Below are 57671 nucleotides of genomic sequence, written 5' to 3'. Positions count from 1 at the left end.
GCGTAGTCGCTCCAGGTCATGTCGTCCTGGTCCTGCCAGGACCGCGGGTCGAGGGGAGCGAAGGGATTCTCCCGCCTGTCCTTGCCGTGGGCCCCGGCGAGGGACGCGGTGGTCCCGGTGCCGGCCCCGGCGCCGAGGAGTCCGGCGGTCAGCGCGAGCGCCAGCAGTATCCGTAGTCGCCTGGGTTGTCTTCGCGACAACCCCTTACGTGGGCGTGGTTGTCCTGAACGCATGAGAACCTCTCTGTCCCGACGTGCGGACCCGTCTCAGAGAACGAATCCGTCCGGGAACGGATCCGCCGGATCCAGCAGGTAGTTGGCCGTCCCGGTGATCCACGCGCGGCCCGAGAACTCCGGCACCACGGCCGGTACTCCCGCGACGTCGCTCGTGCCCACCAGCCGCCCGGTGAAGCGGGTGCCGATGAACGACTCGTTGACGAACTCCGTGTCCAGCGCCAGCTCTCCCCGGGCGTGGAGCTGTGCCATACGGGCGCACGTACCGGTCCCGCAGGGGGACCGGTCGAACCAACCCGGCTGAATCGCCATGGCGTTGCGCGAGTGCCGGGCGTCCGAACCGGGCGCCAGGAACTGCACGTGCTTGCAGCCGCGGATCAGAGGGTCCGCGGGATGGACCGGGGTGTGGTGCGCGTCGATGGCGGACGAGATCGCGAGCCCCGCCGCGAGGATGTCGTCCTTGCGCGCCCGGTCGAACGGCAGCCCGAGGGAGGCCAGGTCGACGACGGCGTAGAAGTTGCCCCCGTACGCCATGTCGTACCGGACCTCGCCCAGCCCCGGCACCGTCACCCGGGCGTCGAGTTCCAGCGCGAACGCGTCGACATTGCGCAGCGTGACCTTCTCGGCCACCCCACCGCGCACCGTCACACGCGCCTCGACCAGCCCGGCCGGCGTGTCGAGACGCACCAGGGTCTCGGGCTCGGTGACGGGGACCATCCCGGTCTCCACCAGGACGGTCGCGACACCGATCGTGCCGTGGCCGCACATCGGGAGGAAGCCGCTGACCTCGATGTACAGAACGCCCCAGTCCGCGTCCGGGCGGGTCGGCGGTTGCAGGATCGCGCCGCTCATCGCGGGGTGGCCGCGCGGCTCGTCCACCAGGAACCGGCGCAGCGGGTCCAGGTGCTCCATGGCGTGGCGGCGCCGTTCGGCCATCGTGGCGCCGGGGACGGGCGCCACGCCCCCGGTGACCACGCGCGTCGGCATGCCCTCCGTGTGGGAGTCGACCGCGCTGATCGTCCGCACGCTGCGCATCAGACCGGCTGCCCTTCCGCCGCCCCGGACGCCGGCCCGTCCGCTGCCGCTCCCGTTCCCGCTCGCGCCGTCGTTCCCGCAGCCGCTCCCGCCGGCGTTTCCTCGGCGAGGAAGTCGATCGCCCGCCGCATCTCGGCGGTGATCGCCTCCCGGTGCTCCGCGGTCAGCGGGCCGCGCGGCGGGCGGCAGGGGCCGCCGTACCGGCCGACCATCTCCATGCCGAGCTTGATGGCCTGCACGAACTCCGTGCGCGAGTCCCAGCGGAACGCGGCGACCAGCGGCCGGTACAGGGCGCGGGCCTCCTCCAGCCGGCCCTCGGTGGCCAGCCGGAACAGCCGCGCCGACTCCGCCGGGAAGACGTTGGGGAAGCCCGCGAACCACCCGGTGGCCCCCATCAGCAGGCTCTCCAGCGCCACGTCGTCCGCGCCGCTGATGACGTCGAGGCCGGGCGCCCGCTCCTGGATCTCCAGCACCCGCCGTACGTCGCCGGAGAACTCCTTGACCGCCAGGACGTTGTCGATCTGCCCGATCTCGCCCAGCAGTTCGGGCGTCAGGTCGACCTTGGTGTCCACCGGGTTGTTGTAGACCATGACCGGCAGTCCGACGGCGGCCACCGCCTCGAAGTGCGCCACCACCTCGGACGCGCTCGCCCGGTACATCGTCGGGGGCAGACAGAGCACCCCGTCGGCGCCGTCCTCGGCGGCGGCCTCCGCCCAGCGCACGGCCTGGTGCGACCCCGGTCCGTGCACCCCGACGACGACCCTGCCGCGCCCGCGCACCGCCTCGACGGCGGTACGGGCGACGGCACGCCGTTCGTCGTCGGTCAGCGACGAGTACTCGCCGAGTGATCCGTTGGGGCCGACCCCGTCGCAGCCGTTGTCGACGAGCCAGCGGCAGTGGTCCGCGTACGTGTCGAGGTCGACGGCCAGTCCGGCGGGGGCCGAGGGGTCCTGCCGGTAGGGGAGGGCGGTGGCCACGACCACGCCGGTGAGCGGGTTCGGCCGGGTGGGGGTGCTCATGAAGTGCTCTCTCTTCTCGGGGGCGGTTCTCGGGTGTCGCGCTTCTCGGGTCGTTCCACGGGTGTCGCGGGTGGTGCGGCTGTGGCGGGGCTGTGGCGGGGGTTACGGGGGATCAGGGGGCGCCGTCCGGGTCGGCCGGACGGCCAGGTGCGGCGGTGGCCCTGGGCGGAGCCTCGGGCGGGCGCGCGGACGACGGCTCCGGTGACGGCCCCGGTGGTGGCTCCGGCTGTGGCTCCGGCGGGTGGGCCAGTTCGCCGAGGCGGATCGGTTCGGCGATCGGCCGGTGGTGCGGGCCGGCCTCCCAGGGGCGGTCGGCGTCCGGCGCCGCCGTACGCGCGCCGCCACCGTCGCCGGGGCCCCTACCGCGCAGCTCGGCGACGGTCGGACCGCAGACCCGGGCCTGACACGGCCCCAGGCCCGCGCGCGTCGCGAGCTTCGCCACCCGGGGCTCGGCGCCGGTGGGATCGGCGGCGGCCCCGCACACCGCCGCGTACGTCGTCTCCTCGCACCGGCAGATCACGGTGTCGGGCCGCAGCCAGCCGGGCCAGGCCCGGCCGACGGGGTGCGCGAGCGACAGCCGTACGGCGAACGCCCTGCCCCGGTCGCGGATACGGCGCGACGTGCGCAGCGCCCGGGAGTCCCGGTCGCCGCCCGCCGCGAGCCAGCCCGCCACGGCGCCCTCGGCACGGGCCGCCGGGGCGCCGGCGACACCGGTGATCTCCCCGGCCGCGTACACACCGGGCCGGCTCGTCCGCTGGTCGTCGTCCACCGCCACGAACACCTCGGCGGGCGACCCGTCCGGCACCGGGCGCAGGGCGCATCCGGCCGCCACCGGCAGTTCGAGCTGCGGGGTGAACCCGTGGCCGACACACACCGCGTCCACGGCGACGACCTGTTCGCTGCCGGGCACCACCGACCAGTCCGCCCGGACCCGGGCGGTGACGATCTCCTCCACCCGGCCGTCCCCGCGTGCCTCGACAACCGCCGCGCCCCACCGGTACGGCACCCGGTGCCGGGCCAACGCGGCGGTGTACGAGGCGAGTTCACCGGACTTGCCGAGCTGCCCGGACAGTTCCCACGGCCTGCGGAGCCAGCCGCGCGCCACGGCACCCGGCCTGCCCGCCTCCAGGACCGCGAGCACCCGCGACCCGGCCTCCAGCAGGGACGCCGCAACCGGCAGCAGGAACGGCCCCGTGCCCGCGACCACCATCCGGTCACCGACGGCCACCCGCTCGCCCTTGGCCAGCGCCTGGGCGGCGCCCGCCGTGTAGACGCCCGGCAGGTCCCAGCCGGGGAAGGGCAGCACCCGGTCGTGGGCGCCGACCGCCAGGACCAGCGCGTCGGGCTCCAGCACATGACGGCGCCGGGGCGTACCGCGCAGGACATGCACCAGCGGCGGTCCGTCCGGCTCGCCGTCCGCGCCGGGGTCGCGGCGCTCCAGCGCCCAGACGGAGCTCTCCGCCCACCAGGAACAGCGCGGGTGTTCCAGCACCCGGCGGCTGCGGCGCTCGAAGGAGCGGTAGCCGTGCTGAAGGGCCCCGGGGTCGGTCGCCCCGTACGCCTCGGGCAGCATCCGGTGGTACTGGCCGCCGGGCCGTTCGGCCGCGTCGATCAGCGTGACATCGGCGCCCGCCGCGAGCGCGGTGTCGGCGGCGGCGAGTCCGGCGGGTCCCGCTCCCACGACCACGACATGACGGCGACGGCCGGTCACGGCGTCCACCGCCCGTCTCGTCGGTCTCGCCCGCCTTGTCCGTCTCGTCCGTCCCGGTCGTCGGGCGTTCCGGACCGCGTGCTCGGCGCCGCCCGGGACTGTGTGGTCACCGTGTCGCCGTCGCGGGCGCGGCGGCGGCACGCGCGTACGTCGGGCTCGCCGTTCACCGTCACCAGACAGTCGAAACAGACGCCGATCCCGCAGAACACCCCGCGCGGCGCGCCCGAGGGGGCCTGGCGCCAGGCGGGCCGGCCGGACACGAGCAGCACCCCGGCCAGGGTCTGGCCGACGACGCCGGTGACCCGTTCACCGTCCACGGTGATGGTCAGCGCACGGTCCCGGCGTCCGGCCGGGTCGGACGCGGCGGGGACGAGACGGGGGCTCATGAGCGCTCCTCGGTGGCGGCGGTCGAAGCGTCGCGGGGGCTGCCGGGCGGTCGGTCTCCCGGTGCGGTGGCGGGCGCGGCGCCAGATGTGTCGCCCGGTGCGGTGGCGGGCGCGGTGGCGGGTGCGGTGTCGGTCGCGTCGTCGCCGAGCACGGCCGGCCGGTCCACCCGGAACGGGTCCGTGTCGATGGCCGTCGCGGTGCCCGTCATCAGTTCGCGCACGAGCCGCGCGGTGCCGACGGACAGACCGATCCCCGCGCCCTCGTGGCCGGTGGCGTGCCACAGACCGTCCAGTCGCGGGTCGGCGCCGATGACCGGCAGATGATCGGGGACGTACGGGCGGAACCCTCCGTACGCCCGCATCACCGGCACGTCCGCCAGCGACGGGAAGAGTGTGAGCGCCTTGGCCGCGATCGCCGACAGCACCTCGGGGCGCGTCCGGTCGTCGAACCCGACACGCCGCCGCGAGGAACCGAGGAGCAGGGTGCCCGCGCGGGTCGACTCCACGACCGCCGACGTCTGGAGGTCGCCCGCGCCGCTGCCCACCGCGCCGACGTAGTCGGCGTCGTACACCTTGTGGAAGACGGTCGGCGGCCGGGGAGTGGTCACCAGCACCTCGCCCCGGCGCGGGCGGATGTCGAGCCGGACGCCGAGCCGCCGGGCGACCTCGCCGGACCACGGCCCGGCCGCGTTGACGAACACGTCGGCCTCGACGGTCCCGTCCGCCGTCCGGACCGCCGTCAGCCGTCCGCCGCGCACGACGGCACCGAGCACCTCGGCGCCGGTACGCAGCCGGGCTCCGGCCCGCAGGGCGTCGGCGAGCAGGGTGGTGGCCGCGCCGGCCGGCTGGACCTGGGCGTCCTCGGGGTAGTGCACGGCGGCGGTGCGCCGTTCGGTGAGGAAGGGTTCGGCGGCGGTCAGGGCGTCGTCGTCCAGGACCTCGGCGCGTACGCCGACCGCGCGCTGGGCCGCCGCGAACGGCAGCAGCGCCTCGGCGCCCTCGGGGGTGGTCGCGACCACGATGCCGCCCTTGGGATCCCATTCGACCGCGTCCGGGCCCGCTCCCGCCGGGTTCTGTCCGGCGACGGCGGCCAGCACCTCGGGCCACAACCGCCGGGACAGCTGGGCGAGTTCCAGTTCCGGGCCCGGTCCCTTGTCGGAGACGAGGATGTTTCCCTCGCCGTGCGAGGTGGTCGCGGCGGCGGGTCCGGCGCGGTCCAGTACGAGCACGTCGAAACCGGCGACGGCGAGTTCACGCGCGCAGGCGGCACCGATGATTCCGGCACCCACCACGACCACTCGTGTTCGGTCCACCAGACCTCCGCGTTCCGTATGACGAACGATGCTGAGGCTAGGGCTGCGTGCCGGAGGTGTCAACGGATCGGACGGGCCGGACGGACGCGGAGTCCTCGTCGTCCTCCCGGCCGGCCGACCGGTGTCCTCCCCGCTCCGTCCCCGCCGTGCCGGTGCGGGACCGGTGCCTGGTCAGTGCGGCGTGCCCGGTGCCTCGGGAAGGGACCCGCCGCCGGACGGGTAGTGCAGCAGCAGCACCGAACGCACCGGCCCGTCCTGCGCCGCGTACCGGTGCGGCAGTGAGGCGTCGAACGACACGTAGTCGCCCGGCCCCAGCTCCACCCGGTGACCGTCCACCTCGACCTCCAGCGTGCCGCTCTGCACCACCGTGTGCTCGGTGCCGGCGTGCCCGAGCGACGGCTGCTGCGCGTCGGCGCGTACCTGCTGGTCGTACACCTCCATGATGACCCCGCCCGCCTCGATCCGCCGCAGCGGACGCAGGTCCACGCCCTCGCCACTGAGGACGTCCACCTCGGCGGACCGGACCACGGTCACCGCCTCGGCGTGCCCGGTGTCGAGCAGGTCCGAGATGGGTACCTCCAGGGCGCGGGAGAGGCTGAAGACCGTCTCGATGGTCGGATTCCCGGTCCCCGACTCCAGCTGCGACAGGGTCGCCTTGCCGATCTTGGAGAGCCGGGACAGCTCGGAGAGCGACAGCCCCCGGCGCCTCCGCTCCCGGCGGAGATTGGCGGCCAGAGTGCTGCGGACCGGGCTGCTGGGGGACATCGGGCGATCTCCTTCGACCGTCAGGTGTGTTCGCTTCAGTGGGCGATGACGGGCGTGTTTCCGTTCGGTATCGCGAACGGTTGTGTGTCGGCGCCGCCTCGGCGAACTCGCGGAAGACAAATCGTAACGACATTCGCGCGACGTCTCCGTGCGGTGCCCGTGCGGTGCCGGGCGGGGATCGTCCGCCGTGAGCCGCCGTGAGCCGCCGTGAGCCGCGTGAGCCGTGACGCGTGCCGTGGGTCTCGCGCTCCGGGCCCCCGCCCCGGTCAGCCGGCGGGCTTCTCCCACACCGAGACGTGCTTCGTGCTCTCGTCGGTGAAGGGCTCGCGCTGCCAGCCCTCCCAGCGGTGGCGCAGCCGCATGCCCGCGAGTTGTGCCATCAGGTCGAGTTCCGCCGGCCAGACGTACCGGGCGTGTGCGTGTACGAGCCGTGACCGTCCACGACCTCCACATGGTTGGATGTCAGCCGCTGCGTCGCGACTTCGTAGACGTCGAACGCCCAACGCGTCGGGCTCACATGGAACGGTACGAGGCTCTGGCCGGCCGGAAGCTTCCGGAGCTCCGGGAGCATCGTCTCGACGAGGAAGCAGCCGCCGGGCGCCAGATGGTCCGCGACATTGCGGAAGCAGGCGACCTGTGCGTCCTGTGTGGTCAGATTCATGATCGTGTCGAAGACGAGACAGGCGACGGAGAACGTCCCGGCCACCCTCGTGGTCGCGAAGTCCCCGATCGTCACGCCGATCCCGTCGCCGCCGGGCTTGGCGCGCAGCCGGCTCACCATCGGCCCGACATGTCGATGCCGTGGACCGGGACGCCGCGCTCCGCGAGGGGGAGGGCGACCCGGCCGGTACCGATGCCGAGTTCGAGGGCCCGGCCCCCGTCGGCGAGTTCCGCCAGGAGGTCGGCCATCGGATTCAGTGTCTCCGGCAGGAATTCCGCCGCCGACGGATCGTCGTAGGTGGCCGCGACGCGCTCGCCGAAGTAACCGTCCTCGTCATTCATGTGCCGGACCGTGGGGCACGGAGCGGCCGGGAGCCCCCGATTTTCCGCGTGGCGCGGTGCGAATGAGCCAACCCGGGAGGCCGCCGCAGCCCGGCGCCGCTCACCCCCGAAGTCGCCGATCATCCCGACTCGGCTTCCCCGAAAGGAAGTTGGGCCGCCGGGTCGCCGAGGGCACCGTCCCGGCGCCGGGATAGGGTCCGGGCCGTGGACGACACCTTCGGGGACCCGACAATGATCATGGGGCTGCACGGAGTCCTGGACCCGCACCCGTGGGTCACGCGCGCGATCGCGCAAGGAGACAACGGGGACGACAGGAACGACGAGACCGAGGGCGGCCTTGAGGAGGACGTCTTCAGTCTGGCCGTGAAGCGCGCGGAGGCGTACGGCTGGAGCACCACGACCCTCGGCCCGGACGGGGAACTGGACGGCGCCCGGTGGGGGCACAACGACGCGGGCGGCGACTGGACGGCGGACGGCCGTGTCCGTGAGGCCGCCTGGCTCCAGATCGCCGTCGCGGAAGGACTGCGCGGTCAGCGGCTGCCGGTCCTCCCGGTGGCGACCGTCCTCGGCGACATCCTGCGCCGGGTCGGCGCCTTCCGGCTGACCGGCCTGCACGCCCTGCTGCCGACGCGTCTGGCCCCCGGCACCACCACCTTCGCCCTGGTCGACGCGGCCGACTGGTTCGCGATGACGGACCCGCACCCGGACGCCCCCACCGAACTGACCGTGACCGTGGCGGGCCGGGGACACGGCCTGTCCGCGCTGGCACCACGGGTCGGCGACCACGTACGGGAGTCGGCGTTCGGGCTCACGACCCCGGTCACCGCTCTGCCGCCGGACCACGACCCCGGCGCTCTGGCGCACCCGTTGACCGGCCAGGTCCAGACACGCGGGATGCGCCCCGCCATGGCCTTCCGGTGCCGTACCCGCGAATGGGCCCCGGACGTGGCCGCGTGGACCGCGGAGGTATTCCTGGACGCGCTGCGCGCCGCGGGCGTCACCGAGCCCGTCCTGCTCACCGTCGCCACCCGCTGAACCGGACGCGGGCCCCGTTGTCAGTGGCGGCTGGGATGCTGCCGTACATGGACGAACTGAAGCGGCGCCGGGTGTACGGCGCCGACCACGACGACCCCGATCCCGGACCGCGCACCGGCCGTGCCTACCGGGAGCTGTGCGCCGGTCCGCTGGACGGGCTGCTGCTGGACGTGACGGGCTGGACGGACCAGGAACTGGCCGACGGCGCCGCCCTGCCCACCGAGATAGGCGCGTACGGTCCGGGCGGCCGGACCCAGTACGGGCCCCGCGCCGGGGATCCGGGACGCTGGGACTGGCGGGGCGACTCGCGCTGACGCGGCGACTCGCGCTGACGTACGTGGACGGCGGGCGGCGACCTCCACGCGCTGATCTCCGCCGCCGGGCCGGCTCGCGAGGCACTTCCCACCACGGGCGGCCCCGGGAGCCGTACGGCCAGGCCCCCCTGGCGGGCGAGGAACGCCACGCCCTGGCCGACGAGTGGGAGCGACTTGTCGACACCGTACGGAGACGGCCCGGCTTCCCGGACCTCCTGAAGCCGCCCGGCCCCGCCGGCTGGCCGCGGAGGCGGACGCGCTCGGTCCGGTGGCCGTCATCAACATCAGCGGTCTCGGCTGCGCGGCGCCGCTGCTCCAGCACGGACGAGTCCGGTCGATTCCGCTGCCGGACGTCCACTACGACGAACTCCTCGCCCGGTCGGCCGAGTTCGCCGAGCAGCTGGACGCAGTGGGCGGCGCCGGCTCGTTCGCCGAACAGGCCGCGGGCCGGCGCGTCGTACGGACCCTGGCCCGGCTGTGGGAAGCGGTCAACCGAACCCGTGCTGGACGCACTCGGGTTCACCGGCCCACCGCCCGGCGGACAGGCGCCGCCCCGGATGTGGTGGATTCCCACCGGTCCGCTCGTCGGCTTCCCGCTCCACGCCGCCGGCCTGCCGGGCGCCCCCCGGGGACACCGTGCTCGACCGGGTCGTGTCGTCGTACGCCACCACCGTGCGCGAACCGGTCCGGGACCGGGCCCGCACACCGTCACCCACCCGCCGCGTGCTTGCCGTCGCGCTCCGCCACACCCCCGGTGCCGCCGAACTGCCGGGCGTCGAGAAGGAGACGGACGCACTGGCCCGCCAACTGATGCTCGACGTCCGGCTGAAAGGCCCGCAGGCCCGGTACCGGACCGTCCTCGACGCGCTGCCACGGCACAACCGGGCCCACATCGCCTGCCACGCGATCAGCGCCGCCGACACCGCGCCCGGCGGGCACCTGCCGCTCCACGACCACGCGCAACGGCTGCTCGCCACGGCGGACATCGCCCGACTCCGCCTGGACCAGGCGGAGTCGGCGTATCTGTCGGCGTGCGACACGCTGGGCGGACGCGACGCCCCGGCGGACGAGGCCCCGCACATCACCGGCGCCTTCCACACGGCCGGATTCCGCCAGGTGATCGGTACGCTCCGGAGCGTGGACGACGAGGAGTCCGCCGCGATCGCGAACCGCTTCTACGCGACGCCGACCGCCGGTTCGCCCTGCGCGGGCGGCTCCGCCGACGCCTCCGGGGCCGCCCGCGCACCGCACGAGGCGATCCGCGCGCGACGTGAACGGTCCCCCGCCACACCGACGTTGTGGGCCGCACATGTCCACTACGGACTCTGACCGAGCCCCGGCCCCCGACGTGCCCCTCCGCGCCCTCAGCTCCTCCCGAGCCCCGGCAGCGCCCGCAGGAAGCGCAGTTGCTCCAGGTCCTGGAAGTAGCCGCCGCCCTCGTGGCGGTTCCAGGGCCAGACCCGGATGTCCTTCGGGCCGGCCCAGTGGTTGTACGCCGCGAACACCGTCGACGGCGGGCAGATGTCGTCCATCAGGGCCGCCGCGAACAGCGCCGGGGCGGTCGCGCGCGCCGCGAAGTTGACCCCGTCGAAGTACGACAGCGTCCGGAACACCCGTTCCTCCGCGTTCCGGTGGGTCCGCAGATAGGTCCAGATCTCCCGGTACGCGTTGCCCTCCACCACCTGGAGCGCGCGCCGGAAGTGGGTCAGCGAGGGCTGGTTGATCAGCGCGGCCGTCACCCCGTCGCTCAGCGCCGACGCGGCCAGTGCGATGCCGCCGCCCTGGCTGCCCCCGGCGACGACGATCCGCGCCGGGTCGACCGACGGATGGGCGCGTGCGGCGTCCACGGCCCGGACTGCGTCGGTGAAGACCCGGCGGTAGTAGTAGTCCGCCGGGTCCTCGATGCCGCGCGTGACCATCCCCGGCGACGACGCGCCCCCGCTGCCGTGCGGATCGCCCGTCGCGCCGGGCTGGAGCGAGCCGCCCTGCCCCCGCGTGTCCATCAGCAGATGGACGTACCCGGCCGACGGCCAGGTCAGCCACTCGTACGGGAAGCCGCGCCCGCCCCCGTACCCGAGGAAACCCACCACGCACGGCAGCGGCCCCGTCGCGGAGGCCGGCACCAGCAGCCAGCCGGCCACCGGGTCGCCGCCGAAGCCCGGGAAGCTCACGTCGTACACGTCCACCTCGGTCAGCGCGGCGTCGTACGGCGTGAAGACGGGCGCCCGGTCGTGGCCGCGCGCCTCGGCGAGCGTGTCGGCCCAGAAGGCGTCGAAGTCCGACGGCTCCTCCCGGTCGGGGAGATAGCCGCGCAACTCCTCCAGGGGCAGGTCCATCAGCGGCATGGCAGCGGTTCCTTCTCGTGGACTCGTGGACTCGTGGACTCGTTGAGTCGCGGACGCAGGGGCTCGTGGATGTGCGGCTCGTGGCTCGCCGCCTGCGGGCCCGGCGACCCCGGCCCGGCGACCCGGAAGCGTCGGTCAGGCGCGCTCGGCGCCGTGCACGGTCAGTGAGCCCGGGGCCTCGACCCGTACCCGGCCCGTCGCGTCCAGCCGGACGGCCAGCGGCGCGCCCGCCACCCGCAGACCGGTCAGCCGCAGCGGACCGATGCTCTCGGCGGCGCGCGGCGAGAAGCTCAGCGTCCCCGCCGGTACGTCCGCCTCCAGACCGAGCGCGGCCTGGAGCAGCGCCACGGCCGACGCCGCCGACCACGCCTGCGGGCGGCAGGACGCCGGATACGGCGCGGGCGCGCTGTCGACGGCCGAGCCGTGCCCGGCGAACAGCTCCGGCAGCCGGCCCTCGAACGCCGCCGACGCGGCGACCAGACCGTCCGCCAGCGACGCCGCCTCCACCGGGAAGCCCGCCCGGACCAGACCGTGCACGGCGATCGCGGTGTCGTGCGGCCAGATCGACCCGATGTGATACCCGAACGGGTTGAAACCGGTCGAGTCGGTGCTGAGGGTACGCAGCCCGAAGCCCGAGTTCAGCTCCGGACCGGCCAGCCGGGCGGCGAGCAGCGCGCTCTCCTCCGCGTCGAGCAGTCCGGTGCCCAGCAGATGCCCGAACCCCGACGTGACCGAGTCCACCGGGCGCTTGGCGGCGTCCAGCGCCACGGCCGGGTAGCGGCCCGTCTCGTCCTCGACCCAGAAGCTCTCCCGGAAACGTTCCTTCAGCCGCTCCGCCCACTCCTCCCAGCGCTCCGCGCCGGGCCGGCCGAAGGCCCGCAGCAGCGCCGCGCCGCCCATGGCCGCCTCGTACCCGTACGCCTGGACCTCGCACAGCGCGATCGGGGCCTCGGCGAGCTCGCCGTCGCGCCAGCGGATGGAGTCGCTGGAGTCCTTCCAGCCCTGGTTGGCGAGACCGAGGCCGGAGGCGTCGATGTATTCGAGGAGGCCGTCGCCGTCCGCGTCGCCGTAAGCCGCCAGCCACTCAAGCGCCGCCTCGGCGTGCGGCAGCAGGTCGCGCACCTGCTCGGGGTCCATGCCCCAGCGCCAGGCGTCGTGCAGCAGGATCACCCACAGCGGGGTGGCGTCGACCGTGCCGTAGTAGACCGGGGGCAGGGACGCGCCCCCGCTCAGCGTCAGTTCCTCCCGGCGCACCTCGTGCAGGATCTTTCCGGGCTGCTCGTCGGTGCGCGGGTCGGTGGCGGTGCCCTGGCGGCGCGCGAGGGTACGCAGGGTGCCCGCCGCCAGTTCGGTGCCCAGCGGCAGCAGCATCCGCGCCGCCCACAGCGAGTCACGGCCGAACAGGGTGAGGAACCACGGCGACCCGGCGGCCAGGAACCGGTCCTCCGGGTGCTCCGGGTCGGACAGCAGCAGCCGCTCCAGGTCCCCGACCGACCGGGCGAAGAACTGGTCCATGCGGTGATCGGCGCTGCGCAGCCCGGTCGGGGACCACGGCACCGCGTCGCGCGCGACCGCCGGGAACCGCAGCGGGTCGTCGTCCGTGACGGCGCACTCCAGCGTCGTACGCCACGACTGGCCCGCCGCGAGGGCCACCTCGAAGCGGAACTCGCCCGCCCCGGCGTCCACGGCGGGGGACCCGGCCGACGCGGCCAGCCGCACCTCGACCCCGTCCCGGCGCCACACCAGCGCCCGGTCCTCGACGGCGGCGGGCAGGGCGGGGGAGGGGCGGCCGGACTTGACGTCGTTCATGCTGACCAGATCGCTGGCCGCGCCGACGACGACCGTCACCCGTATCGCCTTGACGCCGGCGTTCGCGATCTCCAACTCCTCGCGGAGCACGCCCGGTTCGACCGAACGCACCCGGTGCAGCGTGACGGCCGGGTCGGCGGTGTGCTCACCGACACCCCGCAACACCGCGCGGAACGACGTCCGGTCGGCCGCCCCGAGGCTGTCCCCGACGGGCAGGACGGGCACGCCCTCGACCCCGACCGTCAGCCGGGAGAGCAGCCGCCGGTCCCCGTGGAAGAACCCGTCGGGGCCGCCCGCGATGTCTCCGGCCGGCCGGGACAGCACCAGACTGGGCGCGTAGAGCGTGGTGCGGACGTCGTGCAGGAAGGGCTGAAGGCCCTCGGTGACGACGTCCGCGGGCGGCTGGTGACCGGTGGGGTTTCCCTGGACGACCGTGTTCACTGTGTGGCGCCTCTCATGTTTTGGATCGATCAAAATTCACCTTAACCCTTGCCAAGCTGCCATGGGAAAGAGTTTTATCGATCCATTGCAGATGCGGCGCCGCATTTCGAGCGGCTGCCGTGCGCGTGAACGCACAGGAGAACGGAGGCCGTCGGTGGCACGTACGACGTCGGCGGGCGGACGCAAGGGAGGGCCGGTCACCCTGGCCCTCGTCGCCCAGCGGGCCGGGGTGTCCACCCAGACCGTCTCCAACGCGCTCAACTCCCCCGACCTCCTCGCACCCACCACCCTGACCCGGGTGCGGGAGGCGCTCGACGAACTGGACTACCGGCCCCACCAGGCCGCCCGTTCGCTGCGCACCCGCTCCAGCCGGCTGATCGGCTACGGCGTCCAGCCCACGCCCCCGGGCCTGTCGACGCCCGTCTCCGACCACTTCCTGCACGCGCTGTCCGACTCGGCGGACCAGGCCGGGTACCGGATCCTGCTCTTCGCCGCGCCCCTCGGCGCCGACGACGAGGCCGAACGCTACGACGAACTGCTCCGTGAGCACTCCGTCGACGGCTTCGTCCTCAGCAACACCTACCGGGGCGACAAACGGCCCGGCTGGCTCCACAGGAACAACGTCCCGTTCGTCGCGTTCGGCCGCTGGTCGGCACGGGACACCGGCGACTGGGTCGACGTCGACGGCGCGCACGGCACCGGCGCGGCGGTCGACCAGCTGGTGGCGGCCGGGCACCGGAAGATCGCGTTCCTGGGCTGGCCGCGCGGCTCGGGCGTCGGTGACGACCGGGCCGGCGGCTGGCGCGAGGCCATGCGCCGCCACGACCTGCCCATCCGTGACCTGCGAGTCTCTTCGGTGGACGACGTCGACGCCGCCCGCGTCGCGGTCGCCAAGGTGGTGGGCCGCGCCACGGCCGTGGTCGCCGCCAGCGACACCCTGGCCCTCGGCTGCTACCGGGCGCTGCGGGACGCGGGCCTGAGCCCCGGCCGGGACGTGGCGGTCGTCGGCTTCGACGACTCGCCCGCCGCCGGTCTCCTCTCGCCGAGCCTCAGCAGCGTCCGCCAGCCGCTGGACGAGGTCGGCCGCGCCTGCACCCGGATCCTGATGGCCCGGATCAAGGACCCGGACGCCGCGCCGGAGCGTGTCCTGCTGGCACCCGAACTGATCGTCCGCGAAAGCTCGACGGCCGTGCCGCCCGGGACCTGACCCCCGGGCGGCACGGCCCTCGGATCCGCACCCCGGGTCCGGCCCCGTGACTCCACCCTCGTACCACCCCGCCCCGCCCCGGCCGGATCCCGGCCCCCTCCCCGGACCACCGGCCACCGTCCCCCGGCCCACCCGGCCACCGAAACCCCCAACAGCACGTCCGACAGCGACAGCTGGAGAGAGAAGCAGATGAACAAGAACAGAGCCGCAGTCGCCGCCGCCGTGTGCGGCGCGCTCCTGATAACCGGCTGCTCGTCCGACTTCGGCAGCGACAGCAGCGCCGAACAGAAGAGTTCCGGCAAGCAGAAGCTGACCGTGATGATCGGCTCGTCCGGCGACGCCGAGACCAACGCCGTCAAGGCCGCGGCCGACGCCTGGGCGAAGAAGACCGGCAACACGGTCACCGTCGTCCCGGCGCAGAACCTGGAGCAGCAGCTCGGCCAGGCGCTCGCGGGCGGCGCGCCGCCGGACGTCTTCTACGTCGGCTCGTCCGTCTTCGCCAACTACGCCAAGGGCAACTCCCTGTACGCGTACGGCGACAAGCTCAAGGACAAGGAGGACTTCGCCGAGACGCTGCGCAGCTCCTTCTCCTACGAGGACAAGTTCGTCTGCGCCCCGAAGGACAGCTCCACGCTGGGCCTCGCGATCAACACCAAGATGTGGGAGGACGCCGGTCTCACCGAGGCCGACCACCCCAAGACCTGGGACGATCTGGCGGCGGTCGCCAAGAAGCTGACCAAGGGCAAGGTCCACGGCCTGGTCGCCAACGCCAGCTACAACCAGCTCGGCCCCTTCATGAAGCAGGCCGGCGGCTGGATCACCAACGCCGACCAGACCGAGATCACGGCCGACAGTCCCGAGAACGTCGAGGCGCTCACCTATGTGAAGAAGCTGCTGAACGACAAGGTCCTCGCCTTCCCGCCGCAGGTCGACGCGGGCTGGGGCGGTGAGGCGTTCGGTACGCAGAAGGCGGCCATGACCATCGAGGGCAACTGGCTCACCGGTGCGATGACCAACGACTACCCGGACGTCGACTACCAGGTCGTCCCGCTGCCCGAGGGCCCGAAGGGCCGGGGCACACTGTCCTTCAGCACCTGCTGGGGCATCGCCAACAAGAGCGCGCACCACGACGCCGCGGTCTCGCTCGTCGAGGCGTTCACCACCGCCGAGCAGCAGATGGCGTTCGCCGACGCGTACGGTGTGATGCCCTCGCGCACCAGCGCGCTGGCGACGTACGAGGAGAAGCACCCGCAGGACAAGGCGTTCGTGGACGGTTCCGCCTACGCGCAGGGTCCGGTCACCCTTCCCGGCTTCACCAAGGTCCTCCAGCAGCTGGACACGGACCTGGCCGAGCTGGCGACCGCCGACCCCAAGAAGATCCTCGGTGATCTTCAGACCAACGGTGAGCAGATCCTGAAGAGCAACGGCTGACCGGACGGTTACACGTGTAGGACACCCGCCGGGGCGCACGGCCCCGGCGGGTGCGGGAGAAGAGGGAAAGACCATGAGTCAGTACGGCAGCGGCAGCGGCTCCGTCGCGGCGCCGCCCGCCGCCGGAGGAGACGACGGAGGCACCGGGAACACCGGGGGCACCGCCGCCGAGGCCGGGCGCCCGCGCCGGCCCGGCTCCGGCATCAAGGGCCGGCAGGGCATGTGGGGCTGGCTGTTCGTGAGCCCGATGGTGGTGGTGCTCGGACTGTTCCTGCTGCTGCCCATCGGCATGGCCCTGTGGGTCAGCCTGCTGAACTGGAACGGGCAGTCCAACCCGTTCACCGGCGCCGCCGACTTCGTCGGGGCCGACAACTACGCCAAGGTCCTGGGCGAGGACGGTCTCGACCGCACGCTCTTCATGACCTCGGTCCGCAACAACCTCTACTTCGTCCTGCTGGCCGTACCGCTTCAGACGGTCCTCTCCCTCGCCCTCGCCGTGGCCGTCAACAGCCGCCGCGTCAAGGGCAAGAGCCTCTTCCGGACGATCTTCTACTTCCCCTCGGTGACCAGCTCCATCGCCATCTCCACCGTCTTCCTCTTCCTCTTCCAGGGCAGCGGCGCCGTCAACGCGCTGCTGAAGTGGGTCGGGATCACCGGACCCAAGTGGTTCACCGACGCCAACGGCCTGGTCTGGACGGTGCTCGGCGGCCTCGGCATCGTCGACCCCGACAGGCCGACGGCGGCGCTCGCGTCGAACGGCTTCCTCGGACTGTCCTGGTGGGACTGGCTGTCCGGGCCCTCCATCGCGATGTGCACCATCATCGCGCTGATCGTGTGGACCTCCTCAGGCACCTACATGCTGATCTTCCTCGCCGCGCTCCAGGACGTGCCCGCCGAACTGGAGGAGGCGGCCCTGCTGGACGGCGCCAACCGCTGGCAGTCGTTCCGCAACGTCACCCTCCCCGCGCTGCGGCCGGTGATCTTCCTGGTGCTCACCCTCGGGCTGATCGGCAGCTGGCAGATCTTCGACGCCGTGTACGTGATGAGCCAGGGCGCCCCGGGCAACACCACCCTCACCCCGGCCTTCCTCTCCTACACCGCGGGATTCCAGGACTCCGAATACGGCCGCGCCGCATCCATCGCCTTCATCCTGCTGGCGATCATCATGGTGATGACCCTGATCCAGCGTGTCCTGCTGCGCGACCGGGACAAGCCGGTCAAGCCGGGCAGGCGCTTCGGGGCCATACGCCGGAGGGCTTCATGAGTACGACACCGGCGAACCCGAACCCGAACCCGACTGCGGCCATAAGCGCGACCGTGACCGTGACCGCGGACCCGACCGCGGACTCCCCGGCTGCCTGGGCGCCCCGCGCCCCCGCGGCCACTCCCGCCGGGCCGCGCGTCCCGGGCGGCAACGGCCGGCGGGCCCTGCTCGCCGTGCTCTATCTGCTGCTCACCGTGGTCGGCCTGCTGTACCTGATGCCGTTCGTCGTGCAGATCGTGACGTCGTTCAAGACCGACCCCGACGCGGCGTCGAACCCCTTGTCGCTGCTGCCGAACCCGTTCTCGCTGGACTCCTACCGGCGGCTGTTCGGACTCGGGAACGTCTCCGACGCCGTACCGTTCAGCACCTGGCTGGGCAACTCGGTCCTCGTCACGCTGTTCATCACGGCGGGCCGGGTCTTCTTCGACTCGCTGGCCGGCTACGCGCTGGCCCGGCTCGACTTCCGGGGGCGCAACTTCCTCTTCAGCGCGCTGCTGACGGTGATGTCGGTGCCCGGCGTGGTGCTGCTGATCCCGAAGTTCCTCGTCCTCAACCAGCTCGGCATCTTCGACACGTACGTCGGCATGATCATCCCTCTGATGGTCGACGCGGCGGGTGTCTTCATCATGCGGCAGTTCTTCCTCTCCATCCCGAGGGAGGTGGAGGAGGCCGCCAGGATCGACGGCGCCAGTGTCTTCCGCACCTTCTGGTCGGTGGTGCTGCCGATGGCCAAGCCCGCCCTGATCACCCTGACGATCCTCTCCTTCCAGGGCTCCTGGAACGAGTTCACGCACTTCCTGGTGGCGACCCAGTCGCCGCAGTACCAGACCCTGACGACGGGCCTCGCGTCCTTCGTCTCGGGCAGTCTGAGCAGCGGGACGCAGTATCCGCTCAAGCTGACGGCGGCCCTGCTGGCGACCCTTCCGGTCGCGGCGCTCTTCTTCGCCTTCCAGCGGCACTTCATGCGCAGCGCCAACTCCGGTGCGATCAAGGGGTAGTCACGGTCCGGCGCCGTGCGCCCCCGGTCCCGTTGACACGGGATCGGGGGCGCCTCTACGTTCGGGTCCGCACCCGGAAGAAAGCGCTTGCTGCGCCGTATCCGCGCCCGAGGGGGAGTACCGATGACGTCCCGCACCGGACCGTCCACCGACAGCGGCACCGGTGAGGGGTTCGCCGGACTGCCCGGCGCCGTCGCCGTCTCGCACCTGACCGTGTACGACTGGGAGGCCGCCGACGGGCTGCGCGGCGGCACCCCGCATCTTCATCTGACCTGCTCGGAGGGGTACGCGGTGACCGCCGGGCGCGGCGCCGTGCAGACCCTTGCCACCGAGGGTTTCGCGAGTACGCCGCTGGAGCCGGGCGCCCTGGTCTGGTTCACCCCGGGCACCGTCCACCGGCTCGTCAACGAGGGCGGTCTGCGGCTCGTCGTCCTGATGCAGAACAACGGACTGCCCGAGGCCGGGGACGCCGTGCTCACCCTGCCGCCGGAGCATCTGGCCGACCCGGAGACGTACGCGCGTGCCGTACGGATTCCCGAGGGCGCCGAGGCGGAGCGGGAGGCGTTCGCCCGGAGCCGGCGGGACCTGGCCGTGGAGGGGTTCACGACGCTGCGCGCGGCGTGGGACGCCGGGGACGGGAAGCCGCTGCTGGACTTCCACCGGGCGGCGGGCGCCCTGGTGCGGTCGAGGCTGGCGGACTGGCGGGCGCGCTGGGAGGCGGGCGCCGCGCGGGCCGCGCGGGAGACCGGGGTTCAGCTCGGCCGGCTCGCCGAGGGGGACGTGTCGCATCTGGCCGACGCGCGGACACGGTCCCGACTGCCGCACGCGCGCGGGGTGTTCGGGATGTGCGGGCGGCTCGACACGTACGTGGTGTGAACCCCGTACGCGGGGCGGTGCGCCGTCCCGGTCCGGCCGGCCGGCGCACCGCCCCCGCGCGGGGTCAGTCGTTGTAGACCTCCAGTTCGGAGAGCTGGGCGGCCGGCCAGCCGGTGTTGCCGGTGACGGTCACCCGGACGTAACGGGTCGCCGTCCCGGGCAGGATGACGGTGGCCGTGTTGCCGCTCGACGGGTTGAACGTGACGCCCGCCGACGGCTTGAGCGTGCTGTACGCGGAGTTGTCGGTGCTGCCCGAGACACTGAGGGTCTGGGTGCGCGTCGCCCACGCCGAGGCCGGCGGCAGCTTCAGCACCAGCCGGTCGACGTTCTTCGCCGCGCCCAGGTCCACGGTGATGGACTGCGGGAAGGCGTTGTTGGTGCTCTCCCAGTAGGAGTTCGCGTTGCCGTCGACGGCGTTGCCGGGACCGTACGTCTGCGCCTGCCCGGTCGCGGTGACCGGGCGGCCCTGCGCGAGGTTGCCCTCGTCACCGGGCTCCTCCGGCTCCCCGGGCTCCTCCGGCTCCTCCGGTCCGGGGCCGCCGCCGGGCACACCGCCGTTGGTCCACTGCGGCGCCGGCCATACGCCGGTGCAGGCGGGCGGGTTGGAGTACCAGCCGGAGTTGCCGCTGCCGACCTGGGTGATCTGGAATCCCGCGCCCACACAGTTGTGGATCTTGTTGGACTGGGCGATGTTGGTGGCCTTGACGTTCTCGAAGGTCGCCCGGCCCGGTGCCTGGATCTGGAGCGCGTAGGTGCCCGCGCCGTCGATCTTGACGTTCTTGAAGTTCAGCCCGTTCGTCGCGCCCTCGATCAGATGGATCGCGGCGTAGGAGCTGTCGAGGATCTCGGTGTCGGTGATGTTGATCGTGGCGTTGTTGATCGGTTCGTTGAGCCCGCTGAACCACACCGCGCCGACGCCGAACTGCCAGTTGAAGTCGTTGTTCCCGGCCCGGATCAGGGTGTTGCGCGCGGCGGTGTGGGTGCCGGAGACCGCCGTGCCCTGGCCCGAGTTGACGCCCGGGTAACGGTTGGCGATGTGCAGCCCGCCGCCGTTGGTGATGGTGTCCGACATGACGTTGTCGGAGATGGTGATGTCCTTGCCGCCGTACGTGACGATGTTGTTCGCCAGGATCGGCAGGATCACCGTGTTGAACGTGAACTTGTTGTTCACGTTCGGGATGTTCTCCGCCCACATGGCCAGACCGTCGTCACCGGTGTTGCGCACGAAGGTGTTGGTGACGGTGGAGTTGGTGACGCCGTAGTGGAAGTTCACGCCGTCGGCCGTCTGGTCCAGGATGCGGCTGTTCTTGATGGTGAGGTTGTTCATCGGACCGTCCACCCAGACACCGCACTTGGTGTGCTGCATCCAGATGTTGTCGATGACCGAGTTGGACAGCGCGCCACCGATCGCGTTGACCTGGTCGTTGTCCACCCGCTCCCGGATGTCGCCGATGATGGCGAAGTCCTTGAGGGTGACATCGCTGCTGCCGCCCTGGTTGGCGTACTTGCCGTAGACGCCCACCGCCTTGCTGCGGTCCGTGGGGTGACGGCCCTTCAGCACGCTGTACCAGGGGCCGGCTCCGGCGAGCGTGACCTTGTCGACCACGATGTGGTCGCGGATCTCGTAGCTGCCCTGCGGAATGTAGACCGTACGGTTCTGCGCCTGCCCGGCGGCCACCGCCGCCTGGAACTTGGCGGTGGAGTCGGCGGCACCGGTCGGGTCGGCCCCGAAGTCGGTCACCACGTCGAGCGCCCCGGAGGGCTTCGCCTTCGGCGCCTCGACCTGCTCGAAGTCGGCGAGGTCGATGGTGAACGTCGGCGACTGCGCGGTGGACGACACCTGGAGCCGGACCTTGGTTCCGGTCGCCAGGGTCGAGCCGAACATGGTGCGCGTCTCGTCGTAGAAGTGGTGCGGGTTGGTGTCGCCCGGGTTGTTGTTGAACGGGTAACCGCCGTAGTACCAGCCGTACTTGGAGGTCACGGGTACGTTCTTGAGCTGGTTGCCGTTGACCCGTACGTCGATCCCGGCGTCCCGGCCGGTTCCCGCGGGGTTGTCGGGCAGCGAGTAGCGGAAGGTCATGGCGTTGGCCGGCTTGGTGAGGGTGAACTCCACGTACTCACCGACCGCGTCGAGCGTCACGGCCTGCCGTCCGGAAGCCTCCGAGGGGAGCGTTCCGTACAGCCGGTTGGGGCCGATCAGGGTGCCGTTGGTGGCGGCGTACTCGGCCTCGTGCTCCACGAAGGGCACGGTGGCGCCCCGGCCGGGGACACCGATGGGGGAGGGGGCGGGGACTCCGGCGGCCATGGCCGCCGGAGCGGCGGACACGACGACGGCGACGGCCGTGCCGGCCACCGCCGTCGCGAGGGCCAGGGTGGCGGAGAGGGAGGCGGACACACCGCGGCGGAACAGGCGGCGGTGTCTTGGGGGAGGTGTCACAGACATACGTCCTTGCGGCTCGTGGGGACTCTGCGGACGCGAAAAGGCTAGAAGTGGTTCCGCAGGAAGTCTATGAATCTGCGCAAGAAATGAATGTTCGGCAAGAAATACCAAGCAGTCCACATCGAAGAATTGCGTTGAAATGGCGTCAAGTTGGTCGCGGTGCCGTTGACGTCTCCCGTCAACTCCGGTGATCGCTGGGCCTCTTGAGGGAGTCGCCGACCCTTCCCCGGACGCAAGAATCCTTCCGATCGCAGCAAGTGCCGGATCTGTGCCACCGTTCCGCGCACGCCCCTCGCGCCCCTCTTGTGAGCCCTCGGGGATCGGCCCTACGATTCTTCGCACGGGGCATGAAACGATTCAATCAAAGGGGCGCGCGCATGGGCATGGGCTGGACTCGCAGAGGTCTCCTGGGCACCTCCCTGGTGGGCGCGGGCACCGGAATCGTCTCGCTCGCCGGGAGCCCGGCCGCCTCGGCCGCCACCCCCGAGGAGGGGCCCGCGCGCGGCGGCGCCCGGGGGCTGCGGGTCGTCACCACGACCGTCGAGTACGCGCGGTACCTCCTCGGCACCGACGACCCCACCCCGCTCCTCTCCTGGGAGTCGGCGGCCGACGGCCACGGCGCCGGGCAGCGCGCGTACCAGCTCAGAGCCGCCACCGACCCCCGGGACCTCGCACGCGGACGCCGGCTCCTGTGGGACACCGGGAGGACGGACTCCGCCCGCAGCGTCGCCGTCCCCTACGGCGGGCCCGCGCTGCCGCCCCGTACCCGCTGCCACTGGCAGGTCCGCGTCTGGGACACCTCCGGCCGGGTCTCGGACTGGAGCCCGGCCGGCTGGTGGGAGACCGCACTCGGCGACGAACGCTGGGGCGCCACCTGGATCGGCGCCGACGCCCCCGCCGACCCGCTGACCCCCGACGGCGCCGCCTGGATCTGGTCCGAGGGCGCCACCACGGGCGGCGCCCCCACCGGGCCCCGCTGGTTCCGCGCCGCACTCGACCTCCCGGCCGGCGCGACCGTCGCGCACGCGGCCCTCGTCGCCACCGCCGACGACGACTTCACCCTCCACCTCGACGGCGCCGAGGCCGCGCACGCCCCGGAACAGACGGACGGCTGGCGCACCGGCAGGACCGCCGACGTCACCGACGCCGTGAAGGCGGCCGGGCGCCGTATCGTCCTCGCCGCCGTCGCCACCAATCGCGGCGGCGCCTCCGTCAACCCGGCCGGACTCCTCGTCCGCCTCGTCGTCGCGACCGCCGACGGCGGGAGCCACGAACTGCGCACCGACGGCCGCTGGCTGACCTCCGGCACCGAACAACAGGGCTGGCGGGAAAGCGACTTCGACGACAGCGGCTGGACACCCGCCACCGTCCTCGCCCCCTACGGCCAGGGCCCCTGGGGCGACGGCGTGTCCGTCTCCGCGCCCGAGGCGCCCGCGCCCCTGCTGCGCCGCGAGTTCACCGTACCGAAACCCGTCACCCGAGCCCGCCTCTACCTCACCGGACTCGCCTACTACGTCGCCGAGTTGAACGGCGAGCGGATCGGCGAACAGGTCCTCGACCCCGGCTTCACCGACTACGACGAGACCGTCCTGTACGCCGTGCACGACGTGACGTCCCTGCTGCGCCGGGGTGACAACGCCCTCGGCGTCACCCTCGGCCGCGGCTTCTACGGCATGACCACCCCCAACGTGTGGAACTGGCACCGGCCCCCGTGGCACGGCGAACCACGCCTGCTGTGCCGGCTGGAGGCCGACCACCCCGACGGCTCCCGCACCACCGTCGTCTCCGACGCCGACTGGCGCATGACCGAGGGCCCCACCCTCACCAACTCCCTCTACGCCGGGGAGACGTACGACGCGCGACGCGCCCCCGACGGCTGGACCCGGCCCGGTTTCGACGACCGCGACTGGCGTGCCGCGCGCGCCCAGCCGGCGCCCAGGGGCGCCCTGCGCGCCCAGCCGCACGACCCCATCGAGATCATCGACACCGTCACCCCCACCGGCATCAGTGAACTGCGCCCCGGTGTCTATGTGGTCGACATGGGCCGCACCACCGCCGGCTGGACCCGGCTGACCGTCGAAGCCCCCGCCGGCACGACGGTCTCCCTCACCCACGGCGAGAAACTCAAGGACGACGGCAGCGTCCACGCCGAGACCGGCCACGTCCCCGGCCGCTTCCAGCGCGACGAGTACATCTGCGCGGGCGGCACGGAACCCGAGGTCTGGGAACCGTCGTTCTCCTACAAGGGCTTCCGCTACGTCCAGATCGAGGGCCTGCCCGCCCGCCCCGCGCCCGCCGACGTACTCGGCCGCACCGTCCACACCCCGGTCGACGAGGTCAGCTCGTTCGCCTGCTCCGAGCCGTTCTACGAACAACTCGACCGCGCCATGCGCCGCACCCTCCTCAACAACCTGCACGGCATCCCCACCGACACCCCCATGTACGAGAAGAACGGCTGGACCGGCGACGCCCAGCTCGGCGCGCCCACCCTCGCCTACGCGTTCGGCGTCCACCGCTTCCTCGCCAAGTGGCTGGACGACCTGAGGGACAGTCAGAACCCGGACGGGCAGCTGCCGGTGATCGTCCCCAGCGGCGGCTGGGGCTACGGCGACCTCGGCCCGTCACCGGAGTGGACCACCGTCTACCCGTTCCTGGTCCGCGAGATGTACCGGGTGTACGGCGACGACCGGATCGCCCGGCGCCACTGGCCGGTGCTGACCCGCTATCTGGACTGGGAGCTGGACCGATTGGTGGACGGTCTCGCCGTCACCGCCCTCGGCGACTACCTGCCGCCCGGCTACGGCGGCAACCCGCCCGAGGACACCCGGCTCACCGCCACCGCCTATCTGCACCGCGCCCTGGTCGCCACCGCCGAGATGGGACACCTCATCGGCCACGACGACACGGCGCGGCGCTACCGCACGGCGGCCGACGGACTCAAGGACGCCCTCAACGCCACGTTCCTGGGCGACGCCGGGCACTACCGCACGGCGAAGGACCCCGGCTACCGGCAGACCTCCAACGCGATCCCGCTCGCCTTCGGCCTGGTCCCCGCCGGAGCCCGCGCCTCCGTCGTGGACAGCCTCGTCGCCGACATCACCGCACGCGGCAACCACCTCAACACCGGCGCCCTCGGCACCAGCGTCCTGCTGCGCGTCCTGTGCGCCCACGGCCACCCGGACATCGCCCACGCGGTCGCCACCCAGCGCACGTACCCGAGCTGGGGCCACTGGTTCGCCAACGGCGCCGACACCATGTGGGAGATGTGGCAGCTCGACTCCCGCTCCCGCGACCACTACTTCCAGGGCACCGTCGCCCAGTGGCTGTACGAGAACGTCGCGGGCCTGCGCCCCGGCGACGACGGCTACCGCACCTTCACCGTCCGCCCCGACGCCCGCACCGGCGTCAACTGGGCCCGTACGTCCATCCGTACGGTGCGGGGGACGGCCTCCGTCGACTGGTCCGGGGTCGGCCGTGACCTGCGGCTGACGGTGGGCGTGCCGGTCGGGTCCGACGCCGAGATCCACGTGCCCGCCGGACCCGGCGACACGGTGACCGCGCCCAAGGGCACCACCTTCGTCCGCACCGAGCCCGGCTTCCAGGTCCACCGCGCCGGACACGGCACCTGGGACTTCGTCAGCCGGTCCTGACCGCCCGGGACGGGGCCCGGACCGCCACGCACCTCATCGGTCCGGGCCCCGCCGCGCACCGGCATGTCACACGCGAGACCCGTGACCGCCCGCCGAACGCGGCATCGAGGACTCCCGCACCACCAACTCCGGCTGGAGAACGATCCGTTGATGCCGGTGCCCGGCCGCCGACTCACCGGTCTCCTCGATCAGCAACTCCGCCGCCAGCTGCCCCATCCGCGCCGCCGGCTGACGCACCGACGTGAGCGGCACGGCGGCGGCCGACGCGAACTCGATGTCGTCGTACCCCACGAGCGCCATCTCGTCCGGCACGGCCACCCCCGCCCCGTACATCGACTGGAGCACCCCCAGCGCCAGCAGATCGTTCGCACAGAACACCGCGCTCGGCCGGCTGTGCAGCCCCAGCAGCCGCGCCCCGGAGTCCCGCCCCGCCGGCACGTCCAGCCGCGCCGCCTCCACCACCCGCAGCCGGTCGGCCGGCAGCCCGGCCTCCTCCAGCGCCAGCAGCGCGCCCGCCCGCCGGTCCCGGCACTGCGCCAGCTGAAGCGGCCCCGACACGTACGCGATGTCGGTGTGCCCCTGCGCCAGCAGATGCCGCACGGCCAGCGCCCCGCCCGTCACGTCGTCCACCGACACCGAACAGCCCTCGGTGCTCGGCACCACCCGGTCCACGAACACGAACGGGATGTCCTGCCGCCGGAAGCTCTCCAGATTGCGGCCCGTCCCGTCGGCCGGGGTGATCAGCACCCCGCGCACCCGCTGCTCACTGAACAGCCCCAGATACACGGCCTCCTCGCTGCTGCTCTGCGCGCTGTTGCAGAGCATCACGCCCAGCCCCGACACCCGCGCCACGCGCTCGGCACCGGTCGCCACGTCCACGAAGAACGGGTTGGCCATGTCCAGCACCAGCAGCGCGATGATGCGGCTGCGCCCCGCCCGCAGATGGCGGGCCGACTCGCTCCGTACGTAGCCCAGCCGCTCGATGGTGGACAGCACCCTCGCCCGTGTCTCCTCGGCGACGGAGTCCGGCCGGTTGATCACGTTCGACACCGTGCCGACCGAGACGCCCGCCACCCGCGCGACGTCCTTGATACCCACCGATTGCGCCATCAGTCCATGACCTCCACCCGCTCCAGACCCCTCGGACCGCCCGGTGCGCGCGGCTCCGGAACGATGTCGCCGGTGGCGGGCGTCCGGGGTGTGCCCCACTCCGCCCGCACTCCGTGTGCCGGTGCGAGCGCCCGGGGCGCGGCCGGGGGCGACACGCGGGACGGTGTCGCCGATCGCCGGCAGCGGGCCTGCGCCCACTTTACCCACCGGGGCGCGCCGCCCGTGGCGACCGCCCCCGGACCGGCCGTGTCCCGCCGCCGGCGTCGTCGCGGGCCGCGCGCGGCCGGCGGCCTCAGAAGTCGAAGTCGCCGATGTTCTTCGCGTCGAACACCGTCGGCGGGCCGAGGATGACCTCGCCGTCCTTGCCGACCGTGTACTCGCCCAGCTCACCGGCCTGGAACGTCTCGCCCTCGGCCCCGGTGATCTGCCCGGACGCCAGCGCCGCCGCCGCGTACGTACCGAGGTGGCCGAGCTTCTTCGGGTCCCACAGCGAGAACTGTTCGAGGGTGCCGTTCTCGATGTACGCGCGCATCTGGTTGGGCGTGCCCAGACCGTTCAGGACGACCTTGCCCTTGTAGGCCGAGCCGCCGATGTAGCGGGCCGCCGCCGCGATGCCGACCGTCGTCGGCGAGATGATCCCCTTGAGATCCGGATACGCCTTCAGCAGCCCCTGCGTCTCCTGGAACGACTTCTGGTCCTGGTCGTCGCCGTACGCGACCTTCACCAGCTTCATGTCCCGGTACGCGGGCTTCGTCAGCTCGTCCTTCATGAACTCGATCCAGGTGTTCTGGTTCGTCGCGTTCTGCGTCGCCGACAGGATGGCGATCTCGCCCTTGTTGCCGAGCTGCGCGGCGATGTTGCGGACCTGGCTGCGGCCGATCTCCTCGGAGCTGGCCTGGTTGATGAACAGCTGCCGGCAGTCCTTCGCGGTGTCGGAGTCGTACGCCACCACCTTGATGTCCTGCCGCATCGCCTGCTTCAGCGGGCCGCACACCGCGTGGGGGTCGTTCGCCGCGATGAGGATCGCGTCCTGCCGCTGCTGGATCAGGGTGTTGATGTACGACACCTGGGACGACGCCTTCGCGTTGGAGGGCCCGACCTCCTTGCCGGTGGCGCCGATCTCCCGGGCGGCGGCGATACCCGCGTCGTCCACGATCTTCTCGTACGGGTTGTTGATCTGCTTGGGCAGGAAGGCGATCTTCAGACCCTTCTTCAGCGGGGCGTCCGGATTCGCCCTGGCCCCGGCCGACTTGGCGGGGGAGTCGTCCTTGACGGAGTCCTTGGTGGTGCCCGAGCAGCCGGACACGGCGAGCGTCAGGGCACAGAGCAGCGCGGCGGACGCGGTGGCGGACGCACCGCTTCGGGTACGGGCCTGTGACGGCATGGCGGGTGCCTTTCGGGAGTGTCGGTCGGGGTCGGGGGCGCGATCGGGTGTCAGGGCGCGGCGGAGACCGGGACGGACTCCTCGGCCGCCGTGCGCCGGTGCCGGCGTTCGGCGACCACCGCCACGATCCGGGGGGTCAGCACGGAGGCGACCAGCAGCAGACCGGTCACGATCACCTGGATCTCGTTGGAGATGTCGTTGAGGGTGAGCAGATTGGTGAGGAGCCCGATCAGCAGCACACCCGCGACGGCGCCGCCGAGCGTGCCCTTGCCGCCGTCGAAGTCGACGCCGCCGAGCAGCACCGAGGCGATGACGACCAGTTCCAGACCGAGCCCGTTGTCGGCGCGTGCGCTGCCGTAGCGCAGCGTGTAGACGATCCCGGCGAACGACGCGACGAGACCGGACACCACGAACAGCGCCAGCTTCAGCCGCTTGACCCGGATGCCCGCGAACCACGCGGCGTCCTCCTGCGCGCCGATCGCGAACAGCGAGCGGCCGAGACCCGTGCGGTGCAGCACGACCGCCGTACCGACGGCGAGCACCGCGAACAGCCCGACCGGATACGGGACGAACGTGCCGGGCACCGTCTCCGTGTACGCCGCGTACCGCGCGTACGCCTCCGGGAAACCGGCCACCGCCTCGTCCCCGAGGATCACCGATGCCAGCCCCCGGTAGAGGGTGAGCGTGCCGATGGTGACGGCCAGCGCGGGCAGCCCGACCCGGGTGACGAGCCAGCCGTTCAGCAGGCCGCCGACCGCGCCCGTCAACAGGCAGAGGGGCACGATGAGTTCGAAGGCGAAGCCCGCCTGCCAGAGCGAGCCCGCGAGCGCGCTGGACAGCCCCAGCATCGAGGCCACCGAGAGGTCGACCTGTCCGGCGACGACCAGCAGCGTCATCGGGAGGGCGATCAGCGCGATCTCCGAGATGTCGCCGAGCGCCGCGGACAGGTTGGCGGTGGTCGCGAACCCTCCGGTGCTGCCGGCGCCCGCGAGGAAGACCGCGATCAGCAGAATGCCGACGGCCGTGTCCCAGCGCAGATACCGGGTCGGTGAGGCCGCCCCCGTCGACCCGGTCGCCGGGGGTGTCGTGGTCGGGGGTGTTGCCGCGGTTGTCATCGTCGGCCCCTCTTCCTGAGCGCGCTGGTCGTCCGCACCTGGAGGACACGGTCGGTGGTGAGGGCGGCGAGCAGCAGGATCCCGGTGAGGGCCTGCTGCCAGAAGGAGTCCACCTTGAGGACGACCAGGGCGCTGCCGATGGTGGTCAGCAGCAGCGCGCCCAGCGCCGCGCCCCAGACGGTGCCCGTACCGCCCGTGATGGCGACACCGCCGACGACCACGGCGCTGACGACGGTCAGCTCCCAGCCGTTGGCCGCGTCCGCGACGACGGTGCCGAACCGGGCCAGCCACAGCGCCCCGGCGAAGCCCGCGACCGCGCCGGAGAAGGCGTACGCGGCCAGGATCCGGCGCCGTACGGGAATGCCCGCCAGCCGCGCGGCCTCCGGGCTCGACCCGATCGCGTACAGCTCACGTCCGGCGCGGTAGGTACGCAGGAAGTAGCCGGTCGCGGCGAGCACGGCGGCCGAGATCAGCGGCAGGTACGGGATCCCGAGGACGCTGCCGGAGCCGAGGGAGAGGACCCCGTCGGGGAGGTCGACGGCGCTGATCTGCTCGCCGTGCGCCCAGGCGTGGTCGACGCCCTGGATGATGTAGAGCATCCCGAGCGTCACCACCAGCGCGGGCACCCGGCCGAAGCTGACCAGCGCGCCGCTGACCAGCCCGCACAGGGTGCCGAGCCCGATGCCCAGCAGGACGACGGTGAGCGGGCCGTGGTCGGTGCCGGAGACGAAGTGGCCGCAGGCGAAGGCGGTGAGACCGACCACCGAGCCGACCGACAGGTCGATGTTGCGGGTCAGCACGACGACGGACTGGCCGACGGCGAGCAGGACCAGGATCGAGGAGTTGAGGAGCAGGTCCTTGACGCCCTGGTCGTCCAGGAAGCCGGGGTTGGCGAGCCAGGTGGCGAGGATCAGCAGCGCCAGCGCGCCGCCGATCGCGATCTCCCGCGCCCGGAGGACGGCGTCCACCAGGGAACGGGCCGACCGGGCCTCCGGGGCCCCGGGGGCGCCGTGGCTCTCCGGGGAGTCCGCGTTCTTCGCGCTGTTGGCGTTCTCCGGGTTCTCCGGGGCGGGTTTGTCGAGGGCGGTGGTCATGGCGTCGGCTCCTTCGCCGCCGTGCGTCCGGTGTCCGCGGTGGACCCGGTCACCGTCGTCGGTGGTACGGAGGCCGGGTCGGGAGCCGGATCCGGGGCGCGGCCGGTGGCGGCGGCCATCACCGTCTCCTCCGTCGCCCGGCCGCGAGGGATCTCGGCGGTCAGCCGCCCCTCGTGCATCACCAGAATCCGGTCGGCCATGCGCAGCACCTCGGGGAGGTCGGACGACACCATCAGCACGGCGAGCCCGTCGGCGGCCAGCGACGACAGGAGACGGTGGACCTCGGCCTTCGTCCCCACGTCGATCCCGCGTGTGGGCTCGTCCACGATCAGCACGGCCGGATCGGTGGCCAGCCACTTGGCGAGGACGACCTTCTGCTGGTTGCCGCCGGACAGCACGGACACCGGATCGGTGAGCCTGCCGTACTTCAGCCGCAGCCGCACCGCCCAGTCGGCGGCCCGCCCGTGTTCCAGCGCCCGGCTGACCAGCCCGCGCCGGCGTACCCGCCGCAGCCCCGTCAACGCGATGTTGCGCTCGATGGACATCCCCATCACCAGCCCGCGCAGCCGCCGGTCCTCGGGAACCAGCGCCAGCCCGGCCGCCATCGCGGCCGTCGGTGAACCGGCCCGCAGCACCCGGCCGTCGACCCGCACCTCGCCCGCGTCCGCCTGGTCCACCCCGAAGACCGCCTGCGCGACCTCGCTGCGCCCGGCGCCCACGAGTCCGGCCAGCGCGACGATCTCACCGCGCCGCACCTCGAACGACACGTCCCGGAACACCCCTTCGCGGGTCAGCCTGCGTACGGACAGCGCTGTCGCGCCGGGCTCCGCCGCCGCCTTGGGATACAGGTCGTCCAGATCCCGCCCGACCATGCGCCGCACCAGGTCGTCCTCGGTGAGCCCGTCGAGCGGTTCGGAGGCGACGAGCCGGCCGTCGCGCAGGGTGGTGACGTGCGAGCAGAGGCCGAAGATCTCCTCCAGCCGGTGCGAGACGAACAGCACGGCGGCGCCTTCCGCGCGCAGCGCCCGTACGACGGAGAACAGCCGGGCGGTCTCGCCGCCGGTCAGCGCCGCCGTGGGCTCGTCCATGATCAGGACACGCGCGTCGAAGGAGAGCGCCTTGGCGATCTCGACGATCTGCTGGTCGGCGATGGACAGTCCGCGCGCGGGCCGCCGCGGATCGAGGGCGACCCCGAGTCTGTCCAGCAGGGCGGCGGTCGCGCGGTGCACGGCCCGGTGGTCGATGCGCCCGGCCGAACGGCGCGGCTGACGGCCCATGAAGATGTTCTCGGCGACGGAGAGATCGGGGAACAGCGTCGGTTCCTGGTAGATCACCGCGATCCCGGCGTCCCGGGCGTCGGCGGGGCCGTGGAAGACGACGGGTTCGCCCGCGAGCAGCAACAGGCCCTCGTCGGGGCGGTGGACCCCGGCGAGTGTCTTGATGAGCGTGGACTTGCCCGCGCCGTTCTCACCGGCCAGGGCGTGGATCTCACCGGACCGCAGCTCCAGCGAGACGTCGTGCAGGGCCCGTACGGCTCCGAAGGACTTGGCGACGCCCCTCAGCGCGAGGACAGGGGCCGGCGCCGGGACGGGGGCCGGGCCCTGGTCGGGCTTTTCCATGACGGGCTCCTCGGCGGGGCTGGGGCTGGCATGGTCAGTCGCGTTCAGTCAGGTCAGTTGGCGCATGAAAGGATTCAACTTTCCCGGAAGCTAGACGGGCCACAGGCTTCGCGTCAATGGGCGTGCACCGGAAACCCTCGTCTTTACGGTGTGAAGGGCGTGTCGGCGCGCGGGAGTCGGGCCGCACCCTTGACAGTCCGATCCGCCCGGCTCATCATCGCCGATGATGAATCGATTCATGCACGGTGTCCGTGCCTCTGCCGATGCCGGTCACCGGGGCCCGCGCGTGTGCCCGTGTCCGCGTCCGTCCGCCGAATGGAGCGTTGCGAGATGACGAGCCGACCCGACATCTCCGCCGTGAAGGCGGCCCTCAGGACACAGGCCGTGGAGACCCCGTCCTGGGCGTACGGCAACAGCGGGACCCGGTTCAAGGTCTTCGCCCGGCCCGGCGTCCCCCGGACGCCCGAGGAGAAACTGGACGACGCGGCCCGCGTCCACGCCCACACCGGCGTCGCGCCCACCGTCGCGCTCCACATCCCCTGGGACCGGGTGAAGGACTACGGCGCCCTGGCCGCGTACGCCCGCGAGCGCGGCGTGGGGCTCGGCACGATCAACGCCAACGTCTTCCAGGACGACGACTACAAGCTCGGCAGCGTCTGCCACCCGGACGCGGCGGTGCGCCGCAAGGCACTGGGGCACCTGATGGAGTGCGTCGACATCATGGACGCGACGGGGTCGCGCGATCTCAAGCTCTGGTTCTCCGACGGCACCAACTACCCCGGCCAGGACGACCTCCGCGCCCGCCAGGACCGTCTCTCCGAGGCGCTGGCGGCGGTGTACGAACGGCTCGGCGACGACCAGCGGATGCTGCTGGAGTACAAGCTGTTCGAGCCCGCCTTCTACGCCACCGACGTCCCCGACTGGGGCACGGCCTACGTCCACTGCCTGCGCCTCGGCGACAAGGCACGGGTCGTGGTGGACACCGGCCACCACGCGCCGGGCACGAACATCGAGTTCATCGTGGCGATGCTGCTGCGGGAGGGGAAGCTCGGCGGCTTCGACTTCAACTCCCGCTTCTACGCGGACGACGACCTGATGGCGGGCGCCGCCGACCCGTTCCAGCTCTTCCGGATCATGTACGAGGTGATCCGGGGCGGCGGCCTCACCCCGGACGTCGCCTTCATGCTCGACCAGTGCCACAACATCGAGGAGAAGGTCCCGGCGGTCGTCCGCTCGGTGATGAACGTCCAGGAGGCGACGGCGAAGGCCCTCCTGGTCGACGCCGACGCCCTGTCGGCCGCCCAGCGCGACGGCGACGTCCTGGCGGCGAACGCGGCCCTGATGGACGCGTACGACACGGACGTACGCCCCCTGGTGGCCGAGGTCCGCGAGGAACTGGGCGCGGACGCGGACCCGGTGGCAGCGTACCACGCCTCGGGATACGGGAAGCGGATCGTGGCGGAACGGGTGGGCGGGGAGCAGGCGGGGTGGGGCGCGTAACTCCCTGCTAGCTGCCGCCGAACGCGGAGGTGTCGGCGTCGGGGCCGTCGTTGCCGATCTCCCAGTCGCCGCCGGTACGGGCGTTCTTGGGCTTGAGCGTGAACGCGACCTTGTGGGTGTGGGCGGCCCCGCGCCCGGCGTCCACGTCGGCGGAGACCACCCATGCCCTGACGCCGCCCTTGACGCGGGTGTCGTGCCGCAACTCGACGGCGAACTCCATCTGGATCTCCCCGACGTCGAACCGGAGATCCTGGCCGGCGCCGTGTGAGGCGGCTGCCATGAGCTGGTCGCGGACGACCCGCACGGCTTGGGTGAGGTCGATGCGGGGGAGGGGGTCGGGGGTCATGAGGGGTCCTCCTCGGGTGGCGTCACTTGGCGGATGGACAGGAGTTCGGTGCCTTTGAGGTGCAGGGAATCACCGAGGATCAGGGCCGTGATCTCGGGAACCCATGTCAGGGCCGAGAGGTCCACGTCGGCGTGTCCGTGGGACGCCATTTGCAGGTACAGCCGTCGCACGTTGGGGAAGCGCGTCCCGAGCAGCGCGGCATCGACGTCCCTGTCGAAGTGCAGGACGAGCTCAAGCTGAGTGACCGACGGAAGCGTGGGCAAGTGGGCGGGCAGATCCAGCATGTCCGGCCGGGCGTCGTCACCGAGTACGTTGAGCGTGAGTTTGCGGAGATTCGCGGCGGCGTCGAGTCCGGACAGCGCCTGCGCGGGCAGTGTGCCGTGCACGCCGAAGGTTTCCAGGTTCAGTCTCGAAAGACCGGTGTAGTCCTTGACCTCGGGGCACGAGACGAGAAGCAGTTCGGCGAGGGAGGCGGCCGTTTCGCTGAACGCGCTGAGACTCTTGAGCCGGTTGTTGTCGAATACCGTGACCTTGCGGGCTGCGACTGCTCGGATGGCGCCCGCGATGTCCTCAGGACACAGATCTCCGTTGAATGTCACCCAGGGTGCGTTTCGCATCAGGTGCAGAGCCGCGAGTTGCTCCGAGGAGTGCACCGCGACCGCCAGATCAGAGGTGTCCATACGGGCGAGGATGGTCTCGGCAAAAGCCGTCGATTCGAACGAGGCCCAGGAATAGACGAGTTCGACCCGAACACCGTGCGCCGGATGCCGGGCGTACTCACGAAGCACCTGCAACGCGTGATCCCCGCCGATCAACTGCGCCGTCCTCACCACTGCCGCCGCTTCCACGTCTGACAGACCCTCGGGTCCGGGCAGCAGATCCAGCACCAGTGGGCCGGCGTCGGCCAGCCGGTTCGCCTCTTCCTCGTTCTTGGGCGGGATCAACGCGGCGGCCCGTCGCTCAACCTCGGTACGGACCGCCGGATCGAGGCTCGTCGCGTGCTCCAGACTCGCGGCGGCCAGCAAGTGGATTCGCGCCATGATGTTGTGCGAGGTCTCGGAAACGGCGTCCCCCGACGCCAGGAGCTTGGTGAGCAGTGCCGCCCGTTCACTGTCCCGGGCATGGCCGACGGCCATCCGGACGATGTCCTCCCACTGCGCCTCATGGGCATGTGAGGCGATCATGTTGATGTCCTGTGCCTCGACGGCCGCCCGCGCCCCCAGGTAGTCCAGAAACGTCCGGTGGATGAAGTCCACCGTGCGCGCCGTCGGGGCGCGCAGGAGCCCGCTCCGGTGCAGCAGGAACCGGAAGACCTGTGGAGCGTCCTCGGGCGTCGCCACTTGCGGCATCGCCGGCAGAATCCGGGCGATCAGCCCGATCACGTCCTCCTGTTCCGCCTCCGCGATCTCGTTGCGGATCATCCAGTAGGCGATTTCCTGAAGAATCTTCTGCTGTTCTTCCTCGGCGACCGTCAGACCTTCCGGGGCTCCGATCGCCCGTTCGTGGTCGCGCCGTACCAGGAGCATCGTCAGCGCCGCGCCGTACAGCTTCATCCTGCTGTCCGGCAGGAACCCGCGCCGGTCGCGGTGCAGGGCGCAGATCATCGCGCACATGAGGGGGTTGGTGGCGAGCCGGGCCAAGTCCTGCTTGCGGGGCAGGGTGGACAGCAACTGCTGCTCGTACGCGTCGAGTTCACTTCGTTCGGAGTCCCGCCGGGTGATCGAGCGCGCCGCGGTGTGCCAACGGTGCACGAACGCGGTGACGTCCCGCCGGTTCATCGGCAGCAACTGGAACTCGGTGAACTCCTTGCGGTCCAGCCACTTGTCCTCGACCGCCGTCGGCCTGGTGGTCACCACGACGGCCGTGCGCGGATAGGCGGCGAGCAGCTTGACGAGCCACTGCTTCGTTCGCGCCCGGTCGGCTTCCGGCATCTCGTCCACGCCGTCCACGAGAAGGAGACCACGCCCCTCGGTGAGCACCGCCTCCATCCATCCGGCGGGCGGACTCAGCGGATGCCCCGCCGCGCTGAGGAAGTCCCCCGGCGCGGGCAGTGCCGCACCGCGCACCAGCGTGCGCAGCGGCAGGACGACGGGGACCCGTCCACCGAGGTGGGTGAGTTGGTCGGGGAACGAATCCCGTGCCGCGTTCACGGCCAGCCACTGCACGAGAGTGGTCTTGCCGGATCCGGCCGCACCCCGCAGCAGCACACGATGCCGGTCGCGCAGGGCGGACTCGACCCGGCCCCGCTCGGGGGTCGCGCGTTCCCCGCCCTCCCCGTGGACGAGTTCGAGACTGAGATAGGCGGAGTCGAGCGGCCACTGCGCGTGTTCGGACCGGCTGAAGTCCAGGCCGAAGATGCTCAGTTCGCCGAACGTCTCGGTCACATAGTCGCGGTACCGATCCTCGAACGAGGCCGAGTGGTCAAGGGTTTGGCGCAGCGTGGCCAAGTGCAGGGGCTTGCCGAGATAGGCGCCGCAGATGCCGACGAAATCGGGCAGTTCGGGCAGCCTTTCCAGGGGCAGGGCAGTGAGCCGACTGTGCTGCCAGCCCGAGACGTCCTTGGTGACCACGCCGATGAGGTGTCTGCCGGAGAAGAGCGGTGCGCCGGACATCCCGGCCCACGGCGACTCCCCGTCTTCGCGAGGGGCCGGAGGGGTGCCGGCCCCCTCCACGACGTACTCGTCGCGCATCCTGCCCGAACCCGGCTTGATCGTGCCGACGAACTGCTCGGAGTCCAGCTTCTGGCCGTCGTACCTGCCTACTTGGGGAAAGCCGAGGGCGTAGCAGTTCAGCAGCGGAGTGGAACCCTCGACACGGGCGAACAGACTGGTCTGAAACGCCTCCGAGGCGTTGTCCGACACCAGTCTTTCGTCCGCGAGCAGGAGCGCCACGTCGTCCCCGGACCTCCTGCCGGCCCACACGGTCCGGCAGCGGATACGCCCACGCCCGCCCGGCACCACCACCGTCGTCTCCGTGCCCACGTCCAACAGATGCCGTGCGGTGAGGACAACGCGTGACGAGAGCAGATACCCGCTTCCCTGCGTAACCCCGAACACGGCCGCGATGCGTTCCCTGATGGTCCCCGGTCCTCCCGATCAACAACGGCGCCCCGACACGTCGCCGTCCCCCAAGACCCATGCTATGACGGCCGGTTGTCCATACGACTTCATCTGGAGGACGCACGGCGTGGTCCACTTTCCGGTTCGGGCTGACCCCGGTGGTCGAGATCGGCCTCGCTCACCTCCGCCACGAACAGCGGGCCCGCGCGACCTGGCTCCGCCGCGCGCCGGAGCGCAGCCGCGACACCGACGGGGTGGCCGTACGCGCCGGGGCCGTCTCCTCGTACCCGTACCGCCCCCGTAGCCTCGTCCCCATGTCCCGCCCGCGCGTGCTCATCCTCGGCGGCACCGCCGAAGCCCGTCGGCTCGCCGACGTGCTCGCCGCCGAAGCCCCCCATCTGCACGTCACCACCTCCCTCGCCGGGCGCGTCGCCAACCCCGCCACCCCCGCCGGAGAGATCCGCCTCGGCGGCTTCGGCGGGCCCGAGGCCCTCGCCGCGTGGCTCGTCGCGCACCGTGTCGACGTCCTGGTCGACGCCACGCACCCCTTCGCCGCCACCATCAGCGCCCACGCCGCCCGCGCGGCGGCCGTCGCCGGGGTCGAGCTGTTCGCGCTGCGCCGCCCCGGCTGGCCCGCCGACCCGCGCGACCGCCGGCACCCCGCCCGTTCCCTCGCGGACGCCGCCGCCCTGCTCCCCGTCCTCGGCGCGCGGCGCGTCTTCCTCACCGTCGGCCGTCAGGGGCTCGCCGCCTTCGCGGGGTCCGAACTGGACGGGACGCACTTCCTCGTCCGTACGGTCGACCCTCCCGCGCCGCCCCTGCCGCGTGACGTCCGCGTCCTGCTCGACCGCGGCCCGTACACCGTCGAAGGTGAGACCGCGCTCCTGCTCGGACACCGCGTCGACGTCGTCGTCACCAAGGACAGCGGCGGCGCGGCCACCGCCGCGAAACTCACCGCCGCCCGTGAACTCGGCCTGCCCGTCGTCGTGGTGGAGCGGCCCCCGTCGCCCGAGGGTGTGCCGGAGGTGCCCGACGTACGGGGCGCGCTTGCCCGGCTCGGGCTCAGTCCCGCCGCAGCAGATACGTGTCCATGATCCAGCCCTTGCGGGCGCGGGCCGCCGCCCGCAGCTCCACGATGCGGTCCGCGACCTCCGCCAGCCGCCCGGAGACCAGGATCTCGTCCGGCGTACCGACGTACGCGCCCCAGTGGATCACCGGGTTCTCCGCCAGGTAGTGGCGGAACGACTGGTGCCCGTCCAGCATCACCACCACGTCGTCCACCCCCTCCGGCCATGCCTCCGCCAGCCGCCGGCCCGTGGTGATCTGCACCGGGCGCGCCACCCGGTTCAGACCGGTGCGGTGTTTCGCGAGCAGCGCCGAGACACTGCTGATGCCGGGGATCACCTCGTGGTCGAAGGGCACCGTCCCGCGCTCCAGGATCTCGTCCAGGATGCCGAGCGTGGAGTCGTACAGCGCCGGATCGCCCCACACCAGGAACGCCCCCACCTGGTCCTCGCCCAGCTCCTCACCGATCATCCGCTCGTAGATGTCCGCGCGCCGGCTGCGCCAGTCGCCGACGGCCGGGGAGTAGGCGGCCCCCCCGGCGGTCCGGTCACGGTCCGGGTCGCGCGCCTCGACCAGCCGGTACTCCCGGCCCTCCGCGACGTGCTCCGCGAGGATGTCGTGCCGCAGCCGGATCAGGTCGGACTTCTCCGCGCCCTTGTCGAGGAGGAAGAACACGTCCACCCGGTTCAGGGCCTTCACGGCCTGGAGGGTCAGCTGATCCGGGTCGCCCGCGCCGATACCGATCACATAGAGGTGTCTCACCGGCCCGAGTCTGCCTCATGGCCGCGTCCCCCTGGCGACGCCCGCTGCCGCCACAGCCAAGACATCGGATGAATGATTGCGTGGGGCTTACGTTCGCCCCTGACGACGGCTTATGCTCCGCCCATGCGTGTCGCCCTCTTCGTCACCTGCGTCAACGACGCGGTGTATCCGTCCACCGGGATCGCGACCGTGCGGCTCCTCGAACGCCTCGGGGTGGAGGTCGACTTCCCCCAGGCACAGACCTGCTGCGGCCAGCCCCAGTTCAACACCGGCTACCGGCGCGAGACCGAGCCGCTGGTACGCCGGACCACGGCCGCCTTCGAGGGGTACGAGTACGTGGTCACCCCGTCCGGTTCCTGCGCCGCCATGGTCCGCCGGCACTATCCGGAGATCGGCGACGCCTCCGCCGCGTCGCTCGCCACCCGCACCTACGAGCTGACCGAGTTCCTCGTGGACGTGCTCGGGGTGACCGACGTCGGGGCCTACTTCCCGCACACCGTGACCTACCACCCGTCCTGCCACGGGCTGCGGCTCCTCGGCCTCGGCGACCGGCCCCGGCGGCTGCTGGAAGCCGTCGACGGGCTGGAGCTGCGCGAACTGCCCGGCGCCGAGGAGTGCTGCGGCTTCGGCGGCACCTTCGCTCTGAAGAACTCCGATGTTTCGACCGCGATGGGGCAGGACAAGGTCCGTAACGCCGTCTCCACCGGGGCCGACGTCCTGTGCGGCGCCGACAACTCCTGCCTCATGCACATCGGGGGCGTACTGCGCCGCGAGGCCGCACCGCTGCGCGCCCTGCATCTCGCCGACATCCTGGCGAGCACCCGAGAGGAGCCCCTCGCATGAGCGGGACGTTCGTCGGTATGCCGTCCTTCCCGCGCGCGGCCAAGGAGGCGGTCCACAACAAGACGCTGCGCGCCAACCTGCGGCACGCCACCCACACCATCCGCGACAAACGCGCCAAGGCCGTGGCCGAACTCGACGACTGGGACCGGCTGCGCGAGGCCGGAAAGCAGATCAAGGACCATACGCTCCGTCATCTCGACCGCTACCTGGTCGAGTTGGAGTCCAAGGTCACCGAGGCCGGCGGCACCGTGCACTGGGCGGCCGACGCCGCCGAGGCCAACCGGATCGTCGCCGACCTGGTCAAGGCCACCGGCGAGACCGAGGTCGTCAAGGTCAAGTCGATGGCCACCCAGGAGATCGGCCTCAACGAGGCGCTGGAGGCCGAGGGCATCGCGGCGTACGAGACCGACCTCGCCGAACTGATCGTGCAGCTCGGCGACGACCGCCCCTCGCACATCCTGGTCCCCGCGATCCACCGCAACCGCGGCGAGATCCGCGACATCTTCCGCGAGAAGATGGCCGGTTGGGGGCGGGCCGCGCCCGCCGGGCTCTCCGACGTCCCGGCGGAACTCGCGGAGGCGGCCCGGGTCCACCTCCGGGAGAAGTTCCTGCGCGCGAAGGTCGGGATCTCCGGCGCCAACTTCATGGTCGCCGAGACCGGCACGCTCGTCGTCTTCGAGTCCGAGGGCAACGGCCGGATGTGCCTGACACTGCCCGAGACGCTGATCTCCGTCGTGGGCATCGAGAAGGTGGTGCCGAGCTGGCGGGATCTGGAGGTGTTCCTCCAGACGCTGCCGCGCTCGTCGACCGCCGAGCGGATGAACCCGTACACCTCGATGTGGACGGGCACCACCGACGGTGACGGCCCGCGGACCTTCCATCTGGTCCTCCTCGACAACGGCCGCACGGACACGCTCGCCGACGAGGTCGGCCGCCAGGCGCTGCGCTGCATCCGCTGCTCGGCGTGTCTCAACGTCTGCCCGGTGTACGAACGGGCGGGCGGGCACGCGTACGGCTCCGTCTACCCGGGGCCGATCGGCGCGATCCTCAGCCCGCAGCTCCGGGGCACAGGGAGCGAGATCGACGCGTCCCTGCCGTACGCGTCGTCGCTGTGCGGTGCCTGTTACGAGGTGTGCCCGGTCGCGATCGACATTCCCGAGGTGCTGGTCCACCTGCGGGAGCGGGTCGCCGACCAGGGCGGCAAGGGCCACCGGCTGGAGCGGGCCGCGATCAAGGCGGCGGGCTGGGTGCTCGACCGTCCCGGGGTGCTGGGCGCGGGGGAGCGGGTGGCGTCGAAGACCCGCAAGCTGCATCCGTCGAGACTGCCGGGCGCGGGGGCGTGGACACAGAGCCGGGAACTGCCGGAGCTGCCGGCGGAGCCGTTCCGCGACTGGTGGAAGAAGAACCGGCAGCCGCAGGCGGACGGCACATCGTCGCAGACGGACGGGAAGAACCCCTGATGACCACCACGCCCGACCCCGCGTCCGGCCGTGCTCCGGCCTCCGCGCCCGGCCCGGACCGCGCGTCCGACCCGGCGACCGGCCAATCTCAGGTCCCCGCCTCCGTGTCCGACCCCGCGTCGGCGACGGCCTCCGCGTCCGGCCCCGCACCCGGCCCAGACCGCGTGTCCGGTCCCGCCGCCGCGCCCGGCCCCGCTCCCGCGTCGGCGACGGCCGCCGCACCCGGCCCCGCTTCCGCGTCGGCGACGGCCGCCGCACCCGGCCCGGACCGCGTGCCCGGCTCCGGCTCCGGAACGGGCAGCACCCGCGAGCGGGTCCTGGCCCGTATCCGCGCGGCAGTCGCCGACGCGCCCGAGGCCCCGGAAGCCACCCGTGACTACCTCGACACGCACACCCCCGACACCTTGACCGCCGCCGTGGCCGACCTGCTCGCCGAGAACCTCGCCGACTACCGCGCCCTCGTCCACCGCACCGACTCCGCCGGACTGCCGGACCTGCTCATGCGCCTGCTCGCCGAGAACGGCTCCCGTACGGTCCTCGTACCACCGGGCCTGCCCCCGCACTGGCTCGCGTCCGCCGACCCGGTCCGGATCCACGACCGGGAGGCGTCCACCGCACGGGAACTGGACGAGGTGGACAGCGTCGTCACCGGGTGCGCCCTGGCCATCGCCGAGACGGGCACGATCGTCCTCGACGGCGGGCCCGACCAGGGCCGGCGCCGAATCTCACTCGTCCCCGACCACCACATCTGCGTGGTCCGGGTACCCGAACAGGTCGTCGCCTCCGTGCCGCGGGCGATGCCCAGGATCGACCCGACCCGCCCGCTGACCTGGATCTCCGGCCCGTCGGCGACCAGCGACATCGAACTGGACCGGGTCGAGGGCGTGCACGGCCCCCGCACCCTGGAGGTCGTCCTGGTCGAGGACTGACCGCCGGGGTCTCAGGACCGGCCGGACCCCGTCAGGCGCGGTGCCTCGACGGCCGCGTCCACCGAGACGTCCCCCAGCCGCCCCGCCAGCTCCCGGGCCCAGGAGAACAGGCCGGGGACGTCGATCCCGTACGGCGCCCCGTACCCGGAGATCCGCTCGGCGCCCCGCAGCAGCAACCGCGCCCCGCCCGTCGGATTGCCCCGGGCGGCGTGCGTCAGCCCCACCGCGAGCTGCGCCATCCCGCGCCACAGGGCCTCCTCCTCGGCGGGCCCCGACTTCCACGCGTCCTCGAACACCTCGTGCGCGTGGAACGGCATCCCCGCGTCGAGCAGCCGCTGCGCCTCCCGCACCGTCTCACCCGGCGCCCGCACCACCCCCTCGGGAGCCCGCTCGACCCCGGGCGCCCCGTACGGCAGGGGCCGCCCCAGCCCGTCCCTCGGCCGCGCGTTCCGCGCCCGCCCTTCCGTGTCCCGGTCCCGCCGCTTCTCCGCCATCCCCCGATTGTCCCCGCCCCACCCACCCCACGGGCGGCCTTCGGCCGGTCCGGGGTGGGGTAAAGTTCTCCACTGTGACCGCCGGAGGGATCCTTGGCCGGCGGAACCACCGGGACGTGGCGCAGCTTGGTAGCGCACTTGACTGGGGGTCAAGGGGTCGCAGGTTCAAATCCTGTCGTCCCGACTGGAGACAGTCGCAGTTCAGGGCCGGTTTCGGGGCAACCCGAAACCGGCCCTTGGTCATTGGGGGAAGAGTCAGCCCCGTAAGCCAGGCGCCTGCGGGGTGCACGCGGTGTTGACCGGAGGGAGAGCGGTTGCACATCCTTGGGCACGCACTGCCGCTGGTTGCCGAAGTCGTGCCGGCCCCGGGAGGGGATGACCCATGCGCAAGTCACCGACGATGGCTCTTGCAGGCGCCCTGCTCGCTCTCGGCTGGTCGCTCGTGGGGACCGGGAGCGCCGGGGCCGCCGGGAGGGGGCAGCCGGGCGCGGACACGGCGCAGGCCGCGGCCAATCGCGTGGTCTGCTACCAGGCGCACGTCGCGGGCATCGGCTGGGAGAACGCGTACTCCTGCAACGGAGCGACGGCGGGAACCACGGGCGAGGGCAGGGCCGTGGAGGCGCTGCGGTTCGTCACGATCGGCATGTCCGGTCTGTGCGCGCGTGCGCACGTCTCCACGATCGGCTGGCAGTCCTGGATCTGCGCCGGGGACAGCGCGACCCTGGAGATCGGCACCGCCGGCCGGTCCCTCACGATCGAGGCCGTCGAGTTCCAGACCCAGAGCGGAAGCGTGGCGGCCAACGCACACCTGAGCGGCTACGGCTGGCAGGGCTGGGTGGCGGGCGGCCGCGTCACGGTCGGCACGACGGGTGAGAACCGGTCGATCGAGGCACTCATGGTCACCCCCTGAACCGGGGCAGCCCCAGTTTGCGGGATGGATTCCCTCCTCATGGCCATCCGCACATCCCCGGCGCGCACAGCCCGTCGGCGCGCCCGCGGCACGGTCCGCACCCGTACCGTGCCCGGAAGCCCGAGTCCCTGCACCCGGGGGACCGGAAGCCCGGACGTGTGCAAGCCGACCCCCGTGACCGGCCCCCAACGCCGCAGGCGCCAACGGGCCGAACATCGGCCTCGGCGAGCCGACGCACGTCGTGGCCCCCGCGTTCGACCCGAAGCCGCCCGGTCCCTGGCTGGTCGACCTGTCCCACATCGACCTGTCGAAGGCGAAGGCCCGCAAGGAGCTGGTGGAGCTGGACGGCGGCCTGCTGCCTCCCCGTTCACGCCGGAGGGCGACCGCCCCCGAGGGCCCGGCCTGGTACCCGACGCCCACCGTCGCCTACGCCCAGGAGCTCGGCTACGACCTCGCGCCGAACGAGGCGTGGGTCCGGTACGACAACGGCCGCGACCTGGACGGCTGGTACCGGCGGCCGTGTGACGCCTGCCTCGCCACGACGGCCGACCTCGGTGTCGACGCCGACCTGTCGCTGGAAGACGTCCTCGCCGCGATGGACGGCTGCAAAGAGCGGGACCCGGAGCTGACGATCGTCATCACAGCCATCAAGACGACGGTCAAGGGAAGCCTTAGCAGGGTGCGCGAGCGGCCTAGGGTGAGGGCCAGCGGCCCGGCTCGCCGCCGAGCCCGAAGCCGCCGGGGCGCTCGCCGTTCTCCCCGCCGTGCCCGCCCCGAGAACCACTGATCCTGGCTCCAACGGCTGCGATCCGTGTCACGCTGACGGAGCGTGAGCGTGGCACAAGTGTGACGCTGCCCGCGAAGGCTGTCATACCGCCTTCAGATTCTGCCCGTTGTGTCCGTCGATGCGCTGCGAGAGCACGGCGACCGTGCCGGCTGCTGTTCCTGTGACCCGAGCACTCCGAGGGCCTTCTGGACTGGCCCGGCACCGCGGCCGACGCTGAGGGTCCGCCGGGGCTGTCCTGTGAGGTCGTGCCGGACTACCGACCCACGGCGCGGAGGGCGGGACGCTGAACAGCCTCACATTGATGCTCGGCTTGGCTGCCGAGAACGCGGCGGCCGGCAATCTCGATCAGGCGTGCGTGCCGCTCGGTTGGGGAGGGGCCCTCTCCCAGAATCTGCAACCGAGGGCCTGGGCCGGATGCCCGAGACCCGAGTGGTCGGTCCGGGCCGATCCCGGCCCGCCCACGCGGGCCGGGCCAGGGGAGCCCGAGAGCGCCTAGCAGCGCATCGAGGCCGTGGCGGAGGTGACGCTCATGTACGACTCGTGCACCCAGCCCTGCTGCGAAGTCCCCACTCGCTGTACGTGCCACCACTGTGAACTCCCGTTCACGAAAGTGCCGGTGGCCCAGCAGTGGTGGTCGACGGGGACGTTCGACCACTGCCCGTACGCAGTGCAATTCGTGTGAGGGCCGGTGCGGTAGTTGACGTTGGTTCCCGAGACCGTCCCCGTGAACCAACTCTTGTCGCTCCAGGATTGAGGACAACTCAGGGATGCCGCAGCGGCCGACGTGCCGGTCGCGGCAGTCAGTCCACCGGCAATCAAAGCAGCGGCCGCCAGGACTCTGACAGTGCGTGAACGGATGGTCATGCTTTCCCCACATTCACTCTTGGTCATCTGGTCAAGACATCGCAAAGCATCTTGGTAGATCGGTCGCTTCTCAACCCTGAAACAGCACAACCTTTTGCCACCCGGCCGCACCGTGCAACAACATCCTGAACAGGTCCTGGACGATGCGCCGCGCCGAAGTGCTCCGGCCCTCCTTGAAGGGGCCCGCCCCGGCCGCCGCACGTGACTGACCGGATCTCCTCCGTGGGCGATGCCGTCGTCGCCATCGGGTTCCGGACTCAACTCGCATCTGCTGCCCTCGACTGGCCAAGTGGGCTGGCTTTCCCACGACTTCCCCTCAAACGACCTTGCCGACCTAAGGAGAATCTGCGCATACTCGTTCACGATCATGACACATTCATAACCTCGCACACACCTGGGGACATCTTGCCGTCACGCATGGCCAAGACAGCGATAGCAGCGCTCGCGATGGGTACCGTGCTCAGCCTGGCCAGTCCGGCGAGCGCCGCCGTCGTCCAGAGCGAATGCACCACCACCCAGAAGGTGGTCGGAACCCCCGGGGACGACCTCTACCTGGACGTCCGCGTCTGTGTGCAGAAGGACTCGACCGGCGTGTACCGAGCGGAAGCCACGTTCGACTGGGAGCACGGCGGGTACGCCGTCGACTTCGAGAAGCTGCAGCTCCACCTCCGGCTGGAGAAGTACGACGTCGTCCAGAAGGGAGCTGTCTGCGACTTCAAGGACGAGGTGAACAACATCAACAGCGGCATCAGGCCCTGTCAGGTGCCTTGGTCATCGGCATCGTCGCCCCTCACGGCCGACGCCACGATGGTTTACAACCACAACAACGATGGACAGGGCGACTACAGCACGGACTTCACCGGCAGCCCTTCCATCTGACATCGGCGTCACGGAGCCGCGCGCCCGGGGCGCAGCGACCGCCCCTGAGTACCCGGCCACGCCTGGCCGGCGGTCCGGCGGCGTGGTGGTCCGCCGGCCTTGTCGGCGGGCCACCGGAGACTCGGTGCCGCGGGAGCCGGACTGGGAATGATCGGCGGATCAGGGCCTGATTCGGAGCGATCCGAATCGGGCCCTTGGTCGTTTTGGGCACTGGGCGGGGAGCAAGGACCGAAGGCCCAGGTCCCCCGACCCGGGGACGCCGGTGGCGGCTCCTGACGGAGGTGTCCCCGGGGCCGCACCACAAGTTCCTTTCCGGGCAAGGGCGTTGACGGCGGGCCCGGGGCCGGGGGCCGCCGGTTGTCGCGGGTGTTCTCCATCTTGCGCGCGCGGTCGCCCGTGCTGAAACTGTCAGGAGCATGACGGCCCGTGGCGCCGCGAGCCGTCCCCTCCGCCTCTTCGCACAGACAAGGACCGTCATGAGCCCACTGGCACTTCAGATCCGTGACGCCGGCCCCCTCGACGTGGCCGTGGAGGAAGAAGAGATCCCGTTCGAGGAACTGAGCGACCCCGCCCGCGGTATCGAGGCGTGTCTGCCTGAGCCCTGGCCGACGGCGACGACGCGCGTCGCCTGCGACTAGCAGAGGACGGCGGATGACGGCCGGGACGGCTCCGGCCGAAGCCGACGGGTCCGGCGCGCGCGAGGTCGTGGCGCACCGGCCCGCCGGTTCCGGAGCGGGCCTCACGGAACGGCTCACGCCACTGCTCGCCGGCTGCGGGAGGCGGCTGGTCACCGACGGCCGGTGGCTCTGCCTGTTCGCGGCCCGCCCCCTCGCGGACGGCGTCCCGGACCACGGCTGGAAGCTCCACGTCTCCGCCCGCGCGGACGATCTGGCACCGCTCGTGGAGCTGATCGTGCCCGTGCTGCTCCGGTACACCTGCGACGCCAAGTTCGCCCGCGACGCGGCGGTACTGGGCGCGATGAACAGCGGCGTGCCCGATCCCGCGCTCGTCGGCAAGGCCGTCACCGTCTATCCGCGCCCCGAGGACGTGACGGCACTCGGCGGTGAACTCGCCGACCTGCTGGCCGGCCGCCCCGGCCCCCGGGTGCTCAGCGACCGGCGTGTCCGGCCCGACGCGCCCGTCTACTACCGCTACGGCCCGTTCCGGTCCACCGGCCCCGACGATGCCGCCCTGACCATGACCGGCCCCGGCGGCGACCGCTTCCCCGGGCGCGCCGGCACCCGCTACCGCCAACCGCCCTGGGCCGCCGACCCGTTCCGGCCGGACGACCGGCCCCCGGGCCGCCCCGCCCGCCTGATCGGCGCCCGTTACCGGCTCACCGCGGGGATCGCCCGCTCCCCGCACGGCGACATCTACCGCGCCGTCGACACCGGGACCGGCGAGCGGGTGATCGTCAAACAGGCCAGGGCCCACGCCGGGGAGGACACCGACGGTGTCGACGCGCGCGGGCGGCTGCGCCACGAGCACGCGGTCCTGGCGGCGCTGTCCGGCGTCGACGGCGTACCCCGCCTCCGCGACCACGTCCGGCACGGCGACGACGAGTACCTCGTCACCACCGACAGCGGCCCCCGCGACCTGCGCCGCGACGTACTCGGCCACGGGCCCTACCGGCCGGACACCACCCGCACGCCCGCGATCTCCGGACCCGACGGCGGGAACACGGCCGGGCGCGGATACGCCGCCCTCGCACACCGTCTGCTCACCCTGCTCGACGGCGTGCACGCCCGGGGCGTCGTGATGGTCGACCTCAAACCGTCCAACGTGGTGCTCGGCGCGGACGGTACCGCGCACCTGGTGGACTTCGGCGTCAGCGCACTGCGCGGCGACCGGCCGACGGGCGGTACGCCGGGCTACTCGATGCCCGCCCACCGGGCCGGCGGGCCGCCCGGACCGGCCGACGACCTGTACGCGCTCGGCGCGACCCTGCACTTCGCGCTGACCGGCATGGACCCGGTGGTCGTCGACCCCGACGACGCCGTCAACCGCGAGCGCACCCTCGCCTGCCTGGCCGCCGCGCTCCCGGACGCCGCCCACCGGCCGGCCCGCGAACTCGTCGCCGGGCTCATGGATCCCGACCCCGCACGGCGTACCGCCTGCGCGGACCGGTGGCGCCGAAAGGGCCCGGCGGAAGCCCCGGTCGCGGCCGGACGCGGTTTCCCGTCCCCGCCCGCCCTCACCCGAGGTCTGCTGGACGACCTGATCGCGCACACCGTCGCCGGCTGCGTGCGCGCCGCCGCCGGGCTTCCCGCCGGACCGGGCTCCCGGCACGACACGCCGGGCTCCGGACTCACGCTCTACGACGGGGCGGCCGGCGTCGGCCTGGAACTGCTGCACCACACGGAACACCCCGGCGTACCAGGGGCCGTTGCCGATCTCGCCCACCGGACCGCGCACCACCCCGCGCTGCCCGCCCTGACCGCCGCGCTCCACGTGGGCCGTACCGGTGTCGACCTCTTCCTCACCGCCGCGGCGCCGAATGGTGAACCGGTGTACGCCGCCCCTCGGAGCCCGCGCCCGGACCCGCGCCCGTACGACGACACCGGCGACCAGATCGGCGGCGCGGCGGGCGCCGGGACCGGACTGCTGACGCTCGCCCGGCGCGCGCACGCGGCGGGCCGGGACGAGGAGTTCCACGCCCGGCTGGCGGCGGCGGGGGAGTGCGCCCGTACGCTGCTGGCCGCGCGGGGCACGGGGGAGGACCCGCGACCGCAGCACTCTGCGGCCTCGTCCGAGGCGGCGTTCACGTTCGGCTTCGCCCACGGCAGCGCGGGCGTCATCCACTTCCTGCACGCCTACCACCGCTTCACCGGCGATCCGGCCGCCGGCGCCGCCGCCCGCCGGGACCTGGCCCGGCTGATGTCGCACACCCCGAGATTGCTGGAGCTGGCCGCCCGCCCCGAGGCACACCGGCGCTACGGGTCCTGGTGCCGAGGACTCGCCGGGATCGGGACCCTCCTGATCGGGACGGGCGGGTACGAGGGGAACACGGACGCGACGGACCTGGGCGTACGGTGCGCGCGGGCGTGCCGCGCACTCGCGCCCCGGATGAGCCCGGTCTCCCAGTGCTGCGGACTGTCCGGCGTCGGTGAGGTGCTCCTCGACGCCGCGGCCGTCACCGGCGACGACCGGCTCCACCGCGCCGCCGAGGACGTGGCGGGACTGATCCTGGCACGGAGCGGGGGCACCCCGAGGCGGCCCCTGTTCCCCGACAACACCCTCGCCGCGTCCGGACCGGGGTGGGCGAACGGCAGCGCCGGTGTCCTCTCCTTCCTGCGCCGTCTGCGCGACGGCGGCGGCCCGCGCCTGTGGACGGAACCCTCTCCCTGACGCCACCACGCCGAAACGGCGGGGCTCGGAGTGGACGCGCTCACCGGGCCGACGCGGGTGAACGGCATGCACGGCCAAGCGCGTCGTTCGCCACCTCGGGCGTGCTCACCGGGCCCGCGGGCACCGCCGGGACACGGCCCTGCCCGGCCGGTGCGTCATCGGCGTCGTCAGGGGCCGCCAAGGCCGCGTACGGAGGTCCCTTCACGCACATCGACGAACTGCGGCGCGGTGAGACCTTCACGGCCGGCGCCGGCCCGGCGGCGCGCTCCCGGGCGGTCAGCGGCGGCGGCTGTGCGTCGCGCGCTCACCGGTGGTCCGGCCGCAGGTCCCGCTGACGGACGAGCCGTGCTCGGCGCTCGACCCGACATCCACCCGGCAGGTGGAGGAGACGATCGCCGAACTGTCCGGCGGGATCACCGTCGTCACCGTCGCTCACAACCCGCGGCACGCCGCCCGCGTCTCCGACTGTTGTGCCTTTCTCCTCGCCGAGCAGGGCACCCCGGCCGCATCGTCGAACACGGCCTCACCGACGCGATGTTCTCCCGGCCGGCCGGCTCCCGGACCGCCGACCACGTGAACGGCCGCTTCGGCCGGGCCCGTACGGCCGCGGACCGGGCCGGCCCCCGACGACGCGGCGGGCACGCCGACCCGAAGGAGCCCCCACCAGGTGAAAGACTGCCCACGACGCACCGGTGGAAAGGCCCTGACCCGGCACCCGGGGCACGGCGACGACGGCACGGAGGAACTGAGCCTTGCACGACTGGGAGTTACACGAGGTTTTCGACAGCGGTTCGGGGACCGTCCGGTGGGACCGGCTGGGGCCGCGGGGCGGTGAGCCCGTCGTACTGCTGCACGGCACTCCGTTCTCGTCGTACGTGTGGCGGGAGATCGCCCGCGCGCTCGCCGACCGGGGCCACGAGGTCTACGTCTGGGACATGCCCGGCTACGGCGCGTCCGAGAAGACCGACGGCCAGGAGGTCTCCCTCGCCTCGCAGGGCGAGGTCTTCGCCGCGTTGACGGACCACTGGCGGCTGTCCGATCCGTCCGTCGTCGCCCACGACTTCGGCGGCTGTGTCGCCCTGCGGGCCCATCTGCTGCACGGCGTCCCCTACCGGCGGCTGGCACTCGTCGACCCGGTGGCCCTCGCGCCCTGGGGCTCGCCGTTCTTCCGGCTGGTGGCGGAGTACCCGCATGTCCTGGCACGGCTGCCGCTCGCACTGCACCGCGCGCTCGTCCACGAGTACATCGGCTCGGCGAGCCATCGCGGACTGCGCCCGGAGCAGGCCGAAGCCCTGGCCGCGCCGTGGAGCGACGAGACCGGGCAGGCGGCCTTCTACCGGCAGATCGCCCAGGCCGACCAGCGCCACACCGACGAGATCCAGAAGCTCTACCCGGACATCGGCATCCCCGTCACCGTGTGCTGGGGCGAGGAGGACTCCTGGCTCCCCGTCGCCCAGGCCCACGAACTCGTGTCACTGATTCCCGGCGCGCGGCTGCGCCTCGTGCCCGGTGCCGGGCACCTCGTGCCGCTGGACGCGCCCGGGGACCTGCTCGCCGCCCTCGTGGACTTCCTCGACGGGGACACATGAGGCACCGGCAGGGCGGCCGGTGGCCCCGCCACCGCCGCCCGGCCCGTGCCGGGCACCGGACCGGCCCCGAATCGGCGGGGCCGGTGAGCGGGCCACCACGCCCGCACGGCGGGAGTGTGTTCCTCGCACCTCGCCCCCGGGGCCGGACGCCAGAAGCCTGGTATGTCATGGAAGACATCGCCACCCGGCTCTGTGCCGCCCTGTTCAGCGAATTCCGCCGGTACGACCAGCGCATCCGCGCGCGTCAGTACGTGGACGGGCTGCTGAGAGCGAACGGACGCAAGTCCATCGCGAACATCGCGTCCGCCGTCGGTGCCCCCCACGACGCCCAGCGGCTGCGGCACTTCGTCACCGGCTCGCGGTGGGAGTGCACGCCGCTGCGCCGCACCCTCACCCGTTCGCTGGAAACCACGGGCGGTCCCTCCGCCTGGGTGCTGAAGCCGGTGTCGATACCCAAGACGGGCGAGCACAGCGTCGGAGTGGGACGGCATTTCTCGCCCGACGCCCGCCAGTTGGTCAACGGCCAGCAGGCGTACGGCATGTGGTTCGCGTCCGCGCGGCTGACGGCGCCGGTGAGCTGGCGGCTGCGGCTGACCGGGCGGTGGAACGACGACGGCGCGGCGGACACCGGCCCGCGCGACAGTGTCGCCGGGCTCCTCGGCGACATCCGCGACTGGGGCGACCCGCGACGGCCCGCGCTGCTCGATCTGAGCGGGATTCCCGAGCAGCGGTCCCTCGCGGCCGGGCACCTGGGGGCCCGCTTCCCCCTCGCGGTACGCGTCGGCGGGCACCTGGAGGTCACCGCCGGACGTCCGGCGCCGGGCGGTCACGGCCGTCGGCCCGCCCCGCTGCGCCGGATTCTCGAAGCGTCGCCGAGACTGCGGGACACCCGGCCGGCCACCGGTCCCGGCAGACCGGCCACCGCCTTCGCGACCGCCCTGGTACGGCTCGCGGACGAAGGGCCGGACCGGGGACCGCTCACCGCCCTCGGGGTGTGGCACGATCCGCTGCGCCCGCCGGCGGAGGTGTGGCTGTCCAACGCCCGTACGGTGTCCCCGCCCGCCCTCCTGGGCCTCACCCGGCTCTCCGAGCAGGTCGGCCGGGGCTGGCGCACCCTCGGCGGGTCGGTCGGGCTGCGGGACTTCGAGGGCCGGTCGCTCCAGGGATGGCACCGGCACATGACCCTCGCCTCGTGCGCGTACGCGATCTCCGCGCTGACGTCGACGGGCGCCGCCGGTCAGTCACCGTACGGCGGGGGCGCCGAGGTGTGCGAGCTGTCGGCCTGAGCGGGGGAGTCCGCCGCCCGGTCGCCCGGCCGCTGCTGACGCAGGACGTCCTGCGTCCGGTGCAGCCGCAGGGCCAGTTGCACCTCCAGGGCCTTCTCCGGCTTCGACCAGTCCGCGCCGAGGAGATCGGTCACCCGCTCCAGCCGCCGGGAGACCGTGTTGGGGTGCACGTGCAGCAGCTCCGCCGCCTTGGTGGGGCTGGCGCCGGAGACGAAGAACGCGTCGAGCGTTCTTGTCAGATCGGTCAGCCGTTCCGCGTCGTAGTCGAGCACGGGCCCGACCGTCGACTCGACGAAGGCCGCCACGTCACGGTCGTCCGAGAGCAGGACACCGAGAAACCCCAGATCCTCCGCCGCCGCGCCCGTGCCCGTACTGCCGAGCGCGACGAGCGCCTCCAGACAGCGCATGGCCTCCTGATGCGCCCCCCGGATCTGGCCCAGCCCCAGGACCGGCCCGCCCGCGCCCACGGTCGCCGGATGCCCCAGCAGCCCGGTCAGCTGCTCGCACACCGCGCGGGCGAAGACCCCCGCTCCGCCGCCGGCGCCCGGCGCGGGCGCGGACGACACCGGCAGCAGCAGGGAGACACAGCCGCGCCGGATGCTCCGGAGCCCTCCCATCCGGCGCGCGTACGACGCGGCCCAGCTCGCCGTCCGCCCGGTGGCGCCGCCGCCGGGCCGCACGACCACCACGACGAACGGCTGCTCATGGTCGATGCCCAGCCTGTTCGCCCGCAGTTCGAGCTGTTTGAGCGGCCGTCGCTCCACCGCCAGCAGGTCGTCGAACAGTTCGTCCCGGAAGGGGCTCGCCGCCGTCGCCTCGCTGCGCTGCACCTGGAGCAGCACGGCCACGGCCTGCGCCGCCAGAGCCATACGGCGTCCACCGGGATCGTCCAGGGGTTCCCGGGGGTGCAGCAGCAGCACCGCGAGCGCTTCGCCGCCCGCCATGACCGGCGCGGCCCACACCGCCGATCCGGCGCGGTGCGCGACCGGCGTGCCCGGCCCCGAGGTGCTCCGGACGGCCGCCCGGATGTCGCTCTCGTCGATCTCGGGGAACCGCCCGACGGACGCCAGCCCGCGGTGCTCCATGTCCCGTACCAGCACGGCCCCGTCCAGGGCCTCGGCCACCTCGGCCGTCAGCGTCTGCAAGCTGCCGCCCCCGAGCGCGAGGTCGATCAGTCTGCTGTGCAGCTCCGCGAGCCGGCGGACATCGGCCAGGCCGACGACCTCGGCGCGGACGCGTTCCAGGGCGCGGGCCTTCTCGATGGTCGCGGCGGCCAGGCCCCCGAGCGAACTCATCAGGGAGACGTCCCCGACGCTGAAGTGGCGCACGTTCCGGTCGGCCGCGTACAGCACCCCGAAGGTCTCGCCGCCGACCGCCAGCGGTGCGGCGATGATGGCCCGGATCCCCTCCGCGCGCACCACGTGGTCGAGGACGCCCGTGTGCCGGAAGCTGGTGTCCGACAGGTAGTCGGGGGTCCAGATGGGGACGCCCCGTTCGGTCGCCGCGTCGCCGAGTCCCGAGTGGTGCGGCACCCGGTAGCCGACGGTGAGCGCGGAGGCATGGCCTTCGGCGGTCCGTACGACGCTGGCGTCCGCCTCCGCGTCACGAAAGCTGATGTACGAGATGTCCACGCCGAACAGGCTCCGGGTGCGCCGGGTGATGGTCTCCAGGAGCGCGTCGAGCCGGTGGGGGAGTATCAGGTCGCGCGCGGTGTCCACCAGCGCGGACAGCTCCGCCTCCCGCCGCTGACGGCGGGCCAGCAGCGCGTGCACCCGCAGCGCCAGGCTCCCGGCCTGCTCCAGTCGTCGTACGGCCTCGCCGTCCGGGCGCGGATGCCCGCTGCCGAAGCGCCGCGCGACACCCTCGACCTGGGCCGGCGGGGCCTCACTCGCGAGGAGTTCGAGAATCGAGAGCATCGCCGCCGCCTCGTCCGGCCACTCTCCCCCGGGTCTCGGCTCCTCGTCTAAATGCACCTGCGTGCCACCCCACTTGGTCCGGGTCGGTTTCCTGGGCCGATGGTGCGCCGTCCGCTTCGGATGAGGCTGCCCCTCACTTCCCTCGGCAATCCCCGTACGGGGCGGGACACCCTGTGGTCGAGCCACCACCGAGAGCGCCGGGGTGGTCGCCGGATCACCTTCCGAGGACACGTCCTGTTCGAGAAAACTGTGGGCAATCGCCTCGCCCGGAGTAGTTCACCACCCTGTAGGGAGGTTCGATGTCGGATGTCCGCAGTCATCTCAAGTCGCTTGAGCGTAGCAATCACTCACTGACACGACCGGACAGGCCCCGGGAGTTCACCCTCCTCGGCCGGCGCTGGGATCTGCTCGACCAGGTGTTCGCTCCTCTCTACTCACCGTCCACGCGGACGGGCGCCGAGCTCCTCGGACTGACCGGCGGCGAGTCGTCCGCGCCGCCGTCGTCCCTGCTGGAGATCGGCTGCGGCACGGGGGTCATCGCCGTCCAGGCGGCGCTCCTGGGCTGTACGTCCGTCGTCGCGACGGACATCAACGAGTACGCCGTCGAGAACACCCGGCTCAACGCGGAACGGCACCGGGTCGCCGACCGGGTCACCGTGCTGCACAGCGACCTGTTCTCGGCACTCGACCCGAACGCCCGTTTCGACCGGGTGTTCTGGAGCTCCAACTATGTGCGGGCGCCGTCCGACTACGCGTACCGGACCGTCCACGAACGGGCCTACGTGGACGCCGGTTACCGCACCCACCGCGGGTATCTGTCCGAGGCCGTGCGCCATCTGACCGACGAAGGGACCGCCCTCCTGCACTTCAGCGACCGGGGAGACCTCGCCGCGCTGCGGGGGATCGCCGCCGAGTGCGGCCGGGAGCTGCGTACGCTCCGCACCCGGACCGTCGACGAGGGAAACGACCGGGTCGAACACCTGCTGCTGGAGATCCGCCCGGCCCGGGACCGCCGGGCGCGGACCGGAACCGGCGGCGACCTCGTCGGCGCCTGACGCCGCTCACCGGGCCGGCCGGCGGGCGGCCGGGAGGGACGCCGGTCTCACAGGTAGGTCCTGATGGACGGGGTGCTCCGTACGGCGTCGAGCAGTTCGTCGCGGCCCCGCGCCAACTCCCGCAGACGTGACCGCTGTACGTCCTCGGCGAGACAGCCCGGGTGGATGCCGTGCCGCCGCAGTGCCGCCATCACGTCGAGGGCCGCGGCCGCCTCCCCCGACAGGGAGTCGCCGTGCGGCCTCGCCCGGCGGGCGGCCTCCGCCACGGCGAGGGGCGACAGCAGGTGCGCGGTCCGCCAGGCCACGATCTCCTCCACATGGCGTACGTGCCTGGCCAGTTGCCCGGGGCCGCCGGGGTCCCCGCCCGTCCCCGCGCCGGACCAGACCAGTCGCTGCGGGCGGGCTCCGGCCTTCCGCAGCGCGCGCCAGCGGCGGGAGTCGAGCCTGCGCTCGTGCAGGTCGTGGACCACGCGGGCGAAGGCGAGGGCGGTGCGCCCGCGCAGGGCGCCGGCCGCCGTGGTGCCGAGCTCGCCGAGCTGTTCGTCCACCGCCGCCTCCACGGCGGCGGCCTCCAGCGAGACGGCACAGGTGCCGGGGGCCGTACGCCCGTCGCGGTGCGCCTGGTCCAGCCCGTCCCAGTAGGCGTCGAGGACCTGCCCGTAGCGCTCGGCGGAGTGAACGAGGGCGGCGTGCACCCCGATGCCCTCGGCCACGCACGCGCGCACCACGTCGAGTCCGGCGTCGGTGGCCGCGATCGTCACCAGGAAGTTCGGGCGGCCCACCGCCACGGCGAAGGCACGGGCCTCTTCGAGCGCGGACCGGCGGTCGTGGGCCAGCCGCGCGTCGAGTTCCCCGCAGACCCAGCCGTCGAGGCCGTCGGTGTCCGTGCTCACGTGGGCGAGGAGGTCGCAGGCCCAGCGGGCGTCGTACGCCAGCAGGGCGCGCACCATGGCGTCCGGCGAGACCCGCTGCCGCGCGACGCGGCCGAGCTGGTCGAGATAGGCGTGGTCCTCGCGTCGGCGGAACTCGCGGGTCAGCGCCGACGCGGACAGCGCGACCCCGGTGACGCGCACGGTGGTGATCCAGGTCCGCAACGAGCCGCTGGTCAGCTCCGGCCTGCCCACGTCGCCGAGCCAGACGGACACCCCTTCCGCCGCGAGGCCGCGCAGTACCGCGCTGTCCGCGAGTATCTCGGCGGCCCGGCGTTCGTGTCCCATCGATCCCTCCAGCCGTGGGGGTCGGTCAGTGCGTGCGGGGGGCGGGGCGCGGTGGATCCCGGTGGCCGGCTCCGGGGTGGACGGAGGACGGCACGGATCTTCTCCGGAGGCCGGTGCGCGAGGTATGTGCACGGCGCTGGCGCCTCAGCCGACCTGTGAGGGCCGGCGCGGACCGCCGGGCGGTACCCCGTGCGGCGCGCTCGCCCGGGACAGGGACAGACCGCTCGTCTCGGGCGCCCACGCCGCCGACACCAGCGCCCCGGCCAGGGAGAGCGCGCAGCCGCAGAGCATGACGGCGCCGGCGCCCCATTCCTGGAGTGCCATGGGGACGAGGAACGTGCCGACCGCGGCGCCGAGCCGGCTCATGGCGGCGGCGAAGCCGATCCCGGTGGCACGTATCCCGGTGGGGAAGACCTCGCTGGGATAGACCGCCTGCAAGGTGCTCGACGCCGCGTGGAACAACGCGAAGAGGGCGAAGCAGGCGACGATCACCCAGCGCGGGCCCTGCGGCCAGAGCCCGAGGACCAGCAGCGCCCCGGCCGCGACCAGGAAGGGGTGGATGAGCAGCGGTCTGCGGCCGACCCGGTCCATCAGCCACACCCCGCTCAGACAGCCGAGCAGCAGGAAGAGGTTGAGCACGACTTCGCTCACCCCCTCGTCGGCGGCCCCGAGCGAGGCGAGCACCTGCGGGGCGAAGGTCGCGATGGCGAAGAACGGGGTGACCTGGCAGAGCCAGAAGAGGCTGGTGAACGCGGTCCTGCGCCGGTACGGGCGGGTGAACAGCGCCGCGAGGCCCGTCCTCGGGGTCGGCATCGCGTCCGCCGCCGTCCCGTGGAGGCCCGTGCCCAGCCACTTCCGGCTGATGGCGTCCGCCTCGGCGTACCGGCCCTTGCTCGCCAGCCAGCGCGGCGACTCGGGAGTTCCCAGCCGGGCCACGAGAACCACCAGCGAGGGCAGGGCGCTGCTGGCGAGTATCCAGCGCCACACGGACGGGTCGGTGCTCCGGGCGGCGACGGTGAAGCCGACCGCCGCGGCCAGCGTGTAGCCCACGTACCAGAACGCGATGAGCGAGGCGAGCAGCCGGCCTCGTCGCTCGCGCGGCGCGAACTCCGCCACGAGCGCCCCGGCGATGGCGTAGTCGGCGCCGACGGCGATGCCCATGACCAGCCGTACGGCGAAGAGTTGGGCGGCGCCGTCGACGACGAGCTGAAGCAGGGAGCCCACGAGGAAGACCAGCAGGTCGAGCAGGTACATCCGCTGGCGCCCGATCCTGTCGGTGATCCGCCCGAAGACGAGCCCCCCGAAGAAGATGCCCACGAGGGTGGCGGCGCCGATGAGTCCGGTCTCGAAGGAGCTGAGCCCGAGGTCGTCGCGGGCGAGCGGCAGCGCCGCGCCCACGACGCCGAGTATCCAGCCGTCGCACACCTCGCCGCCGCCGGCGCAGACGGTGATCCGGGTCTGGAACCGGCGGATCCGGCGCTTGTCGGCGGTGCTCGGCGCGGTGGGGGCACCGGGACGGGGGGCCGGTGTCACGGACTCTCCTCTCGTGGCCGGTTCGGCCGGCGGCGGGTCAGCGGCTGGCGACGAGATCCAGGGAGAGCCGCAGATTGAGCGGGGGCCGCACGTCCAGCTCCGCGTTCTCGGTCAGTACGGCGGTCTGGAGCGTGCGCAGTTTGTGCGAGGGCTCGATGCCGAGTTCGTCCGCGAGATGACGGCTCAGCACCCGGTAGACCTCCAGTGCCTGGGCGGTGCGCCCGCAGCGGTAG

The 57671-nt window shown here is 72.5% G+C and carries 45 protein-coding genes, 1 tRNA gene and 2 pseudogenes (2 of these 48 cut by a window edge); 23 read left to right on the top strand and 25 right to left on the bottom strand.

The genetic code is table 11. The features are described 5' to 3' along the window. The 8 genes and pseudogenes from OG875_RS02820 to OG875_RS02785 form a co-directional block, all read right to left on the bottom strand. Positions 1-200, bottom strand: the 5' portion of a protein-coding gene (locus tag OG875_RS02820) for a peptidase M6 (RefSeq protein WP_330172613.1). It extends 1819 nt beyond the left edge of the window; only the first 200 of its 2019 coding nucleotides appear in the window; it begins with the start codon at positions 198-200; its stop codon lies off the left edge, out of view. A gap of 66 nt (positions 201-266) precedes the next feature. Next, a complete protein-coding gene (locus OG875_RS02815) occupies positions 267-1268 on the bottom strand; it encodes a proline racemase family protein (protein ID WP_330172612.1) in 1002 nt (333 codons plus the stop codon). Continuing rightward, entirely contained in the window at positions 1268-2287 is a 1020-nt protein-coding gene (locus OG875_RS02810) for a dihydrodipicolinate synthase family protein (RefSeq protein ID WP_330172611.1), read from the bottom strand. The genes OG875_RS02815 and OG875_RS02810 overlap by 1 nt, the downstream gene beginning before the upstream one ends. A 112-nt stretch (positions 2288-2399) precedes the next feature. Continuing rightward, the gene (locus tag OG875_RS02805; RefSeq protein ID WP_330172610.1) at positions 2400-3998 is read right to left on the bottom strand and encodes an FAD-dependent oxidoreductase; all 1599 of its coding nucleotides are present in this window, start codon (positions 3996-3998) and stop codon (positions 2400-2402) included. Next, a complete protein-coding gene (locus OG875_RS02800; RefSeq protein WP_330172609.1) occupies positions 3995-4384 on the bottom strand; it encodes a (2Fe-2S)-binding protein in 390 nt (129 codons plus the stop codon). Before OG875_RS02800 ends, OG875_RS02805 begins: the two co-directional genes overlap by 4 nt. Beyond that, complete coding sequence (locus OG875_RS02795) at positions 4381-5697, bottom strand: NAD(P)/FAD-dependent oxidoreductase (protein WP_330172608.1); 1317 nt, start codon at positions 5695-5697, stop codon at positions 4381-4383. Before OG875_RS02795 ends, OG875_RS02800 begins: the two co-directional genes overlap by 4 nt. 171 nt (positions 5698-5868) lie before the next feature. Further along, on the bottom strand, positions 5869-6462 hold the full coding sequence (locus tag OG875_RS02790) for a helix-turn-helix domain-containing protein (RefSeq protein ID WP_330172607.1): 594 nt from the start codon (positions 6460-6462) through the stop codon (positions 5869-5871). 266 nt (positions 6463-6728) lie between these two features. Beyond that, positions 6729-7464, bottom strand: a pseudogene (locus tag OG875_RS02785) (class I SAM-dependent DNA methyltransferase). Positions 7465-7668: 204 nt separating this feature from the next. Here OG875_RS02785 and OG875_RS02780 point away from each other — a divergent pair. The 3 genes from OG875_RS02780 to OG875_RS02770 all read left to right on the top strand — a co-directional run bounded on the left by OG875_RS02780 (position 7669) and on the right by OG875_RS02770 (position 10142). Beyond that, positions 7669-8499: a hypothetical protein gene (locus tag OG875_RS02780; RefSeq protein ID WP_330172606.1), complete on the top strand. Its 831-nt coding sequence runs from the start codon at positions 7669-7671 to the stop codon at positions 8497-8499. Positions 8500-8546: 47 nt separating this feature from the next. After that, the gene (locus OG875_RS02775; RefSeq protein ID WP_330172605.1) at positions 8547-8813 is read left to right on the top strand and encodes a hypothetical protein; all 267 of its coding nucleotides are present in this window, start codon (positions 8547-8549) and stop codon (positions 8811-8813) included. A gap of 477 nt (positions 8814-9290) precedes the next feature. Then, positions 9291-10142, top strand: coding sequence for a CHAT domain-containing protein (locus tag OG875_RS02770; protein WP_330172604.1), 852 nt, complete (start codon positions 9291-9293; stop codon positions 10140-10142). Between the two features lie 35 nt (positions 10143-10177). Here OG875_RS02770 and OG875_RS02765 read toward each other — a convergent pair whose 3' ends face one another. After that, positions 10178-11158, bottom strand: coding sequence for an acetylxylan esterase (locus OG875_RS02765; protein ID WP_330172603.1), 981 nt, complete (start codon positions 11156-11158; stop codon positions 10178-10180). Between the two features lie 135 nt (positions 11159-11293). Then, on the bottom strand, positions 11294-13408 hold the full coding sequence (locus OG875_RS02760) for an amylo-alpha-1,6-glucosidase (protein WP_330172602.1): 2115 nt from the start codon (positions 13406-13408) through the stop codon (positions 11294-11296). 154 nt (positions 13409-13562) lie between these two features. Between OG875_RS02760 and OG875_RS02755 the strand changes: the two genes are divergently transcribed. From OG875_RS02755 to OG875_RS02735, 5 genes are all read left to right on the top strand, one after another. Further along, positions 13563-14615: a LacI family DNA-binding transcriptional regulator gene (locus tag OG875_RS02755; protein WP_330172601.1), complete on the top strand. Its 1053-nt coding sequence runs from the start codon at positions 13563-13565 to the stop codon at positions 14613-14615. 189 nt (positions 14616-14804) lie between these two features. Then, positions 14805-16046 carry a sugar ABC transporter substrate-binding protein gene (locus tag OG875_RS02750; protein WP_330172600.1) on the top strand — a complete coding sequence of 414 codons (1242 nt, stop codon included), beginning with the start codon at positions 14805-14807 and terminating at the stop codon, positions 16044-16046. 73 nt (positions 16047-16119) lie between these two features. Then, positions 16120-17310, top strand: a complete 1191-nt coding sequence (locus OG875_RS02745) for a carbohydrate ABC transporter permease (protein WP_330172599.1) — start codon at positions 16120-16122, stop codon at positions 17308-17310. A gap of 53 nt (positions 17311-17363) precedes the next feature. Beyond that, on the top strand, positions 17364-18308 hold the full coding sequence (locus OG875_RS02740; RefSeq protein ID WP_330172598.1) for a carbohydrate ABC transporter permease: 945 nt from the start codon (positions 17364-17366) through the stop codon (positions 18306-18308). Between the two features lie 123 nt (positions 18309-18431). Further along, a complete protein-coding gene (locus OG875_RS02735; RefSeq protein ID WP_330172597.1) occupies positions 18432-19184 on the top strand; it encodes a cupin domain-containing protein in 753 nt (250 codons plus the stop codon). A 64-nt stretch (positions 19185-19248) separates the two neighbouring features. Here OG875_RS02735 and OG875_RS02730 read toward each other — a convergent pair whose 3' ends face one another. Next, positions 19249-21621 (bottom strand): discoidin domain-containing protein, encoded by a 2373-nt coding sequence (locus OG875_RS02730; protein WP_330172596.1) that lies wholly within the window; start codon positions 21619-21621, stop codon positions 19249-19251. Positions 21622-21971: 350 nt separating this feature from the next. On the opposite strand from OG875_RS02730, the gene OG875_RS02725 reads away from it, so the two are divergent. After that, positions 21972-25274, top strand: coding sequence for a family 78 glycoside hydrolase catalytic domain (locus tag OG875_RS02725; protein ID WP_330172595.1), 3303 nt, complete (start codon positions 21972-21974; stop codon positions 25272-25274). 66 nt (positions 25275-25340) lie between these two features. On the opposite strand, the gene OG875_RS02720 is transcribed toward OG875_RS02725, so the two are convergent. The 5 genes from OG875_RS02720 to OG875_RS02700 form a co-directional block, all read right to left on the bottom strand. After that, on the bottom strand, positions 25341-26384 hold the full coding sequence (locus OG875_RS02720; RefSeq protein WP_330172594.1) for a LacI family DNA-binding transcriptional regulator: 1044 nt from the start codon (positions 26382-26384) through the stop codon (positions 25341-25343). 292 nt (positions 26385-26676) lie between these two features. After that, positions 26677-27768, bottom strand: a complete 1092-nt coding sequence (gene rhaS, locus OG875_RS02715) for a rhamnose ABC transporter substrate-binding protein (RefSeq protein WP_330172593.1) — start codon at positions 27766-27768, stop codon at positions 26677-26679. Between the two features lie 50 nt (positions 27769-27818). Next, positions 27819-28883, bottom strand: coding sequence for an ABC transporter permease (locus OG875_RS02710; protein ID WP_330172592.1), 1065 nt, complete (start codon positions 28881-28883; stop codon positions 27819-27821). Beyond that, positions 28880-29977, bottom strand: a complete 1098-nt coding sequence (locus OG875_RS02705; protein WP_330172591.1) for an ABC transporter permease — start codon at positions 29975-29977, stop codon at positions 28880-28882. The genes OG875_RS02710 and OG875_RS02705 overlap by 4 nt, the downstream gene beginning before the upstream one ends. Then, entirely contained in the window at positions 29974-31596 is a 1623-nt protein-coding gene (locus tag OG875_RS02700; protein WP_330172590.1) for a sugar ABC transporter ATP-binding protein, read from the bottom strand. The genes OG875_RS02705 and OG875_RS02700 overlap by 4 nt, the downstream gene beginning before the upstream one ends. Positions 31597-31926: 330 nt before the next feature. On the opposite strand from OG875_RS02700, the gene rhaI reads away from it, so the two are divergent. Further along, a complete protein-coding gene (rhaI, locus tag OG875_RS02695) occupies positions 31927-33096 on the top strand; it encodes an L-rhamnose isomerase (protein WP_330172589.1) in 1170 nt (389 codons plus the stop codon). Positions 33097-33103: 7 nt separating this feature from the next. Here rhaI and OG875_RS02690 read toward each other — a convergent pair whose 3' ends face one another. Together OG875_RS02690 and OG875_RS02685 are read right to left on the bottom strand one after the other, a co-directional pair. Further along, positions 33104-33442, bottom strand: a complete 339-nt coding sequence (locus OG875_RS02690; RefSeq protein WP_330172588.1) for a trypco2 family protein — start codon at positions 33440-33442, stop codon at positions 33104-33106. Continuing rightward, positions 33439-36498, bottom strand: a complete 3060-nt coding sequence (locus tag OG875_RS02685) for an NACHT domain-containing protein (protein ID WP_330172587.1) — start codon at positions 36496-36498, stop codon at positions 33439-33441. Before OG875_RS02685 ends, OG875_RS02690 begins: the two co-directional genes overlap by 4 nt. A gap of 317 nt (positions 36499-36815) precedes the next feature. On the opposite strand from OG875_RS02685, the gene OG875_RS02680 reads away from it, so the two are divergent. Continuing rightward, complete coding sequence (locus OG875_RS02680; protein ID WP_330177577.1) at positions 36816-37595, top strand: cobalt-precorrin-6A reductase; 780 nt, start codon at positions 36816-36818, stop codon at positions 37593-37595. On the opposite strand, the gene cobF is transcribed toward OG875_RS02680, so the two are convergent. Then, positions 37564-38328, bottom strand: coding sequence for a precorrin-6A synthase (deacetylating) (gene cobF, locus OG875_RS02675; protein WP_330172586.1), 765 nt, complete (start codon positions 38326-38328; stop codon positions 37564-37566). The genes OG875_RS02680 and cobF overlap by 32 nt on opposite strands. 123 nt (positions 38329-38451) lie before the next feature. On the opposite strand from cobF, the gene OG875_RS02670 reads away from it, so the two are divergent. The 3 genes from OG875_RS02670 to OG875_RS02660 all read left to right on the top strand — a co-directional run bounded on the left by OG875_RS02670 (position 38452) and on the right by OG875_RS02660 (position 41560). Next, positions 38452-39171, top strand: coding sequence for a (Fe-S)-binding protein (locus tag OG875_RS02670; protein WP_330172585.1), 720 nt, complete (start codon positions 38452-38454; stop codon positions 39169-39171). Next, positions 39168-40631 carry a LutB/LldF family L-lactate oxidation iron-sulfur protein gene (locus OG875_RS02665; RefSeq protein ID WP_330172584.1) on the top strand — a complete coding sequence of 488 codons (1464 nt, stop codon included), beginning with the start codon at positions 39168-39170 and terminating at the stop codon, positions 40629-40631. Before OG875_RS02670 ends, OG875_RS02665 begins: the two co-directional genes overlap by 4 nt. Before the next feature lie 272 nt (positions 40632-40903). Further along, positions 40904-41560 carry a LutC/YkgG family protein gene (locus OG875_RS02660; protein WP_330177576.1) on the top strand — a complete coding sequence of 219 codons (657 nt, stop codon included), beginning with the start codon at positions 40904-40906 and terminating at the stop codon, positions 41558-41560. An 11-nt stretch (positions 41561-41571) separates the two neighbouring features. Here OG875_RS02660 and OG875_RS02655 read toward each other — a convergent pair whose 3' ends face one another. After that, complete coding sequence (locus OG875_RS02655; protein ID WP_330172583.1) at positions 41572-42054, bottom strand: DUF309 domain-containing protein; 483 nt, start codon at positions 42052-42054, stop codon at positions 41572-41574. A 110-nt stretch (positions 42055-42164) separates the two neighbouring features. Here OG875_RS02655 and OG875_RS02650 point away from each other — a divergent pair. The 6 genes and pseudogenes from OG875_RS02650 to lanL all read left to right on the top strand — a co-directional run bounded on the left by OG875_RS02650 (position 42165) and on the right by lanL (position 48842). Beyond that, positions 42165-42238 (top strand) — tRNA-Pro (locus OG875_RS02650). 198 nt (positions 42239-42436) lie between these two features. Continuing rightward, positions 42437-42964, top strand: coding sequence for a hypothetical protein (locus OG875_RS02645; RefSeq protein ID WP_330172582.1), 528 nt, complete (start codon positions 42437-42439; stop codon positions 42962-42964). Positions 42965-43154: 190 nt separating this feature from the next. Next, positions 43155-43687, top strand: a pseudogene (locus OG875_RS02640) (telomere-associated protein Tap); the annotation flags it as partial. A 1375-nt stretch (positions 43688-45062) separates the two neighbouring features. Continuing rightward, positions 45063-45494: a hypothetical protein gene (locus OG875_RS02635; protein WP_330172581.1), complete on the top strand. Its 432-nt coding sequence runs from the start codon at positions 45063-45065 to the stop codon at positions 45492-45494. Positions 45495-45970: 476 nt separating this feature from the next. Further along, on the top strand, positions 45971-46132 hold the full coding sequence (locus OG875_RS02630; protein ID WP_330172580.1) for an SflA family class IV lanthipeptide: 162 nt from the start codon (positions 45971-45973) through the stop codon (positions 46130-46132). Between the two features lie 13 nt (positions 46133-46145). Beyond that, on the top strand, positions 46146-48842 hold the full coding sequence (gene lanL, locus OG875_RS02625) for a class IV lanthionine synthetase LanL (protein ID WP_330172579.1): 2697 nt from the start codon (positions 46146-46148) through the stop codon (positions 48840-48842). A gap of 276 nt (positions 48843-49118) precedes the next feature. On the opposite strand, the gene OG875_RS02620 is transcribed toward lanL, so the two are convergent. Continuing rightward, positions 49119-49268 carry a hypothetical protein gene (locus OG875_RS02620; protein WP_330172578.1) on the bottom strand — a complete coding sequence of 50 codons (150 nt, stop codon included), beginning with the start codon at positions 49266-49268 and terminating at the stop codon, positions 49119-49121. A 326-nt stretch (positions 49269-49594) separates the two neighbouring features. On the opposite strand from OG875_RS02620, the gene OG875_RS02615 reads away from it, so the two are divergent. Both OG875_RS02615 and OG875_RS02610 read left to right on the top strand, forming a co-directional pair. Next, positions 49595-50431, top strand: coding sequence for an alpha/beta fold hydrolase (locus tag OG875_RS02615; RefSeq protein ID WP_330172577.1), 837 nt, complete (start codon positions 49595-49597; stop codon positions 50429-50431). Between the two features lie 167 nt (positions 50432-50598). Beyond that, positions 50599-51717, top strand: coding sequence for an IS701 family transposase (locus tag OG875_RS02610; RefSeq protein WP_330172576.1), 1119 nt, complete (start codon positions 50599-50601; stop codon positions 51715-51717). On the opposite strand, the gene OG875_RS02605 is transcribed toward OG875_RS02610, so the two are convergent. After that, positions 51669-53633 carry a helix-turn-helix domain-containing protein gene (locus OG875_RS02605; protein ID WP_330172575.1) on the bottom strand — a complete coding sequence of 655 codons (1965 nt, stop codon included), beginning with the start codon at positions 53631-53633 and terminating at the stop codon, positions 51669-51671. The genes OG875_RS02610 and OG875_RS02605 overlap by 49 nt on opposite strands. Positions 53634-53932: 299 nt before the next feature. On the opposite strand from OG875_RS02605, the gene OG875_RS02600 reads away from it, so the two are divergent. Beyond that, positions 53933-54688: a 50S ribosomal protein L11 methyltransferase gene (locus OG875_RS02600; RefSeq protein WP_330172574.1), complete on the top strand. Its 756-nt coding sequence runs from the start codon at positions 53933-53935 to the stop codon at positions 54686-54688. Positions 54689-54735: 47 nt separating this feature from the next. Here OG875_RS02600 and OG875_RS02595 read toward each other — a convergent pair whose 3' ends face one another. The 3 genes from OG875_RS02595 to OG875_RS02585 all read right to left on the bottom strand — a co-directional run. After that, positions 54736-55905 (bottom strand): transaldolase family protein, encoded by a 1170-nt coding sequence (locus OG875_RS02595; RefSeq protein WP_330172573.1) that lies wholly within the window; start codon positions 55903-55905, stop codon positions 54736-54738. A 144-nt stretch (positions 55906-56049) separates the two neighbouring features. Next, the gene (locus OG875_RS02590) at positions 56050-57438 is read right to left on the bottom strand and encodes an MFS transporter (protein ID WP_330172572.1); all 1389 of its coding nucleotides are present in this window, start codon (positions 57436-57438) and stop codon (positions 56050-56052) included. 37 nt (positions 57439-57475) lie between these two features. After that, positions 57476-57671: the 3' portion of an AfsR/SARP family transcriptional regulator gene (locus OG875_RS02585; RefSeq protein WP_330172571.1), read on the bottom strand. The gene runs 632 nt beyond the window's last position; 196 of the gene's 828 nt are visible here — the last part of the coding sequence; its start codon lies beyond the right edge, outside the window — the gene reads right to left on this strand; its stop codon occupies positions 57476-57478.

The sequence above is a fragment of the Streptomyces sp. NBC_01498 genome (assembly GCF_036327775.1).
Lineage (GTDB): Bacteria > Actinomycetota > Actinomycetes > Streptomycetales > Streptomycetaceae > Streptomyces.
This window is presented reverse-complemented; position numbering and strand designations above follow the sequence as displayed.

Bases quoted from the DNA above. Each gene is read 5' to 3' on its own strand.
- OG875_RS02815 (WP_330172612.1), bottom strand. From the start codon at position 1,268: ATGCGCAGCGTGCGGACGATCAGCGCGGTCGACTCCCACACGGAGGGC.
- OG875_RS02810 (WP_330172611.1), bottom strand. From the start codon at position 2,287: ATGAGCACCCCCACCCGGCCGAACCCGCTCACCGGCGTGGTCGTGGCC.
- OG875_RS02800 (WP_330172609.1), bottom strand. From the start codon at position 4,384: ATGAGCCCCCGTCTCGTCCCCGCCGCGTCCGACCCGGCCGGACGCCGG.
- OG875_RS02790 (WP_330172607.1), bottom strand. From the start codon at position 6,462: ATGTCCCCCAGCAGCCCGGTCCGCAGCACTCTGGCCGCCAATCTCCGC.
- OG875_RS02775 (WP_330172605.1), top strand. From the start codon at position 8,547: ATGGACGAACTGAAGCGGCGCCGGGTGTACGGCGCCGACCACGACGAC.
- OG875_RS02765 (WP_330172603.1), bottom strand. From the start codon at position 11,158: ATGCCGCTGATGGACCTGCCCCTGGAGGAGTTGCGCGGCTATCTCCCC.
- OG875_RS02750 (WP_330172600.1), top strand. From the start codon at position 14,805: ATGAACAAGAACAGAGCCGCAGTCGCCGCCGCCGTGTGCGGCGCGCTC.
- OG875_RS02745 (WP_330172599.1), top strand. From the start codon at position 16,120: ATGAGTCAGTACGGCAGCGGCAGCGGCTCCGTCGCGGCGCCGCCCGCC.
- OG875_RS02735 (WP_330172597.1), top strand. From the start codon at position 18,432: ATGACGTCCCGCACCGGACCGTCCACCGACAGCGGCACCGGTGAGGGG.
- OG875_RS02725 (WP_330172595.1), top strand. From the start codon at position 21,972: ATGAAACGATTCAATCAAAGGGGCGCGCGCATGGGCATGGGCTGGACT.
- OG875_RS02720 (WP_330172594.1), bottom strand. From the start codon at position 26,384: ATGGCGCAATCGGTGGGTATCAAGGACGTCGCGCGGGTGGCGGGCGTC.
- rhaS (WP_330172593.1), bottom strand. From the start codon at position 27,768: ATGCCGTCACAGGCCCGTACCCGAAGCGGTGCGTCCGCCACCGCGTCC.
- OG875_RS02710 (WP_330172592.1), bottom strand. From the start codon at position 28,883: ATGACAACCGCGGCAACACCCCCGACCACGACACCCCCGGCGACCGGG.
- OG875_RS02705 (WP_330172591.1), bottom strand. From the start codon at position 29,977: ATGACCACCGCCCTCGACAAACCCGCCCCGGAGAACCCGGAGAACGCC.
- OG875_RS02700 (WP_330172590.1), bottom strand. From the start codon at position 31,596: ATGGAAAAGCCCGACCAGGGCCCGGCCCCCGTCCCGGCGCCGGCCCCT.
- rhaI (WP_330172589.1), top strand. From the start codon at position 31,927: ATGACGAGCCGACCCGACATCTCCGCCGTGAAGGCGGCCCTCAGGACA.
- OG875_RS02690 (WP_330172588.1), bottom strand. From the start codon at position 33,442: ATGACCCCCGACCCCCTCCCCCGCATCGACCTCACCCAAGCCGTGCGG.
- OG875_RS02680 (WP_330177577.1), top strand. From the start codon at position 36,816: ATGTCCCGCCCGCGCGTGCTCATCCTCGGCGGCACCGCCGAAGCCCGT.
- OG875_RS02670 (WP_330172585.1), top strand. From the start codon at position 38,452: ATGCGTGTCGCCCTCTTCGTCACCTGCGTCAACGACGCGGTGTATCCG.
- OG875_RS02665 (WP_330172584.1), top strand. From the start codon at position 39,168: ATGAGCGGGACGTTCGTCGGTATGCCGTCCTTCCCGCGCGCGGCCAAG.
- OG875_RS02655 (WP_330172583.1), bottom strand. From the start codon at position 42,054: ATGGCGGAGAAGCGGCGGGACCGGGACACGGAAGGGCGGGCGCGGAAC.
- OG875_RS02645 (WP_330172582.1), top strand. From the start codon at position 42,437: ATGCGCAAGTCACCGACGATGGCTCTTGCAGGCGCCCTGCTCGCTCTC.
- OG875_RS02635 (WP_330172581.1), top strand. From the start codon at position 45,063: ATGGGTACCGTGCTCAGCCTGGCCAGTCCGGCGAGCGCCGCCGTCGTC.
- OG875_RS02630 (WP_330172580.1), top strand. From the start codon at position 45,971: ATGAGCCCACTGGCACTTCAGATCCGTGACGCCGGCCCCCTCGACGTG.
- lanL (WP_330172579.1), top strand. From the start codon at position 46,146: ATGACGGCCGGGACGGCTCCGGCCGAAGCCGACGGGTCCGGCGCGCGC.
- OG875_RS02610 (WP_330172576.1), top strand. From the start codon at position 50,599: ATGGAAGACATCGCCACCCGGCTCTGTGCCGCCCTGTTCAGCGAATTC.
- OG875_RS02605 (WP_330172575.1), bottom strand. From the start codon at position 53,633: ATGCTCTCGATTCTCGAACTCCTCGCGAGTGAGGCCCCGCCGGCCCAG.
- OG875_RS02600 (WP_330172574.1), top strand. From the start codon at position 53,933: ATGTCGGATGTCCGCAGTCATCTCAAGTCGCTTGAGCGTAGCAATCAC.
- OG875_RS02595 (WP_330172573.1), bottom strand. From the start codon at position 55,905: ATGGGACACGAACGCCGGGCCGCCGAGATACTCGCGGACAGCGCGGTA.